The sequence below is a fragment of the Sanguibacter sp. 25GB23B1 genome (assembly GCF_040012415.1).
Lineage (GTDB): Bacteria > Actinomycetota > Actinomycetes > Actinomycetales > Cellulomonadaceae > Sanguibacter.
The window spans coordinates 167,285-221,242 of record NZ_JBDYKL010000001.1; the positions used below are offsets into that span (position 1 = coordinate 167,285).

59 protein-coding genes and 2 riboswitches (2 of these 61 only partly in view) are annotated in these 53,958 nt (G+C 71.7%); of the genes, 33 read left to right on the forward strand and 26 right to left on the reverse strand.

Annotated elements, in window-relative coordinates; translation table 11 throughout:
* On the reverse strand, nucleotides 1-403 hold the start of the coding sequence (locus ABKW26_RS00800) for a glutamyl-tRNA reductase (RefSeq protein ID WP_348590492.1). 1,121 nt of this gene lie to the left of the window's left edge; 403 of the gene's 1,524 nt are visible here — the first part of the coding sequence; it begins with the start codon at nucleotides 401-403; its stop codon lies beyond the left edge, outside the window.
* A gap of 56 nt (nucleotides 404-459) precedes the next feature.
* Between ABKW26_RS00800 and hemE the strand changes: the two genes are divergently transcribed.
* The 3 genes from hemE (at nucleotide 460) to hemC (ending at nucleotide 4,138) form a co-directional block, all read left to right on the forward strand.
* Entirely contained in the window at nucleotides 460-1,524 is a 1,065-nt protein-coding gene (hemE, locus tag ABKW26_RS00805; protein WP_348590493.1) for a uroporphyrinogen decarboxylase, read from the forward strand.
* Nucleotides 1,524-3,059 (forward strand): FAD-dependent oxidoreductase, encoded by a 1,536-nt coding sequence (locus tag ABKW26_RS00810; protein WP_348590494.1) that lies wholly within the window; start codon nucleotides 1,524-1,526, stop codon nucleotides 3,057-3,059. The genes hemE and ABKW26_RS00810 overlap by 1 nt, the downstream gene beginning before the upstream one ends.
* Before the next feature lie 119 nt (nucleotides 3,060-3,178).
* Entirely contained in the window at nucleotides 3,179-4,138 is a 960-nt protein-coding gene (hemC, locus tag ABKW26_RS00815; RefSeq protein ID WP_348590495.1) for a hydroxymethylbilane synthase, read from the forward strand.
* Here the strand turns inward: hemC and ABKW26_RS00820 are convergent.
* Nucleotides 4,135-4,527 (reverse strand): MerR family transcriptional regulator, encoded by a 393-nt coding sequence (locus tag ABKW26_RS00820; protein ID WP_348590497.1) that lies wholly within the window; start codon nucleotides 4,525-4,527, stop codon nucleotides 4,135-4,137. The genes hemC and ABKW26_RS00820 overlap by 4 nt on opposite strands.
* 111 nt (nucleotides 4,528-4,638) lie before the next feature.
* On the opposite strand from ABKW26_RS00820, the gene ABKW26_RS00825 reads away from it, so the two are divergent.
* Complete coding sequence (locus tag ABKW26_RS00825; RefSeq protein ID WP_348590498.1) at nucleotides 4,639-6,159, forward strand: SulP family inorganic anion transporter; 1,521 nt, start codon at nucleotides 4,639-4,641, stop codon at nucleotides 6,157-6,159.
* A gap of 18 nt (nucleotides 6,160-6,177) precedes the next feature.
* Here the strand turns inward: ABKW26_RS00825 and ABKW26_RS00830 are convergent, their stop codons facing one another.
* The 4 genes from ABKW26_RS00830 to ABKW26_RS00845 are packed head-to-tail and all read right to left on the reverse strand — an operon-like array spanning nucleotide 6,178 to nucleotide 8,780.
* The gene (locus tag ABKW26_RS00830) at nucleotides 6,178-7,020 is read right to left on the reverse strand and encodes an SMP-30/gluconolactonase/LRE family protein (RefSeq protein ID WP_348590499.1); all 843 of its coding nucleotides are present in this window, start codon (nucleotides 7,018-7,020) and stop codon (nucleotides 6,178-6,180) included.
* Nucleotides 7,017-7,577 carry a DUF4395 domain-containing protein gene (locus tag ABKW26_RS00835; protein WP_348590500.1) on the reverse strand — a complete coding sequence of 187 codons (561 nt, stop codon included), beginning with the start codon at nucleotides 7,575-7,577 and terminating at the stop codon, nucleotides 7,017-7,019. Before ABKW26_RS00835 ends, ABKW26_RS00830 begins: the two co-directional genes overlap by 4 nt.
* Nucleotides 7,578-7,584: 7 nt before the next feature.
* A complete protein-coding gene (locus ABKW26_RS00840; protein ID WP_348590501.1) occupies nucleotides 7,585-8,157 on the reverse strand; it encodes a nucleotidyltransferase family protein in 573 nt (190 codons plus the stop codon).
* Nucleotides 8,154-8,780 (reverse strand): alpha/beta fold hydrolase, encoded by a 627-nt coding sequence (locus ABKW26_RS00845; protein WP_348590502.1) that lies wholly within the window; start codon nucleotides 8,778-8,780, stop codon nucleotides 8,154-8,156. Before ABKW26_RS00845 ends, ABKW26_RS00840 begins: the two co-directional genes overlap by 4 nt.
* Before the next feature lie 120 nt (nucleotides 8,781-8,900).
* On the opposite strand from ABKW26_RS00845, the gene nhaA reads away from it, so the two are divergent.
* Entirely contained in the window at nucleotides 8,901-10,205 is a 1,305-nt protein-coding gene (gene nhaA, locus ABKW26_RS00850) for a Na+/H+ antiporter NhaA (protein ID WP_348590503.1), read from the forward strand.
* On the opposite strand, the gene ABKW26_RS00855 is transcribed toward nhaA, so the two are convergent.
* Nucleotides 10,187-11,851 (reverse strand): MFS transporter, encoded by a 1,665-nt coding sequence (locus ABKW26_RS00855; RefSeq protein ID WP_348590504.1) that lies wholly within the window; start codon nucleotides 11,849-11,851, stop codon nucleotides 10,187-10,189. The genes nhaA and ABKW26_RS00855 overlap by 19 nt on opposite strands.
* Before the next feature lie 72 nt (nucleotides 11,852-11,923).
* On the opposite strand from ABKW26_RS00855, the gene ABKW26_RS00860 reads away from it, so the two are divergent.
* Nucleotides 11,924-12,475, forward strand: coding sequence for a TetR/AcrR family transcriptional regulator (locus ABKW26_RS00860; RefSeq protein WP_348590505.1), 552 nt, complete (start codon nucleotides 11,924-11,926; stop codon nucleotides 12,473-12,475).
* Nucleotides 12,476-12,632: 157 nt separating this feature from the next.
* Nucleotides 12,633-14,249: a methyl-accepting chemotaxis protein gene (locus ABKW26_RS00865; RefSeq protein WP_348590506.1), complete on the forward strand. Its 1,617-nt coding sequence runs from the start codon at nucleotides 12,633-12,635 to the stop codon at nucleotides 14,247-14,249.
* A gap of 9 nt (nucleotides 14,250-14,258) precedes the next feature.
* On the opposite strand, the gene ABKW26_RS00870 is transcribed toward ABKW26_RS00865, so the two are convergent.
* From ABKW26_RS00870 to ABKW26_RS00880, 3 genes are read right to left on the reverse strand one after another with little or no spacing between them, the layout of a single operon-like run.
* On the reverse strand, nucleotides 14,259-14,789 hold the full coding sequence (locus ABKW26_RS00870) for a nucleoside deaminase (RefSeq protein WP_348590507.1): 531 nt from the start codon (nucleotides 14,787-14,789) through the stop codon (nucleotides 14,259-14,261).
* Nucleotides 14,786-15,691: a factor-independent urate hydroxylase gene (pucL, locus tag ABKW26_RS00875; protein ID WP_348590508.1), complete on the reverse strand. Its 906-nt coding sequence runs from the start codon at nucleotides 15,689-15,691 to the stop codon at nucleotides 14,786-14,788. The genes ABKW26_RS00870 and pucL overlap by 4 nt, the downstream gene beginning before the upstream one ends.
* A gap of 45 nt (nucleotides 15,692-15,736) precedes the next feature.
* Entirely contained in the window at nucleotides 15,737-16,321 is a 585-nt protein-coding gene (locus ABKW26_RS00880; protein WP_348590509.1) for a hypothetical protein, read from the reverse strand.
* A 151-nt stretch (nucleotides 16,322-16,472) separates the two neighbouring features.
* Here ABKW26_RS00880 and ABKW26_RS00885 point away from each other — a divergent pair, with 151 nt between their 5' ends.
* Both ABKW26_RS00885 and ABKW26_RS00890 read left to right on the forward strand, forming a co-directional pair.
* Nucleotides 16,473-17,831 carry a hypothetical protein gene (locus ABKW26_RS00885; RefSeq protein WP_348590510.1) on the forward strand — a complete coding sequence of 453 codons (1,359 nt, stop codon included), beginning with the start codon at nucleotides 16,473-16,475 and terminating at the stop codon, nucleotides 17,829-17,831.
* Between the two features lie 164 nt (nucleotides 17,832-17,995).
* Complete coding sequence (locus ABKW26_RS00890; protein ID WP_348590511.1) at nucleotides 17,996-18,985, forward strand: XdhC/CoxI family protein; 990 nt, start codon at nucleotides 17,996-17,998, stop codon at nucleotides 18,983-18,985.
* A gap of 47 nt (nucleotides 18,986-19,032) precedes the next feature.
* Here ABKW26_RS00890 and ABKW26_RS00895 read toward each other — a convergent pair whose 3' ends face one another.
* Nucleotides 19,033-19,569, reverse strand: coding sequence for an MOSC domain-containing protein (locus ABKW26_RS00895; RefSeq protein ID WP_348590512.1), 537 nt, complete (start codon nucleotides 19,567-19,569; stop codon nucleotides 19,033-19,035).
* Nucleotides 19,570-19,734: 165 nt separating this feature from the next.
* Between ABKW26_RS00895 and ABKW26_RS00900 the strand changes: the two genes are divergently transcribed.
* Both ABKW26_RS00900 and ABKW26_RS00905 read left to right on the forward strand, forming a co-directional pair.
* Nucleotides 19,735-20,490 (forward strand): hypothetical protein, encoded by a 756-nt coding sequence (locus tag ABKW26_RS00900; protein WP_348590513.1) that lies wholly within the window; start codon nucleotides 19,735-19,737, stop codon nucleotides 20,488-20,490.
* 169 nt (nucleotides 20,491-20,659) lie between these two features.
* Nucleotides 20,660-22,030: an MFS transporter gene (locus tag ABKW26_RS00905; protein WP_348590514.1), complete on the forward strand. Its 1,371-nt coding sequence runs from the start codon at nucleotides 20,660-20,662 to the stop codon at nucleotides 22,028-22,030.
* Here ABKW26_RS00905 and ABKW26_RS00910 read toward each other — a convergent pair.
* Entirely contained in the window at nucleotides 21,972-24,638 is a 2,667-nt protein-coding gene (locus ABKW26_RS00910) for a molybdopterin cofactor-binding domain-containing protein (protein ID WP_348590515.1), read from the reverse strand. The genes ABKW26_RS00905 and ABKW26_RS00910 overlap by 59 nt on opposite strands.
* The gene (locus ABKW26_RS00915) at nucleotides 24,635-25,567 is read right to left on the reverse strand and encodes an FAD binding domain-containing protein (protein ID WP_348590516.1); all 933 of its coding nucleotides are present in this window, start codon (nucleotides 25,565-25,567) and stop codon (nucleotides 24,635-24,637) included. Before ABKW26_RS00915 ends, ABKW26_RS00910 begins: the two co-directional genes overlap by 4 nt.
* A 247-nt stretch (nucleotides 25,568-25,814) precedes the next feature.
* On the opposite strand from ABKW26_RS00915, the gene ABKW26_RS00920 reads away from it, so the two are divergent.
* The 3 genes from ABKW26_RS00920 to hemL all read left to right on the forward strand — a co-directional run bounded on the left by ABKW26_RS00920 (nucleotide 25,815) and on the right by hemL (nucleotide 29,260).
* Nucleotides 25,815-26,882 carry a uroporphyrinogen-III synthase gene (locus tag ABKW26_RS00920; protein WP_348590518.1) on the forward strand — a complete coding sequence of 356 codons (1,068 nt, stop codon included), beginning with the start codon at nucleotides 25,815-25,817 and terminating at the stop codon, nucleotides 26,880-26,882.
* Complete coding sequence (gene hemB / locus ABKW26_RS00925) at nucleotides 26,879-27,859, forward strand: porphobilinogen synthase (protein ID WP_348590520.1); 981 nt, start codon at nucleotides 26,879-26,881, stop codon at nucleotides 27,857-27,859. Before ABKW26_RS00920 ends, hemB begins: the two co-directional genes overlap by 4 nt.
* 72 nt (nucleotides 27,860-27,931) lie before the next feature.
* Nucleotides 27,932-29,260, forward strand: coding sequence for a glutamate-1-semialdehyde 2,1-aminomutase (gene hemL / locus ABKW26_RS00930; protein WP_348590521.1), 1,329 nt, complete (start codon nucleotides 27,932-27,934; stop codon nucleotides 29,258-29,260).
* An 81-nt stretch (nucleotides 29,261-29,341) separates the two neighbouring features.
* On the opposite strand, the gene ABKW26_RS00935 is transcribed toward hemL, so the two are convergent.
* Entirely contained in the window at nucleotides 29,342-29,845 is a 504-nt protein-coding gene (locus ABKW26_RS00935) for a septum formation family protein (protein WP_348590522.1), read from the reverse strand.
* A 120-nt stretch (nucleotides 29,846-29,965) separates the two neighbouring features.
* Nucleotides 29,966-30,196: a hypothetical protein gene (locus ABKW26_RS00940; protein WP_348590523.1), complete on the reverse strand. Its 231-nt coding sequence runs from the start codon at nucleotides 30,194-30,196 to the stop codon at nucleotides 29,966-29,968.
* Between the two features lie 114 nt (nucleotides 30,197-30,310).
* On the opposite strand from ABKW26_RS00940, the gene ABKW26_RS00945 reads away from it, so the two are divergent.
* The 3 genes from ABKW26_RS00945 (at nucleotide 30,311) to ABKW26_RS00955 (ending at nucleotide 33,597) form a co-directional block, all read left to right on the forward strand.
* On the forward strand, nucleotides 30,311-30,592 hold the full coding sequence (locus tag ABKW26_RS00945) for a metal-sensitive transcriptional regulator (protein ID WP_348590524.1): 282 nt from the start codon (nucleotides 30,311-30,313) through the stop codon (nucleotides 30,590-30,592).
* A gap of 81 nt (nucleotides 30,593-30,673) precedes the next feature.
* Entirely contained in the window at nucleotides 30,674-30,979 is a 306-nt protein-coding gene (locus ABKW26_RS00950) for a heavy-metal-associated domain-containing protein (protein WP_348590525.1), read from the forward strand.
* Nucleotides 30,980-31,116: 137 nt separating this feature from the next.
* Nucleotides 31,117-33,597, forward strand: a complete 2,481-nt coding sequence (locus ABKW26_RS00955) for a heavy metal translocating P-type ATPase (protein WP_348590526.1) — start codon at nucleotides 31,117-31,119, stop codon at nucleotides 33,595-33,597.
* 22 nt (nucleotides 33,598-33,619) lie between these two features.
* Here the strand turns inward: ABKW26_RS00955 and ABKW26_RS00960 are convergent, their stop codons facing one another.
* The 3 genes from ABKW26_RS00960 to ABKW26_RS00970 form a co-directional block, all read right to left on the reverse strand.
* Nucleotides 33,620-34,270 (reverse strand): GNAT family protein, encoded by a 651-nt coding sequence (locus ABKW26_RS00960; protein ID WP_348590527.1) that lies wholly within the window; start codon nucleotides 34,268-34,270, stop codon nucleotides 33,620-33,622.
* A complete protein-coding gene (locus tag ABKW26_RS00965) occupies nucleotides 34,267-34,761 on the reverse strand; it encodes an FBP domain-containing protein (protein WP_348590528.1) in 495 nt (164 codons plus the stop codon). Before ABKW26_RS00965 ends, ABKW26_RS00960 begins: the two co-directional genes overlap by 4 nt.
* 82 nt (nucleotides 34,762-34,843) lie before the next feature.
* A complete protein-coding gene (locus ABKW26_RS00970) occupies nucleotides 34,844-35,158 on the reverse strand; it encodes an SMR family transporter (protein WP_348590529.1) in 315 nt (104 codons plus the stop codon).
* A gap of 10 nt (nucleotides 35,159-35,168) precedes the next feature.
* Nucleotides 35,169-35,231, reverse strand: a riboswitch (guanidine-III (ykkC-III) riboswitch).
* 56 nt (nucleotides 35,232-35,287) lie between these two features.
* Here ABKW26_RS00970 and ABKW26_RS00975 point away from each other — a divergent pair.
* From ABKW26_RS00975 to ABKW26_RS01040, 14 genes are all read left to right on the forward strand, one after another.
* Complete coding sequence (locus tag ABKW26_RS00975) at nucleotides 35,288-35,833, forward strand: NUDIX hydrolase (protein WP_348590530.1); 546 nt, start codon at nucleotides 35,288-35,290, stop codon at nucleotides 35,831-35,833.
* Nucleotides 35,830-36,423, forward strand: a complete 594-nt coding sequence (locus ABKW26_RS00980; protein ID WP_348590531.1) for a GNAT family N-acetyltransferase — start codon at nucleotides 35,830-35,832, stop codon at nucleotides 36,421-36,423. Before ABKW26_RS00975 ends, ABKW26_RS00980 begins: the two co-directional genes overlap by 4 nt.
* 117 nt (nucleotides 36,424-36,540) lie before the next feature.
* A riboswitch (cyclic di-AMP (ydaO/yuaA leader) is annotated at nucleotides 36,541-36,701 on the forward strand.
* A complete protein-coding gene (locus ABKW26_RS00985; RefSeq protein ID WP_348590532.1) occupies nucleotides 36,699-37,511 on the forward strand; it encodes a C40 family peptidase in 813 nt (270 codons plus the stop codon). (Overlaps the previous riboswitch by 3 nt.)
* 161 nt (nucleotides 37,512-37,672) lie before the next feature.
* On the forward strand, nucleotides 37,673-38,041 hold the full coding sequence (locus ABKW26_RS00990; protein WP_348590533.1) for a YbaB/EbfC family nucleoid-associated protein: 369 nt from the start codon (nucleotides 37,673-37,675) through the stop codon (nucleotides 38,039-38,041).
* Nucleotides 38,038-38,355 carry a hypothetical protein gene (locus ABKW26_RS00995; RefSeq protein WP_348590534.1) on the forward strand — a complete coding sequence of 106 codons (318 nt, stop codon included), beginning with the start codon at nucleotides 38,038-38,040 and terminating at the stop codon, nucleotides 38,353-38,355. Before ABKW26_RS00990 ends, ABKW26_RS00995 begins: the two co-directional genes overlap by 4 nt.
* 2 nt (nucleotides 38,356-38,357) lie before the next feature.
* Nucleotides 38,358-39,611 carry a toxin glutamine deamidase domain-containing protein gene (locus tag ABKW26_RS01000; RefSeq protein ID WP_348590625.1) on the forward strand — a complete coding sequence of 418 codons (1,254 nt, stop codon included), beginning with the start codon at nucleotides 38,358-38,360 and terminating at the stop codon, nucleotides 39,609-39,611.
* Nucleotides 39,608-39,868, forward strand: coding sequence for a hypothetical protein (locus ABKW26_RS01005; RefSeq protein WP_348590535.1), 261 nt, complete (start codon nucleotides 39,608-39,610; stop codon nucleotides 39,866-39,868). Before ABKW26_RS01000 ends, ABKW26_RS01005 begins: the two co-directional genes overlap by 4 nt.
* Nucleotides 39,869-40,512: 644 nt before the next feature.
* Nucleotides 40,513-41,184: a hypothetical protein gene (locus ABKW26_RS01010; protein WP_348590536.1), complete on the forward strand. Its 672-nt coding sequence runs from the start codon at nucleotides 40,513-40,515 to the stop codon at nucleotides 41,182-41,184.
* A 124-nt stretch (nucleotides 41,185-41,308) separates the two neighbouring features.
* Complete coding sequence (locus ABKW26_RS01015; protein WP_348590537.1) at nucleotides 41,309-41,968, forward strand: copper resistance CopC family protein; 660 nt, start codon at nucleotides 41,309-41,311, stop codon at nucleotides 41,966-41,968.
* 80 nt (nucleotides 41,969-42,048) lie between these two features.
* On the forward strand, nucleotides 42,049-42,654 hold the full coding sequence (locus tag ABKW26_RS01020; protein ID WP_348590538.1) for a copper chaperone PCu(A)C: 606 nt from the start codon (nucleotides 42,049-42,051) through the stop codon (nucleotides 42,652-42,654).
* Complete coding sequence (locus ABKW26_RS01025; protein WP_348590539.1) at nucleotides 42,654-43,919, forward strand: Dyp-type peroxidase; 1,266 nt, start codon at nucleotides 42,654-42,656, stop codon at nucleotides 43,917-43,919. The genes ABKW26_RS01020 and ABKW26_RS01025 overlap by 1 nt, the downstream gene beginning before the upstream one ends.
* 88 nt (nucleotides 43,920-44,007) lie before the next feature.
* Nucleotides 44,008-44,634 (forward strand): DUF1349 domain-containing protein, encoded by a 627-nt coding sequence (locus ABKW26_RS01030; protein ID WP_348590541.1) that lies wholly within the window; start codon nucleotides 44,008-44,010, stop codon nucleotides 44,632-44,634.
* Between the two features lie 138 nt (nucleotides 44,635-44,772).
* Nucleotides 44,773-45,231, forward strand: coding sequence for a hypothetical protein (locus ABKW26_RS01035; protein WP_348590542.1), 459 nt, complete (start codon nucleotides 44,773-44,775; stop codon nucleotides 45,229-45,231).
* Between the two features lie 104 nt (nucleotides 45,232-45,335).
* On the forward strand, nucleotides 45,336-45,851 hold the full coding sequence (locus ABKW26_RS01040; RefSeq protein ID WP_348590543.1) for a hypothetical protein: 516 nt from the start codon (nucleotides 45,336-45,338) through the stop codon (nucleotides 45,849-45,851).
* Here the strand turns inward: ABKW26_RS01040 and ABKW26_RS01045 are convergent.
* The 5 genes from ABKW26_RS01045 to ABKW26_RS01065 are packed head-to-tail and all read right to left on the reverse strand — an operon-like array spanning nucleotide 45,835 to nucleotide 49,316.
* Nucleotides 45,835-46,509, reverse strand: coding sequence for a GyrI-like domain-containing protein (locus tag ABKW26_RS01045; protein ID WP_348590544.1), 675 nt, complete (start codon nucleotides 46,507-46,509; stop codon nucleotides 45,835-45,837). The two genes, ABKW26_RS01040 and ABKW26_RS01045, sit on opposite strands and share 17 nt — an antisense overlap.
* A complete protein-coding gene (locus tag ABKW26_RS01050) occupies nucleotides 46,506-47,309 on the reverse strand; it encodes an ABC transporter permease (RefSeq protein ID WP_348590545.1) in 804 nt (267 codons plus the stop codon). The genes ABKW26_RS01045 and ABKW26_RS01050 overlap by 4 nt, the downstream gene beginning before the upstream one ends.
* Nucleotides 47,306-48,280, reverse strand: a complete 975-nt coding sequence (locus ABKW26_RS01055; RefSeq protein ID WP_348590546.1) for an ABC transporter ATP-binding protein — start codon at nucleotides 48,278-48,280, stop codon at nucleotides 47,306-47,308. The genes ABKW26_RS01050 and ABKW26_RS01055 overlap by 4 nt, the downstream gene beginning before the upstream one ends.
* Nucleotides 48,277-48,582, reverse strand: coding sequence for a transcriptional regulator (locus ABKW26_RS01060; RefSeq protein ID WP_348590547.1), 306 nt, complete (start codon nucleotides 48,580-48,582; stop codon nucleotides 48,277-48,279). The genes ABKW26_RS01055 and ABKW26_RS01060 overlap by 4 nt, the downstream gene beginning before the upstream one ends.
* Nucleotides 48,579-49,316, reverse strand: coding sequence for a hypothetical protein (locus ABKW26_RS01065; protein WP_348590548.1), 738 nt, complete (start codon nucleotides 49,314-49,316; stop codon nucleotides 48,579-48,581). Before ABKW26_RS01065 ends, ABKW26_RS01060 begins: the two co-directional genes overlap by 4 nt.
* A 119-nt stretch (nucleotides 49,317-49,435) precedes the next feature.
* On the opposite strand from ABKW26_RS01065, the gene ABKW26_RS01070 reads away from it, so the two are divergent.
* Together ABKW26_RS01070 and ABKW26_RS01075 are read left to right on the forward strand one after the other, a co-directional pair.
* A complete protein-coding gene (locus ABKW26_RS01070; protein WP_348590549.1) occupies nucleotides 49,436-50,077 on the forward strand; it encodes a copper resistance CopC family protein in 642 nt (213 codons plus the stop codon).
* Between the two features lie 209 nt (nucleotides 50,078-50,286).
* Nucleotides 50,287-50,889 (forward strand): hypothetical protein, encoded by a 603-nt coding sequence (locus ABKW26_RS01075; RefSeq protein ID WP_348590550.1) that lies wholly within the window; start codon nucleotides 50,287-50,289, stop codon nucleotides 50,887-50,889.
* A gap of 19 nt (nucleotides 50,890-50,908) precedes the next feature.
* On the opposite strand, the gene ABKW26_RS01080 is transcribed toward ABKW26_RS01075, so the two are convergent.
* The 3 genes from ABKW26_RS01080 to ABKW26_RS01090 form a co-directional block, all read right to left on the reverse strand.
* Nucleotides 50,909-51,928: a CNNM domain-containing protein gene (locus ABKW26_RS01080; protein WP_348590551.1), complete on the reverse strand. Its 1,020-nt coding sequence runs from the start codon at nucleotides 51,926-51,928 to the stop codon at nucleotides 50,909-50,911.
* Nucleotides 51,925-53,316: a hemolysin family protein gene (locus ABKW26_RS01085; RefSeq protein WP_348590553.1), complete on the reverse strand. Its 1,392-nt coding sequence runs from the start codon at nucleotides 53,314-53,316 to the stop codon at nucleotides 51,925-51,927. Before ABKW26_RS01085 ends, ABKW26_RS01080 begins: the two co-directional genes overlap by 4 nt.
* A gap of 248 nt (nucleotides 53,317-53,564) precedes the next feature.
* Nucleotides 53,565-53,958 carry the 3' portion of a DUF305 domain-containing protein gene (locus ABKW26_RS01090; RefSeq protein WP_348590554.1) on the reverse strand. 221 nt of this gene lie beyond the right edge of the window, so the window shows 394 of its 615 coding nt (coding positions 222-615); its start codon lies off the right edge, out of view; it ends in the stop codon at nucleotides 53,565-53,567.

Sequence of the window (53,958 nt, forward strand, 5' to 3'; positions counted from 1 at the left end):
CGGCGTCGAGGGCCCGCCGCACCTGGCCGGCGATCTCGCGCTCTCCGACGACCATCGAGTCGAGGCCGGCGGCGACGGAGAAGAGGTGTGCGGCGACGTCGGGGCCGCTGCGGACGGTGAACGCCGACCGGGCGGCCTCCCGGCTCGCGCCGGACTTCTCGGCGATGAGGTGGGCGATCTCGAGCGCCGCGTGCTGGAGGTCGCGCTCGGTCACCGCCGGGAAGGTGCTGGGCGGGTCGGCGACATCCAGGTACAGCTCGAACCGGTTGCACGTCGCGAGCACGACGGCACCGGTGATCATCTCGCAAGCCTGCACGGCCGACTTACCCATCGAGTGCGCGCCGTTGGACAGCTGCTCGAGCGCCTCGAGGTCAAGCTCGTGGTGGCTGGCGGTCATCGACATGAGAACCACAGCGGTTCGATTTAATCATTTCCGGGTTGGAAAGGCAGAATCGAGGGGTGAATCTCCCCAGCACCCACCCGCTCACCGACGGCCGCACCACAAATGCCCCGCTGGTCCAGGCCTTTAGGGGCGAACGCCCCGGGATCACGCCGATCTGGTTTATGCGACAAGCCGGTCGGTCCCTCCCCGAGTACCGCGACCTGCGCCAGGGCGTGGGCATGCTGGAGTCCTGCCTGAGGCCCGATCTTGCGAGCGAGATCACACTCCAGCCGGTCCGCCGGCACGGGGTGGACGCCGGGATCTTCTTCTCGGACATCGTCGTGCCCCTGCGTCTCGCGGGGGTCGACGTCGACATCGCGCCCGGTGTGGGTCCCGTCCTCGGCGCCGCGGTCCGCACACCGCAGGACGTCGACAGGCTCGTCGAGAAGGAGCTCACGGACGAGGCCATGGCCCCGGTCCGCGAGGCGGTCGCGCTCACCGTCGACCAGCTCGGGGGCACACCGCTCATCGGCTTCGCCGGCGCACCGTTCACGCTCGCCGCCTACATGGTCGAGGGGCGCCCGTCCCGCGACCACCTCGCGGCCCGCACGATGATGCACGCCGACCCCGAGTCGTGGTCCCGTCTGACGACCTGGGCCGCGGACGTCACCGGCCGGTTCCTGCGCGGGCAGGTCCTCGCCGGCGCGAGCGCCACCCAGCTCTTCGACTCGTGGGCCGGGAGCCTGAGCCTCGCGGACTACGAGGCGCACGTCGCCCCGTCGTCCGCGCGCGCCCTGTCCAACGTGCACGACCTGCCGGTCTCGGTGGTCCACTTCGGCACCGGCACCGCCCACCTCCTGCCCGCCATGCGGGCTGTGGGGGCGGACGTCATCGGCGTCGACTACCGCACACCGCTCGACGAGGCGAGCACGCTCCTCGGCGGCACGACGCCGCTCCAGGGGAACATCGACCCCGCCTACCTCGGCGCGCCGTGGCCGGTCCTCGAGGCCCACGTCCGCGACGTCGTCGAGCGCGGACGGTCGGCTCCCGCCCACGTGGTCAACCTCGGTCACGGCGTCCCGCCCGAGACGGACCCGACGGTCCTCACCCGGATCGTCGAGCTCGTCCACTCCCTCGCCTGATGAGCGGGCTGGGGAGCGGCCCGGGATCGACGGACGCGGCGCTCGAGACAGCGCCCGGCACTCCTGACGCGATCGTCGTGGGCGGCGGTGTCGCGGGCCTCACCGCAGCGTTCGCCCTCGTGCAGCAGGGGCTGCGACCGCTCGTGCTCGAGGCGTCGGCCCGGTGCGGCGGCTACCTCGTGCCGGGGGTGCTGGACGCCGGCGGACGGTCGGTGGCGGTCGACGTCGGCGCCGAGTCCTTCGCCGTGCGCAGCCGTCCGGTCGCGGAGCTCGTCGCCGCGCTGGGCCTCGAGACCGTGGAGCCGAGCGGTCTCAGCGCCTGGGCCGGCGGACCGGCGGGTGTCTTCCCGCTGCCCGCCGCGGGAGTCCTCGGGATCCCGGGCCACCCGTGGGCCGCGGACACCCGGCGGGCCGTGGGCGTGCTCGGTGCTCTCCGTGCTGCCGCGGACACCGTGCTGCCCCGCCGGTGGGCCGACACGACGAACCTCGCGACCTTCGTCCGCTCGCGCCTCGGGTCCCGGGTGCTCGACCGGCTCGTCACCCCGGTCGCCGGCGGCGTGCACTCGAGCGACCCCTCGCTGCTCTCCGTCGATGCGGTCGCGCCCGGCCTGCTCGCGGCGTTCGAGCGCACCGGGTCTCTCACCGCGGCAGTCCGGGCGCTGCGGTCGCAGGCTCCCGCCGGTTCCGCGGTGCGCGGGATCGCGGGCGGGATGAACCGGCTCGTCGCCGCCCTCGAGGACGCGGTGCGGGCTCACGGCGACGTGCGGACAGGGGTGGGCGTCGAGTCCGTCGTGCGGGCGGGCGACGGGGCCGCCACGTGGGTGGTCCGCACGACGGCCGGCGAGCTCCTGAGGACGCGACGCGTCGTCGTCGCGACGACCGGGCAGGACGCACTGCGGATCCTCGGTCGCGACGCGGGGACCGGTGGCCCCGAGAGCGGCGCAGGGGCTGGGGCCGAGAGGACCGCCGGCACGACCGTCGTCCTTCCGCGCGGCACCGACATCCGCCTCGTCACGTTGCTCCTGCGCACCCCGGCGCTCGACGGTGCGCCGCGCGGGACGGGGATCCTCGTGGCCCCCGGCTCGACCGCGGTCGCCAAGGCGTCGACCCACGCGACGGCCAAGTGGCCGTGGCTGCGGACAGCGGTGACCGACGCCTTCGGGGCGGGGCACCACGTGGTGCGCCTCAGCTACGGGCGGGGCGGCGACGAGACCGTGCCGACCTCCGACGACGCCCTCGTCGACCAGGCGCTGCGCGACGTCCACGCGCTCTACGGGGTCTCGCTCGATCGCTCGGACGTGGTGTCCTCGCTGGTCACGCGCTGGGACGACGCGCTGCCGCCGCCGACGCCCGAGCACCGCGTACAGGTCGCCGCCCTGCTCGCCGAGGTGGCGCAGCTCGACGGCCTCGCTCTCACGGGGGCGTGGGTCGCGGGCACGGGTCTCGCGGCGGTGGTCCCGCACGCACAAATGAGTGCGACGCAGGTCACTCGAATTCACGAGGAACATGACGAGGAGTCGTCGACATCACATTGATGGGATTTATTTCTCCTGCGTAGATGACCAGTTGTCAGAACGTCGGACAAACGCCCTGATCGGACATCTTTCATTCGTGCTACTTTCGATGAAACAGACCTGAGAGGACACGTGACGTCGTGGCCAGCACACCCGCCCTGCGCATCGGTACCCGAGCCAGCACGCTGGCACTCACCCAGACCGGCATGGTGGCCGACCAGCTGCGGGAGCTCACCGGGCGAGACGTCGAGATCGTCCGCATCAAGACCCACGGCGACGTCCTCACCGGGTCGTTGTCCCAGATGGGCGGCACGGGCGTGTTCGTCACCGCACTGCGTGAGGCACTCCTCGACCGTCGCTGCGACGTCGCCGTCCACTCCCTCAAAGACCTCCCGACGGCGGACGTCGAGGGGCTCACCTACGTGACCCCGGTCCGCGAGGACCCGCGCGACGCCCTGTGCTCCCGCGACGGCCTCCGGCTCGCCGACCTGCCGCACGGAGCGACGGTGGGCACCGGTTCGCCGCGCCGCGCCGCGCAGCTGCGCCTCGTCCGACCCGACCTCGAGATCCTCGACATCCGCGGCAACGTCGACACCCGCCTCGGCCGCGTCGCAGCGGCGACCGGGACGACCGCCGCCGGTGACCTCGACGCCGTCGTGCTCGCCGCCGCGGGGCTCAACCGGATGGGGCGCTCAGGCGCCATCACCGAGCTCATCGACATGGCGGTCATGGCCCCGGCCCCGGGGCAGGGCGCCCTCGCCGTCGAGTGCCGCACCGCCGACCTCGCACCCGACGCCGCCGCGAGCCTCCACACCGCCTTCGCCGAGCTCGACGACGCCGGCACCCACCTCGCCGTCGCGGCCGAGCGCGCGCTCCTCGCCCGGCTCGAGGCCGGCTGCGCCGCACCCGTCGGCACCTACGCACGCGTCGTCGACGACGTCCTCACGCTCCAGGTGATCGTCGCCCGACCCGACGGAAGCGAGCACCTCACCCACCACGCCTCGACCGAGGTGACGCTCAACTCCCTCGACGAGGCCCGCCTGCTCGGCGTCGAGGTCGCCGACCACCTCCTCACCCTCGGCGCAGCAGGCTTCGTCTAGCCGGACAGGTCGGACGGCGACCGCTCGTCGAGGAGACCGATGAACTCGTCGGCCATGTCGAGCGTCCGCGCGAGCTCGCTCCGCCGCTCGTGCGCGGAGGCGACGAACGTCGCGAGGCGAGCGCGCACCTCGACAGACGGCTCCGCGTCCCCGGCCATCTGATCCATGACGTCGAGGAGGTCGGCCATCTCCTCGAGGGCGAAGCCGAGCGGCTTCATGCGGCGCACGAGGAGCAGCCGGGACAGGTCGCTCTCGGAGTAGAGACGGAAGCCGCCCTCGGAGCGCATCGACGGCGACACGAGGCCGATCTCGTCGTAGTGGCGCAAGGTCCGCAGGGAGAGCCCCGTGCGCTCCGCGACCGCGCCGATGTGCATGTGCGTCTCAGACATGCCCACAACTCTACCCTCACGTTAGGGTAGGGTTTGCCGAGGTCGAGCGCGGCGCGTGCACTCGCGGCCCCTCGCCCCTCATCCCTCGCCTCACCCAGAACGGGAGTCCCCATGTCCACTGCTCCGCCCGTGCACGTCTCACCACCCGAGGCCGACGAGGTCCACTCCGTCATGGCTGCGCTCCGCTCCCCCAAGCGTCTCAAGACGGAGGTCCTCGCCGGCCTCGTCGTGGCCCTCGCACTCATCCCCGAGGCCATCTCCTTCTCGATCATCGCGGGCGTCGACCCCCGCCTGGGACTCTTCGCCTCCTTCACGATGGCGGTCTCGATCGCGTTCCTCGGCGGTCGCCCGGCGATGATCTCCGCCGCGACCGGAGCCGTCGCCCTCGTCATCGCGCCGGTCGCTCGCGACCACGGCATCGACTACTTCATCGCCACCGTCATCCTCGCCGGCATCTTCCAGGTCGTGCTCGGCGTCGTCGGCGTGGCGAAGCTCATGCGGTTCATCCCGCGCTCCGTCATGGTCGGGTTCGTCAACGCCCTGGCGATCCTCATCTTCCTCGCCCAGATCCCGCACCTGATCGACGTCCCGATGCTCGTCTACCCGCTCGTCGTCGTGGGCATCGCGATCCTCGTCTATCTCCCGCGCCTGACGACCGTCGTGCCCGCACCGCTCGTCGCGATCGTCCTCCTCACCATCGTCACCGTGACCTTCGCCGTCAACGTGCCGACCGTCGGCGACGAGGGCGAGCTGCCCGAGTCCCTCCCGTCGCTCCTCTTCCCCGACGTGCCGCTCACCCTCGAGACGCTGGAGATCATCGCTCCTTACGCGATCGCGATGGCCCTCGTCGGGCTGCTCGAGTCCCTCATGACCGCCAAGCTCGTCGACGACGTCACCGACACCCACTCGAACAAGGGCCGCGAAGCCTGGGGCCAGGGCGCCGCGAACATCATCACCGGCTTCTTCGGCGGCATGGGCGGTTGCGCGATGATCGGCCAGACGATGATCAACGTCAAGGCCTCCGGCGCGCGCACCCGCATCTCGACGTTCCTCGCCGGGGTCTTCCTGCTGGGTCTCGTGGTGGGCCTCGGCGACGTCGTGGCGATCATGCCGATGGCGGCTCTCGTCGCCGTCATGGTCATGGTGTCCGTCGGCACCTTCGACTGGCACTCGGTCCGCATCGACACCCTGCGCCGCATGCCCAAGAGCGAGACGACCGTCATGGTCACGACCGTCGCCGTCGTCGTGGCCACCCACAACCTCGCGATCGGCGTCATCGTCGGCGTCATCGTCGCCACGCTGCTCTTCGCCCGGCGCGTCGCGCACCTCACCGAGGTCACCCGCCTGGACGCCTCGGACGACGACGACCAGCGCGTCTACGCCGTCACCGGCGCCCTGTTCTTCGCCTCGTCCAACGACCTCGTGTACCAGTTCGACTACGCGGGCGACCCGAAGAACATCGTCATCGACATGTCCGGCGCGCAGATCTGGGACGCCTCCACCGTCGCGACGCTCGACGCCATCACCACGAAGTACGCCCGCAAGGGCAAGACCGTGACGATCGTCGGGCTCGACGAGAAGAGCGCCGAGCGCCACTCCCGCCTCGCGGGGAAGCTCGGCGACGGCCACTGAGGACCGGCCGCGCCTGCCCTAGCCCGCGTACGGCAGGACCGGCTTGCCCGGGACCTCGACCCGTACGCGGAAGAGCGCACCCGCCTCCGGCTCGGGGTCGTCGAGGTTCTCCCTCGACGTCGTGATGTAGAGGTCACGCAGGTCCGGGCCGCCGAGCGTGCAGGCGGTGACGAGCCGCACGGGGAGCTCGATCTCGGCGAGGACCTCGCCGGCAGGCGACCAGCACCGCACCCGCGAGCCGTGGTTGAGCGCGACCCAGACGTTCCCGGCCGAGTCGACCGTCAGTCCGTCGGGGTGCGCGTCGCCGGCCGGCCGGAACGGGCGACGTCCGCTCAGCACACCGTCGACGACGTCGAACACGTCCGTCCGGCCCGTCGGCGTGTCGTTGTAGTAGGCGAGGCGCCCGTCCGGGGAGAAGTCGATGCCGTTGGAGATCGTCACGTCGTCGAGGACCACGCTCACCTCGCCGTCGGGGGCGATCCGGTAGAGCGACGCCGCACCCTCGGTCTTCTCGTAGCCCATGGAACCGCAGTAGAGCGCGCCCGACGGGTCGCACCCGCCCTCGTTCATGCGCACGCCCGGGTCGCTCCACATCTCGGGCGACGGCGTCGGGACGGCGTCCGGCGAGTCCGCCAGGGCGATCCCGCGCTCGACACCGACGACATATCCGCCGCGCGTGCGCGGGCGGACGAACGCGGCGACGTCACCGACGTGGAGCCGGTCGACGGTGCCGTTGTCCCGGAGCGTGAGGATGTCGCCCGCGAGCATGTCGACCCACCGCAAGCCACCCCAGGTCTCCGACCACACCGGGCCCTCGGCGTGATAGGCGAGAGCGTCCGTGACCTGCTCGACGGCACTCATCCCCGGGCCGCCGGGGTCTGCTGAGCCTGCTGAGTCTCCTGGGTCGCACCAACCGGCTTCGCCAGTCGGCGTGAGATGTCCGCACAGTCGAGGCAGACCTCCTCGGGCACGAGCCCGATCCGCATGAGACCGGCGAAGAGCGCACAGCCGACGCAGAAGCCGAGGATCGACTCGAGGGCCGGGAAGACGACCATGACGACGCCGATGACGACGACAGCCGTGATCGCGCCCTCGGACCCGGTGACGAGCGACACGATCCACAGGGCCGTCGCGGCGGCGGTGAGCACCGCACCGATCGTCGCGGCGAAGCGCTTGGGCGCACCGGCGGTGGGCACCGGCAGCGCCCGCACCCGCGGCCGGACCCAGCGCTGGACCAGGCGCGCGACAGGACTCCACCGCGGCCCGACGGCGGCGCGGACCGTGAAGTCGACGGCGAGGACGGCGTAGAGCCACCACTGCTGCGTGAGGAGGGCAACGAGCCCGACGACGAGGACGACGGCAGCGACGAGGCGGACGGTCACGTCGTCGACCGTGGAGGGGAAGCGGGAGGAAGCCATGCGTGGATTATTCACGAGTGTCGACGTCGTCGCCCCCGCCCAGGTCCGTACAGTCGACCGCGAGGGCCGCGTGGGCCCGGAGGTATCCGCGGGCACCGGCGTCGCCGTGGAGCGTGTCCCGCAGCGGAGCCCAGTGCTCGCGGCCGATGAGGACGGGGTGACCGGGGCGGCCGTCGTAGTGCGCCTGCACCAGCGCGGTCCGGCGCGCACCGCGGGCTCCGCCTGCGTCGACGACGCGCGCGACGGCGCCCGCGCGCAGCCGGGGCAGGTCGACGAGCGTCACGACGACCGCGTCGGCGTCCGGCACGAGACGACCGACGGCGTCAAGCCCTTGCCGCAACGACTCCCCCATGCCGCTCTCCCAGGCCGTCACCTCGACGACGGAGGCCGCGGGTGGTACGAGGGGGCGCGCGGCGTCCGCCTCAGCGCCGAGCGTGACGAGGACGGGACCGCAGCCGGCGCTCTCGAGCACCGAGACGGCGAGCTCCAGCCAGCTCTCGCCGTCGGTGTCGAGCAGCGCCTTGGGCCGGCCCATCCGTCGGCCGCCGCCGGCGGCGAGCACGAGACCCGCGACGCTCATGCCACCCGGTGGAGGAGCTCCAGCGAGCGCTGCACCACGAGGGTGGTCGCGTCCGCGTCGAAGGACGGGAGCGAGCTGTCCGTGAACAGGTGCTGGTCACCCGGGTAGACGAACAGCTCCGCCACGTCCGGTCCGACGCTCTCGACGAGCTCCCGCGCTGCGTCGACGTCGCCCTCGAGCCCGAAGAACGGGTCGTCCTGCATCCCGTGCACCTGCACCGGCACGCCGGCCGGCCACGGGCCGATCGCCCACTCCCCCGTCACAGGCAGGCACGCCTCGTACAGCAGAGCGCCGCCGACGCCTGGTCGCGTCTGCGCGAGCTCCTGCGCCACGCTCGCACCCCACGAGATCCCGGCGACCACCAACCGTTCCGGGAGCCCGGCGAGCACCTGGGCGGTGCGCTCACCGAGGACCGCGTCACCGACGTCCCGGACGAGCGCGACGCCCTCCTCGACGGTGGCGGGTCTCGCTCCGTCGAAGAGGTCGGGGGTGTGCACCACGTGCCCGCCGGCACGCAGCCGGTCCGCGAACGCCTGCACCCCGACGGTCAGCCCCTGGACATGATGGAACAGCACGACCTCGGTCATGCGACCCTCCTCCGGTCTCGTCGCCTCGCACGTCACACCACCGTAGGCCGACCTGGGCGGGTCCGCGCGGCCGTCCTCCTCTAAGATGGGGCGCGGTGCGCCGGGAAGTCTGGTCGGCAACAATCTTGCCGACCCCTCATGTCCTAAGGATCCTGAATGCCTCCTGCACAGCGCTCGACCCCCCTCCTCGGCCGAGGATCGTGGCCTGAGTCCGCCCGCATCGCCGAGATCCTCCGCAAGGAGACCGTCGGCGGGATCCTCCTGCTCGTCGCGACCGTGGTCGCGCTCACGTGGGCCAACTCCCCGTGGGCCGACTCCTACGACGCCCTGCGCGAGGTGCGGATCGGGCCGGAGGCCCTCCACCTCGACCTCACTCTCGGTACGTGGGCGGCCGACGGTCTCCTCGCGATCTTCTTCTTCGTCGTCGGGCTCGAGCTCAAGCGCGAGTTCGTCGCCGGCGACCTGCGGGACCCGCGGCGCGCGGCCCTGCCGATCCTCGCCGCCGTGGGCGGGATGATCGTCCCCGCGCTCGTCTACGTCGCGGTGAACTTCAACACCGGCGACGGCGCGCTCGACGGCTGGGCGATCCCCACCGCGACGGACATCGCCTTCGCGCTGGCCGTCCTCGCGGTCGTCTCCACGCACCTGCCGATCGCGCTGCGGACGTTCCTGCTCACGCTCGCGGTCGTCGACGACCTCCTCGCGGTGACGATCATCGCGCTCTTCTACACGGCCGACCTCCAGACCGGCCCGCTGCTGCTCGCCCTCATCCCCTTCGCGCTCTTCACGGTCGCCGTCCAGCGCCGGATCCGGTCCTGGTGGATCCTTCTGCCGCTCGCCGTCGCGACGTGGACCCTCGTGCACGAGTCCGGGATCCACGCGACCGTCGCGGGCGTCCTGCTCGGCTTCGCCGTGCCCGTGCTGCGGAGTGCCGCCGCCGGCGGACCGGATGCCGGCCCGGGACTCGCCGAGCACTTCGAGCACCGCGTCCGACCGATCTCCTCCGGCTTCGCCGTCCCCGTGTTCGCCTTCTTCGCTGCCGGCGTCACCGTCGGGGGCCTGGGCGGCTTCGCCGACGCGCTGCGCGACCCGGTCGCGCTCGGGATCGTCGCCGGTCTCGTCCTCGGAAAGGCTGTCGGGATCTTCGGCTTCACGTGGCTCGTCGCGCGCTTCACCAAGGCGCGGCTGGACGCCGAGCTGCGATGGCTCGACGTCCTCGCCGTCGCGATGCTCGGCGGGATCGGGTTCACCGTCTCGCTCCTCATCGGCGACCTCGCCTTCACCGACGCGCTGCGCGACGAGCATGTCAAGGTCGGTGTGCTCACCGGCTCGGTGATCGCGAGCGTGCTCGCCGCGGGCCTCCTGCGCTCGCGGAACCGCGCCTACAAGCGCATCGAGGAGATCGAGAAGCGGGACGCCGACGGCGACGGCATCCCGGACGTCTACGAGGAGCGCGGCTGACCCTGGTCGGCGACGGCGCGGGCCATCTGGTCCGCGCCGACACCGGCCGACGGGGCCGAGCGTCGGTCCGCCCGCTGGGCCGAGCGCAGCGCCAGCCCCACCCCGACCGCGGTGAGGAACGCGAGCACGGCGCCGATGGTCGACGTCACGTCGACGCCGTCGGCGAACGCGCTGCGAGCGGCCGTGAGCAGCGCGTCGGACTCGGCGGCCGGGAGCGACGCCGCCGCGTCGACGGCGCCGCCGAGCGTCTCGCGCGACTGCTCGGCGAGGGCAGGGTCGAGCCCGTCCGGCAGCTCCAGGCGGGTGCGGTAGACGGCTGCGAGGATGCTGCCGAGCACCGCGACGCCGAGCGACGCGCCGAGCTCGTAGGCGGTCTCGGAGATGCCTGACGCCGCTCCTGCCCGCTCCGGCGGGACCGAGGCGAGGATCGCGTCGTTCGTGAGCGTCTCGGCGAGGCCGGCCCCGCTCCCCACGAGGACGAACACGACGACGATGACGCCGACGGAGGACGTCCCGCTGAGCGTCGTGCCGACCACGTAGCCCATGGTCGCGAGGAGCAGCCCTGCCGGGACGAGCAGCCAGATGGGCGCGACGCGGGCGAGCGCGACGGCGGCGAGCCCCATGACCACGGAGGCCACGGCGCCGGGCAGAAGGTGGACGCCGGCGTCGAGCGGGGAGATCTCGAGGACGAGCTGCAGGTACTGGGAGACGAAGAAGACCAGGCCCGAGATCGCGAACACGGCCATGAAGTTGGCCAGCACGGAGGCCGAGAACGTCCGGTTCCGGAACAGCGCGACGTCGAGCAGAGGGTCCTTGAGGCGCGTCTGGCGGCGCACGAAGACGACCCCGAGGCCGAGCCCGAGCAGGAGGGACGCGACGCCGAGCACGCCGATGCCGTCGCTCGCGAGCTTCTTGATGCCGAGCACGAACGGCAGCATCGCGACGACGGAGAGCACCACGCTCGGGGCGTCGAGCCGTGCGGAGTGCGGGTTCCGCGACTCCGGGAGGAGGAACGGGGCAGCGACGAGGAGGACGAGGAGCACCGGCACGTTGATGAGGAAGATCGATCCCCACCAGTAGTGCTCGAGCAGCCAGCCGCCGACGATCGGGCCGAGCGCCGTCCCTGCGGAGAATCCGGACGCCCAGACCGCGATCGCGAGGCGGCGCTGGTTGTCGTCGAGGAAGAGGTTGCGCAGGAGCGCGAGGGTCGACGGCATGAGCGTCGCGCCGAAGAGGCCGAGGAGAGCCCGGGCGAGGATGAGGTGCGACGCGTCCGTGGCGAAGGCGGCGAGGACGCTGACGACGCCGAAGCCCGCAGCACCGACGAGCAGGAGCCGGCGGCGCCCGACGCGGTCGCCGAGCGTGCCCATCGTGACGAGGAGGCCGGCGAGCACGAGCGGGTAGATGTCGACGATCCACAGCATCTGCGTGGCGGTCGGCGAGAGCGCGACGCTCAGCTGGGGGATCGCGAAGGAGAGCACGGTGTTGTCGATGCTCACGAGGAGGACCGGGAGCATGAGGGCGACGAGCCCGAGCCAGGCGCGTCGGCCGGCTCGTGGCGGGGCGGCGGCGTCGGGTGATCGTGTGGTCGTCGTGGCGGCTCGGTCCGGTCGGTCGGTCGCGTCGCGGTGCAGGTCGTGCGTCATGGTCTCGCTCTCTCGTCAGCAGTCGGCCACTACTGTACCGGCTGGACGGTATAGCGACGGTAGAGTGTGTCCATGCCCACCCGGACCACCCCCGCCAAGCCCACCCGCGAGGTCCTCCTCGACTCCCTCGAGACCCTCCTCCTCGCGGGCGGCTCCTCCGCCGCCACGCTCGAGGCGGTGGCCGCGACCGCCGGCGTCTCCAAGGGCGGGCTGCTCTACCACTTCGCCTCGAAGGAGGCGCTCTACCAGGGCTTCCTCGACCGGATGGTCGTCCAGTCCCGCGCCGAGGCCGAGCAGATCCTCGACGCCCCGCAGGGTGTCGTCGCGGCCTACCTCGACGTCTCCTCGGTCGCCGACGACCCCTCCACCCGGACCGTGCTCGCCGCGCTGCGGCTCGCCGGCGTCCCGGAGGTCGACGTCGAGGCGGCCCTCGCCGAGTCCTTCCGGTTCTGGTACGAGACCATCTCCCGGCAGATCGACGACCCCGTCCTCGCACGGATCGTCCAGCTCGTCGGCGACGGCTTCTACCTCCACGCCCTCATCGGCTCCGGCCACGACGAGGACGCCGCGGTCGTCGAGAGGGTCGTGGCCCTCGTGGCCGAGTGGCAGCGCGCCGCATCCTGAACCGGGCCGCCGCAGCGGCCTGACCTGCAGTTTCACCTACCGTCGTCCAGTGAGATGTCGCCCGGCGACAGGGACGATCGTCCCCTCTGTGGGTGGTGCGACGCGCCGATGGAGTCGGTGCGCACACGCGCACGCACCCCACGGAAGAGGCACCGCCATGACTGCTCGAGCGTCCACCCCAGCCCGCCGCCGAGGGTTCTCCGACACGAGCATCCGCACGCGGATCCTCGCCGCGCTGGCCGTCGCCGCCCTCGTCGCCAGCACGATCGGCGTCGTCGGCCTCGTCGCCCTCGCGAACGCGAGCCGCTCCGCCGAGTACCTCTACACGCAAGGAGTCCTCGGGTTCGAGAACGTCGCCGCCATCCGGCGCGCAAGCATCGAGATGCGCATGAACGTCCTCAGCCAGGCCGTCGCCCAGAGCGACGAGAGCAAGGACCGCTACGAGGCGGTCGTCGCCACCCTCGACACCGAGACCGCCGCCCTCATGGAGGAGTTCCGCGACCGCGCCACCGCGGCAGAGCTCCCGCTCTACGACGAGATGGAGACCGCGCTCGCGGACTACCGCGACATCCGGGACAGGCTGCTCCTCCCCGCTGGACGAGCCAACGACCTCGTCGCCTGGGAGGAGGCCCGCGACGGTGAGGCCGCCGCCCCGATCGACGCGCTCATGAGCACCCTCGCGGACGTCATCACCAGCGAGAAGGCCGCCGCCAAGGCGGCCATGGACTCCGCCGAGGCCGGGTACCGCCAGAGCCGGACGGTCGTCCTCGTCATCCTCGTCGCCGGTCTCGCGCTCGCCGTCACCCTCGGTGTGCGCGTCGCCCGCGGAATCGTCCGCGGGCTCACCGCCGTCATGAAAACCGTCGAGTCGCTCGATGCCGGCGACCTCACCGCGACGACCGGCCTGACGTCCCGTGACGAGGTCGGGCGGATGGGCACGATGCTCGACGACGCCCTCGCCACACTGAGGTCCGTCGTCCAGACCATCGACACGTCCTCGGACTCCGTGGCAGGCGCGTCGACGGAGATGGCGGCCACCGCCGGGCAGATCGCCGCGAGCGCCGAGCAGACCGCCACCCAGGCCGCCATCGTCGCGGGTGCAGCCGAGCAGGTCTCGGGGAACACCCAGGTCGTCGCCGCGGGCACGGAAGAGATGGGGGCGTCGATCCGGGAGATCGCGCACAACGCGAGCGAGGCGGCGCGGATCTCGGCGCGAGCGGTGACGGCGGCCGAGCAGACGAGCGTCACCGTGCACCGGCTCGGTGAGTCGAGCCGGGAGATCGGCGAGGTGGTGCGCGCGATCACGTCCATCGCGGAGCAGACGAACCTGCTGGCGCTCAACGCGACGATCGAGGCTGCCCGAGCGGGCGAGGCCGGCAAGGGCTTCGCCGTCGTGGCAGGCGAGGTGAAGGAGCTCGCGCAGGAGACCGCGCGCGCGACGGAGAACATCGCCCGGCGGGTCCAGACGATCCAGGACGACACGGTGGAGGCGGTCGCGTCGATCACGGAGATCTCGGAGGTCATCGCGTCGATCGACGCGTTCCAGGCGACGATCGCCGCTGCCGTCGAGGAGCAGACGGCCACGACCAACGAGATGAGCCGGACGGTGTCAGAGGTGTCGACCGGCTCCGTCCAGATCGCCGAGAACATCGCCGGTGTCGCCGAGGCGGCCGTCCTCACGACGCAGGGTGCCCACGAGTCCCGGGTGGCCGTCGACGAGCTCGCGCGCATGTCCGCCGACCTCAAGGCGCTCGTCGGTCAGTTCACCTGCTGATCCTCCCGGTCAGTAGTCGGTGCGGGTGGACGACGCGAGCCACGCGTCGAACGGTGCGGACGAGTGCTCCACCCGCATCGCCTGCACCGGCGAGGGCCACGTGCTGCGGTCCCGGGCGAAGAGCTCGTAGAACTCGAGGTCGTCGAAGCCGCCACGCGCCGCGTCGTGGCGGTCGGCGCTGTAGACGATGCGGTCGAGCCGGGCCCACAGTGCGGCGGACAAGCACAGGGGGCACGGCTCGCAGGAGGTGTAGAGGGTCGCGCCCGCGAGCGAGAACGTGCCGAGCTCGCGGCAGGCCGCGCGGATCGCCGTGACCTCGGCGTGCGCGGTCGGGTCGTTGTCCCGCGTCACCCGGTTCTGGCCCGACGCGACGAGCTCGTCGGCGCGCACGATGACCGCGCCGAACGGGCCGCCGCCCTGCGCGACGTTCGCGACGGCGAGCTTGATGGTCCAGGCGAGCCATCGCTCGTCCGCCCGGAGCGGGTCAGGTGCCGGCACCGGGAGCACCGGCACCGCAGCCGAGGGCGCCGCGTCAGTCATGCGAAGCCCCCGGACTCACGCCACGCGGAGCCTGCGTCGGGGGCGTCGTCGCGCGCGATGGTCGCCTCGATGAGGCCGTACGGGCGGTCCGCGGCGACGAAGACCTCGCCCGGGTTCTCGAGACCGAACGGCGCGAGGTCGACGAGGAAGTGGTGCTTGTTCGGTGCCGCGAGACGGATCTCGGCGATGTCCTCGAACGCCTCGAGGACCGCGGTACCCATGTGCCACAGGGTCTGCTGGAGGGCGAGCGAGTGCACGGTCGCGAACTCCCGCAGGAGGATCGCCCTGACCCCCGCGTACGTCGCGTCCCAGTCCACCTCGGTGGAGGACGTGCGCCACCGCGCGACGAGCGACGTCGCCATGACGCGGTCCGTCGTCTCCTGGAGGGTCGTGTACGGGTCGGTGAGGAACCCGTGGAACTCGGAGCCGGTCGACTTGAGCATGACGAGGTCCTTGAGTCCCATCACGACGTGGGCGCGCTGCCCCGTCGGGTGGGACTCGACCGTGACGGCCGCGGTGCGCACCTCCGCGCCGGACCGCACCCACGTGTGGTCGTGCTCCACCCCGTCGATGACGACGCGGTCCCACGCGTACTGCTCGATCTCGATCCGCGCGCCCTGGACCGGCACCACGTCGTCCACGAAGTGACGCGCGAGAGCGAGGCCGTACGCCTCGATGGACGAGATCCCGACCTCCTTCGCATACGCGAAGGCCGTGTTCTTCTGGGTGTCGGTCGGCAGGACGTCGGACTGGTCGCCGACGAGGTACGCCGCCGAGAAGTCACCGCGCAGGGCCGTCGTCACGTTGAGATCCGTGATCTCGTGCCGTGGGGTGTCGCGCGTGATCCGCACGACGCGGCTCTCGGCCTTGCCGTACTGGGAGTCTGTGAGGTGCAGCGTCATCTGCGCATGCTTCCACCGGCGTGTGACCGGGGTGTCAGGCGCATGTCACTGCGGTGTTTCGGACGGCGGCGGCAGCTCGGGCTGCAGCGGCGTCTCGGCGATCGCCACGACCCACGGCTCCGTCGGGCGCCCCAGGCGCTCGTCGGTGACCCGGCGTCCGCGAGCCGCGAGGACCTGGGCGCGGGTGGGTGCCTGCAGCGTCCGCTGGGGTGCGGCGTGCTGCCCGACCTGCGGCGTGGGCCCGTGCCCCGCCCCCGCGTCAGCGTCCCCGGCAGGGGCGCCGCTCGCCCGTCGGGCAGCATCGAGCATCTCTCCCCATGCGGCGTCGACGAGCTCGAGCTCCTCGGCGTGCGCGAGGTCGCTGCGCGCGAGCAGCGTGAGGGTGCGGACCCCGATCTCCTGGCTCTCCGGCCGGGAGTCGAGCACGAGGTCGCTCGCCCACGCGAAGCGCGTCCACCACTCCGTCTTCGCGTCGGCACGGGTGCGCTGACGCAGGCTCGCGACGGCGATGCTCCCCGCGATGAGGGCAGCGAGGAGCGTGAAGAAGGGCGCGAGGGACGAGACCCACTCGACCCAGGCGGGAAGAGACGAGTCCTCGCTCGCTGCGACCGTCCACGAAGCGCCGACCATTCGAGAAGGATGTCACCGATCGCCTGTTCTCGCCCGGGCTGCGAACGCGACGCCCCGACCTGCGGCGACGCCATTTCACCCCGCAGCCCGGGCCCGACGATCTGGTGCAGCGCGGCTCACCGTGCGACCGTCGTCGCGCAGCAGACGCGACATGATCACACCTGCGCGTCCCGAGGACCGGTGCGCAGGTGCCTACGACGCCAAGGACGGCATCATGACCACGACGAGGATCGACGAGACGCTCGCCGGCGAGCGCGGGCCCGTCGCCCGCGGGCTGGACCGGCGCACGATGCTGAGGATGGCGGGGGTCGCGATGGTCGCACCGTGGGTGACGGGCGGCGCTGCAGGTGCGGCGTCCGCGGCTCAAGGCCGCGGCAAGCCCGGTGCAGGGCCTGCGGCGCCGGCCGTCGACCCTGCGCTCTCCCTGGCTCGCGCGTTCGACTTCCTCGACGAGCGCACCTCGCTCGCACCCGGGACGGAGGGCTTCCTCCCCCGCAGCTACACGGGCGGATACCTCGGCTCGATCGGCTACGACGTCGCGTTCGTCTACGACTGCGCCCTCGTGATCCTGGCGCACCTGGCGCGCGGGACGGTCGACGACGTGGCGCGCGCGACGAAGGTCGGCGACGTCCTCGTGACCGCACAGCTGACCGACCCGGCGGGCGACGGGCGGCTGCGGACCTCCTACATGTCGTCCCCCGCCGTCGGGCCGCGCGGTCCGGACGTTGCCGGTGCGGCCACGATGACCGGCAACCAGGCGTGGGCGGGCATGGCGTTCGTGCGCCTGTACGAGCACACCGGTGCGCCCCGCTTCCTCGAGGCGGCGCTCCGCACCGCGACCTTCGTCGCGAGCACCACGTTCGACGAGCGTGGCGTCGGCGGCTTCTCCGGCGGTTCGAACGCCGACGGCGCTCCCCTGACCTGGCGGTCGACGGAGCACAACACGGACTGCGTCGCGTTCTTCGCCCAGCTCGGGCGCGTCACCGGCGACGGGACGTGGACGCAGCACGCCGAGCGGGCCCGGGTGTTCGTCCGCTCGATGTGGCAGGGCACCCACTTCCACATCGGCACCCTGCTCGACGGTGTCACGCCGAACACGTCCCCGATCGTCGAGGACGTCCAGACGTGGACGTACCTCGCGCTGCGCGAGACGGCGTACGCGTCCTCGCTCGACTTCGCCTGGACGAAGCTCGTGACCACCGACGGCCCGGTGACGGGTGCCCGCGTCGTCGTCACCACCCAGAAGAAGGTCTGGCTCGAAGGGACCGCGCACCTCGCGTGCGCGCTCGCGACCCGCGGTGCCACCGGTGACGCGACCCGGGCCGCCACGCTGCGCACCGGCATCTGGACCGCACAGACGACGGTGCCGAACGCTGACGGCCGCGGCATCCCGGCCGCCTCCTCCGACGGTCTCACGACCGGCGAGGGCGACGTCTTCTACACGTCGCTCCACACCGGGGCGACGGCCTGGGCGGTCTTCGCCGCGCTCGGCGTCAACCCGTTCGCCTGACGACCGGGCAGTCCCGGCGAGACCCGGTCCTCGCCGGGACTGCCGCGATCGGGTGAGACGTCGTAACCTTCGGGATACACGCGCGCCCTAGCGTGGGGGCATCGTGCAGGCGCCGCGCCGTGCAACGACGCACGGCACCGTTCCTGTCACGAGAGGCACGCCACATGTTCGACATCGCCGGGGCGCTCCTGGACGTCGTCGAGACCGGACGACGCGCAGCGGTCGCGACGGTCATCCACGTGAGCGGGAGCGCCCCGCGGCCCGCCGGCGCGTCCATGGCGGTCCTCGACGACGGCAGCGTCGTCGGCAGCGTCTCCGGCGGCTGCGTCGAGGGCGCGGTCTACGAGGCGGCGCTCGGCGTCCTCGCGGGCGGACCGCCCGTCCGCGAGCGCTTCGGCATCAGCGACGAGGTCGCGATCGGTGTGGGGCTCACGTGCGGCGGAGAGATCGAGGTGCTCGTCGCGCTCCTGCCGGCTGCAGGTCCGTGGCTCGGGCCGCTGCGCGCGGCGCACGAGGGACTCGCTGCGTCGCTCAGCCTCGTGGTCGGGGGCCCGCCCGGGCTCGTCGGCACGTTCGTCACCGACGACGTGGCCGACGGCACCGGGGCCGAGGTGTTCCGCGAGCTCGCGCAGCCGCCCGCCCGGCTCATCGTGTGCGGCGCCAACGACTTCGCTGTCGCGCTCACCGAGGTGGCCGCGTTCGTCGGGTACAGCGTCACCGTCTGCGACGCCCGCCCGGTCTTCGCGACGCCGGAGCGCTTCCCACGAGCGCGCGAGGTCGTCGTGTCCTGGCCGCACACCTACCTCGCGGGCGAGCTCGCCCGCGAGACGATCGACGCTCGCACGGTCGTGTGCGTCCTCACCCACGACCCGAAGTTCGACGTCCCCCTGCTCGCGGCGGCGCTGCGGATGCCCGTCGGCTTCGTCGGGGCGATGGGCTCGCGGCAGACGCACGAGGACCGGGTCGGGGCGCTCGTCGACGTCGGAGCGACCGAGGACGAGCTCGCCCGGCTGCACTCGCCGATCGGTCTCGACATCGGCGGCAGCACGCCGCAGGAGACGGCCGTCGCGATCCTCGCGGAGATCCTCGCCGTCCGGTCGGGGTCGAGCGGGCTGCCGCTCCGGGCGCTCGACGGCCCGGTCCACCGCGGCTGAGTCCGCGGACCGGCGGCACGGACCGGCTGGTCAGACCCGCTCGAGGCTCAGACGGGCTCGAGCCGGCGGAAGGGGCCGTCGGGCAGCTCGACGCCGATGCCGTCACCGGGGCGCACGTCGCCCCCGCGCTCGACGACGCTCATCACCCCGGCCTTGCGGACCACTCCCCCGGTGGCGTCCCGCCCCAGGGTGACCTTGAGCAGCCCGGACCGGAACGCGTCGATCTGCCGGCACGGGTTGCGCAGCCCGGTCACGCGCACGATCGCGTCGGTACCGAGCCGCAGCCGCGTCCCTGTGGGCAGGTCGAGGAGGTCGACCCCGGACGTGAGGATGTTCTCGCCGAGGTCGCCCTGAACGAGGTCGTAGCCCTGGGGGCGCGCCTCGTCGAAGAGCTCGGCGTGGACGAGGTGGACCTGGCGCAGGTTCGGCGCGGTCGCGTCCCGCGCGACGCGGCTGCGGTGCTGGACCGACGCGCCCGCATGGGCGTCACCGAGGACCCCGTGGTCCTCGACGAGCGTCACGACGTCGCGCGGGACCTTGCTGAAACGGTGCTCGTCGTCCGTGCTCACTCCGAGGACGATCATCGTCACGATGCTATCGACGACGCCCGGACGCGACCACCGGAGGTCGACGGGCGAGGTGTCCCGTTTGCGCGTAGGTTCCCACCAGGGCGGTCCTGCGGGGCCTGGCCGTCGCGCCCGATCGGCACCCGACCGCCACCACAGACCACTTCGACGAGGAGCACCACCGTGACCACGAACGACAGCACCGCCCCCACGCCGCACGACCGCGACGGCGACGGTCGCGACGACCGTCTTCAGCGGGACACGCACCGCGCCGACGCGACGCCGCGCCTCGACAAGGACGGCCGCCCCGTCGAGGGTGACGGGCACGTCCCAGCGCATGCCGACGACTCCGCCGCCGAGGTGCTCGCCACCGACCGCAAGGCCGTCGTCCAGCGCGAGAAGGAGGAGTACGGCGGCGTCAAGGTCGGCTCCGCGTTCTTCGGGTGGCTCACCGCGACCGGCACCGCCGTCCTGCTCACCGCGCTCGTGGCCGCCGGGGGCGCAGTCTTCGGCCTCGCCACGGACACCGACGTCGCGCAGACGGCGCAGGACGCCACGACGTCCGACGCGACGACCGTCGGCATCGTCGGCGGGATCGTCCTGCTCGTCATCATCTTCCTCGCGTACTACTGCGGTGGGTACGTCGCCGGCCGCATGGCACGCTTCAACGGCCTCAAGCAGGGCGTGGCCGTGTGGATCTGGGCCGTGCTCATCGCGGTCGTCGTCGCTGTCGTCGCCGCTGTCGCCGGTGACGAGTACGACGTCCTCGGCGAGCTCAACGCCTTCCCGCGCATCCCGCTCTCCGAGGGCGACCTCACAACAGGCGGGATCATCGTGGCGGTCTCCGTGGCCGTCGCGAGCCTCCTCGGCGCGATGGTCGGTGGCCTCGCCGGCATGCGCTTCCACCGCAAGGTCGACCGCGCCGGTCTCGGGGCCTGACAGCACCGACGCGGGGCCCTGCTGATACGGTTGCTGTCAGCAGGCGCCCCGTCGAGGGTTGCGCCGTAAGACTCGTCAACGTGTATCTACCGGCTGTCGGCCTCCTGCCGACGGGACGACGGCGGCACCCGAGCTATCGCAGCCCCGGCTGCGGTCGTGCGCAGAGGTCATGAAGAACTCCCCCGAATCACCGTCAGAAGCATCACACTCCACAGCTCCCGCATCGACGGAGCCCCGATCCACCGAGGCTGCGGCCTCCCCGCTCGTGCACCACACGGGCCTGCTCTACTTCCCCGTCGCGTTCGTCGCGCGGCTCCCGTTCGCGATGATGGTCGTCGGTGTCCTCACCGTCGTCGTCTCCGCCCGTGGCTCCCTCTCCTTCGGTGGCCTCGCCTCCGCGATGGTGGGCCTCGGTACCGCGTGCGTCGGCCCCCTGCTCGGCGCGGCCGCCGACCGCTTCGGTCAGCGACCGGTCCTCCTCGTGGCCGCGACAGCCAACGGCCTGCTCCTCGCCGGCTTCGCCTGGGCGGTCTACAGCACCGTGCCGAACGGCGTCGTGCTCGTGATCGCCGTCCTCATCGGCACGACCGCACCCCAGGTCGGGCCGATGTCCCGGACACGTCTCGTCCGGATCATCTCCGAGCGGCTCGCCCCCGCGCGGCGCGTCAAGAGCTTCAACTCGACGATGGCCTACGAGTCCGCCGCGGACGAGACGGTCTTCATCGTCGGACCGTTCCTCGTCGGGCTCCTCGCGTCGGTCGTCGCCCCGTGGCTCCCCCTCGTGGCGGCCGGCGCCCTGACGATCGTCTTCGTCACCGCGTTCGCCCTGCACCCCACGAGCACCGTGCAGAGCCGGCACGACGACGACGCGGTCGACGTCGCCCCGCTGCGCGCCCTCCTGCACCCCGGGCTCGTGTCGGTGGTCGTCGGGATCCTCGGTGTCGGCCTCTTCTTCGGCGCGACGCTCACGTCGCTCACCGCGTTCATGAACGAGCAGGGCGAGCCCGAGCGCGCCGGTCTCGTCTACGGCGTCATGGGCGTCGGGTCGGCCGTGCTCGCCCTCGCCGTGGCGCTCTTCCCCGCACGATTCACGCTGCGCGCCCGGTGGCTCGTCTTCGCCGGCCTCGTCCTCGCCGGGACCCTCACCCTGCCCTTCGCCGGGTCGGTCACGCACCTCGTCGTGGCGCTCGCCGTCATCGGCATCGGCGTGGGCCCGACGCTCGTCACGCAGTACAGCATCGGCTCCACGCTCAGCCCGGTGGGTCGCTCGACCACCGTCATGACGATCCTCGGGTCCGCCGTCATCGTCGGGCAGTCGCTCGGCTCCGCCGTGACCGGCGAGGTCGGCGAGACCTTCGGGGCGGCGGCCGCGCTCGCGCTCCCGTCGGTCGCCGCGGCGATCGTCGTGCTCTCCGGGGTGGCGTACTGGTTCGTCGCGCACCGGACCGTCGCCGGTCCGGGCGGTCCCTCCGCGGGGATGCCTACCGTGCCAGCGCCCGCCACACCCGCTCTCGAGACATCGGGAGCTCGGTCAGCCTGACCCCGGTCGCGTCGCGGACCGCGTTCGCGAGCGCCGCGGCGACCGGGTTGAAGGGCGCCTCGCTCATCGACTTCGCGCCGAGCGGACCGATGCTGTCGACCGTGTCCGCGAAGAGCACCTCCGTGCGCGGCAGGTCGGCGATCTGCGGCACGTGATACTCGCGGAACGAGCGTGTGACGACGCGGCCCGCACCGTCGAGCCGCACCTCCTCGTAGAGCGCCGCGCCGATCGCCTGGGCCACGCCGCCCTCGATCTGGCCGCGGAGCTGCTCGGGGTTGATGACCACTCCCGCGTCGGCGGACTGGACGCTCTGGAGGATGCGGACCTCACCGGTGTCGCGGTTCACGGCCACCCGGAAGCCCTGGACGTTGTACGCGACGGAGCGTGGGGTCCCGTCGTGGCTGCCGTGGGCGACGAGCTCGTCGAGAGCATCGAGGGCGCCGGGCTCGGCGCCTCCGGCCGCACCGGGGCGACGCGCGGCCTCCTCGGCGAGCATGAGCTTGAGCCGCTCGGCGGCTAGGACGACGGCCTTGCCGGCGACGACCGAGCCCGTCGACCCGAAGGCTCCCGTGTCGTAGCGGACCACGTCGGTGTCGGACTGGCGGACGCGCACCCGGTCGACCGGGACGCCGAGCACCTGGGCGACGAACTGCTGGTGCACCGTCGTGGTCCCGTTGCCGAACTCTGCAGTGCCGACGCGGACCTCGACGGTCCCGTCGGCGAGCCGTGCAACGCTCGTGTCGGCGAAGTGGCCGCGCGGCGGCATGGTCGCGATCATCGCGAGCGCCGACCCGGAGCCGGTCGACCACTGCGGGCCGTCCGGCGCGGCCGGCCCCTCGGCCGCGCCGCGGGCGAGGGCGGCCTCGGTGAGGTCGAGGCACTGGTCGAGGCCGTAGCTGCCGTGCTGGAGGTCGCTCACCTCGTCCGGGTCGGTGACGACCATCGCTTCCCCGGGCCCGACGACGTTGCGCCGCCGCAGCTCGACCGGTGAGATGCCGAGCTCGCGCGCGAGGTCGTCCATCGCGGACTCGACGGCGAAGACGACCTGGCCCAGCCCGTACCCGCGGAACGCTCCGGAGGGCGGGTTGTTCGTGTAGACGACCTCGGCGTCGACCCGCGTCGCCGGGCAGCGGTAGACGGCGAGCGACTCGTTGAGGCTGTGGAACATGACGCCGCGGCTGTGGTTGCCGTAGGCGCCGGTGTCGCTGAGCATCTCGACGGTCATCGCGGTGAGCGCACCGCCCGAGTCGGCACCGAGCCGCACGGTGACGGCCATCGGGTGGCGCACGGTCGCGACGGTGAAGACGTCCTCACGGGTCATCTCGTACTGCACCGGCTGCCCGGTGCGCAGGACCGCGAGCGCCACGAGGTCCTCGGTGAGGATCTCCTGCTTGCCGCCGAAGCCGCCGCCGACACGGGCGGCGAAGACGCGGACCTGGTCCTGCTCGAGGCCGAGGACGTGGCACAGCTCGTCGCGCACGAGGTAGGGGACCTGCGTGCTCGTCCGGATGACGAGGCGCCCTGCGGCGTCGAGCCAGCCGCGCGCGGCGTGGGTCTCGAGGGCGGCGTGGGAGACGCGCTGCGAGCGCCACGTGCCGCCGGCCGTCGCGTGGGCGGACGCGAGCGCGGCGGCGGTGTCGCCCATCTCGTCGTGGAGGGTGACGATGACGTTGCGGTGCGCCTCGTCGACCCGGTCGGCGGGCGTGCGGTCGGGGTGGATGAGCGGTGCGCCGGGTGCGCGCGCTTCTTCGGGGTCGAAGACTGCGGGGAGCACCTCGTACTCGACGCGCAGGAGATCGCGGGCCCGTTGGGCGGTGGCGAGGTCGTCCGCGACGACGGCGGCGACCCGCTGGCCCCGGAAGCGGACGACCGTGTCGATGATGCGGGTGTCGTCCGGGTCGTCGAGCCGGTTCTCGTGGCGGCCGGTGGAGAAGAGGACGTCCGGGGAGTCGGCTGCCGTGAGGACCGCGCGGACGCCGGGGAACGCCTCGGCCTCGCTCGTGTCCACCGAGAGCACGCGGGCGTGGGCGTGCGGGCTGCCGAGGACGGCGAGGTGGAGCACACCGGTGGTCGTGAGGTCGAGCGTGTACGGCTCGCGGCCGGTGACGACGCGCATCGCCGCGGGTGCGCCGACGGAGGTGCCCATGGGGTTCGTCGTGCCGCTGCAGCGCGGCTCGACGTTGCGGACCCCGTTGATCGCGTCCTCGATCGCCCGGTAGCCGGTGCAACGGCAGAGGTTGCCCTTGAGCGCGTGCGGGAGGTCGGCCTTCTGCTCGTCGGTGAGGACGGACGCGGTGACGACCATCCCGGGGGTGCAGAAGCCGCACTGGAAGCCGCCCGCGGCGGCGAAGGACTCCTGGACGGGGTGCGGGTGGTCCTCGTCTCCGAGTCCCGCGACCGTCGTGACGGCCTTGCCGTCCATGCGGTGCGCCGGGTAGATGCACGAGTGGACGGGTGCGCCGTCGACGAGCACGGTGCACGCCCCGCAGTCGCCGGAGTCGCAGCCCTTCTTCACCTCGACGTGCTCGTGCTCGCGCAGGAGGGTGCGCAGGCACTGGCCGGGGGTGGCCTCAGCGTCGAGGATGACGCCGTTCACCTCGATCTTCATCGCGGGCCTCCGTCGTGTGTCGGCCCGTGCTGCAGCATCGCCGGGGTGCTCTCGAATGCGTTGGCCGAGAGCTCGGCGCGGACCTCCTCGGCGAGGACCGCCGTCACGTGCGCGCGCCAGTCGGGGGCGCCGTGGACGTCGTCGAACCAGGTCTGGACTCCGGCCACCGCCTCGCGGACGGCGCCTGCGGACGGCGGGGCCGCGAAGCGGAGCACGACGGGCGCGGGGGTGCTCGCGGTGACCGCGAGGGTCGTGGTGCCGTCGGCGTCGCGGCGGCCGGTGACGACCGCGCCCGAGCGGCCGAGCGGCGAGAGCGCGATCTGGCGGAAGGCCGTCCGTGACTCGAGCGCACCGCGCGGGAGCTCGATCGAGCGGAGCACCTCGCCGCGGGCGAGCGTGTTGCGGCCCGGGCCGGTAACGAGATCCGCCACGGGGACGCGACGTTCGCCGCCGCCGGGGAGCCAGGTCACGGCGTCGGCGTCGAGCGCCACCGCGAGGGAGATCATCGCGCCCGCGGGCAGCGACAGGCAGACGTTGCCGCCGACGGTCGCGACGTTCCACACCTTCCACGACGCGAGCAGGGCGTTCGCGCACTGCTCGACGAGCCGCAGAGCCGGCCAGCCGGGATGCTCGTCGCCGCCGCGACGGGCGAGGTCGGTGAGGGTCGCGATGGTGCACGTGGCGGCGATGCTCAGGCCATCGCCGGTGACCGTCAGGGGCGCCCAGTCGAGCGCCGTGAGATCGACGAGGCCGCGCACCCGGGTGTCCTCGGTCGGTGCCGCCGACGAGACCTCGGTGTTCTCGGAGGCGAGGTGGTGCTCCGGCTGGGAGTACAGCCACGTGCCGCCGCCGAGGAACGTCTCGCCGTCGGCGAGCGCGAGGTCCGCGCGACCGTGCGCGACGCGCAGCGAGTCGATCACCAGGTCCATGCGAGCACCTCCCGCCCTCGTGACGCTCCCGACGACCTCGTGGCCACCGGCTCACGCCAGAGAACCACCGCAATGTGTCGCCGGTGTAACCAGCCGGAGGCGAGCGCTCGCTCGCACGGCACGACTGTTCGAGACCAGCATCTCCCCCACTCCGCGCGGGGACAATGCCCCGCAGGTCACGACTGCCCCGCCGTGGTCGGCAGGGTCGGCGATGTGACCGTGGGGGCTGTGCGGGGGAGACTGGGGCGTGATCTCTTCGAGCCCGACCTCCCGTCTGGACGGCGTGCGGGTGCTCATCCCCCGGGCGCCAGGGCGCGGTGAGGGCCTGGCCGCCCGGATCGAGGCGGCTGGAGGGACAGCCATCGTCGCACCGCTCATCTCCCGGGCCGACGCGGACGGCCCCGACCTCGCCGCGGTGCACGACGCGGTCGAGGCGCTGAGGGCCGGTGCATACGGATGGGTCGCGATCACGAGCGTCAACGCCGTCTCGGCCCTCGTCGCCGCAGCCTCGCTCGCGCCGTCCCGACCGTCCGGAGCCCCCGCAGGCCCGCCCCCCACCGACGCGCCCGCGGACGCGCCCGCCGGCCTCGGGCTCTCGTCTCGACCTCGGGCGGTTGAAGGCCCGATCTCGGGACAGGTGCCCGAGCTCGACGACGGCAGCGGTAGCAGCAGCACCGGAGACGACAGCGCAGCTCCCGCCCACCGCGCGGGCTCGCTGAGCGGGTGGCCCGTCCGGTGGGCTGCCGTCGGGCCTGCGACCGCTCGCGCGCTCCGGCGCGCCGGGGTCGAGCCCGAGCTCGTCGCCGCCGAGAACTCCGCCGTCGGGATGCTCGCCGAGTGGCCGGTCGCGCAGGTGCCGACACCCAGCACCCGGACCAGCTCCGGCTCCGGCCCGCACGCCTCCACCAGCACCTCCCGTGTCCTCCTCCCCCTCGGCGACCTCGCGGAGCCGACCCTCGAGCACGGCCTCGCCGAGCGCGGCTACACGCCGGTCCGGATCACGGCCTACCGCACGGTCTCGCACCCGGCACCGCCGGGGGTCGTCGCGGACTGGACCGCAGGGCGCATCCACCTCGTCGTCCTCACGTCCGGGAGCGTCGCCCGCGAGGTGGCCCGGCAGCTCGGTCCGCGGCCTGACGTGCTGGCCGTCGCGATCGGCCAGCCGACACGTCGGGCCGCCGAGGGAACAGGGCAGCGGGTCGCCGCTGTTGCCTCGGGTGCGACCGACGACGCGCTCTTCAGCGCGATAATCGATGCAGCCGACCTTCTCCCCACCATGCCGCCCCTGCACACCACCCTCCCGGAGGACCAGTGACCCGCCCCCGCCGCCTGCGCACCACCCCCGCGCTGCGCGCCCTCGTGTCCGAGACCCGCCTGCACGCGCGTGACCTCGTGCTGCCCCTGTTCATCAAGGAGGGCGCGACGCAGCCGGTGGAGATCAGCTCGATGCCGGGCGTCCTCCACCACAGCGAGGAGTCCCTCGCCGCGGCGGTCCGTGAGGCGGCCGAGGCGGGCATCGGTGGTGTCATGCTCTTCGGCGTCCCCACCACGCGTGACGCGACGGGCTCCGGCGCCGACGACCCGGACGGCATCCTCAACGTCGGCATCCGCATCGCCGTCGAGGCAGCGGCAGGGCGGCTCGTCGTCATGGCGGACCTGTGCCTCGACGAGTTCACCGACCACGGCCACTGCGGTGTGCTCGACTCCCGCGGCGGGGTCGACAACGACGCGACCCTGCGCCGCTACGAGGCCATGGCGATCGCCCAGGCACAGGCCGGCGCCGAGGTGCTCGGCCTCTCCGGGATGATGGACGGCCAGGTCTTCGCGGTGCGCAGCGCCCTCGACTCGTCGACCGCGAACGGCGGCGCCGGCTTCCCCGACACCGCGATCCTCGCCTACTCGGCCAAGTACGCCTCGGCGTTCTACGGTCCGTTCCGCGAGGCCGTCGAGTCGACGCTCGAGGGCGACCGCCGCACGTACCAGCTCGACCCCGCCAACCGTCGTGAGGGTTCCCGCGAGTCGGACATCGACCTCCTCGAGGGCGCCGACATCATCATGGTCAAGCCGGCCATGAGCTACCTCGACGTGCTCGCGGACGTCGCCCAGACGTCCAACGTGCCCGTCGCCGCGTACCAGGTGTCTGGCGAGTACGCGATGATCGAGGCCGCCGCCGCGAACGGCTGGATCAACCGTCGCGCCGCGATCGAGGAGTCGATCGTGAGCATCAAGCGCGCCGGCGCCGACCTCGTCCTCACCTACTGGGCGGTCGAGCTCGCCGGCTGGATCAAGTAGCCCCTCCCCTCGGTCCGCGCACCCACCCCGCGCGGCCGCAACCGCTTCCCCGAAACCCACGAACGGACGGCCATGCACGACGACGCAGCGAACCACTCAGCCTTCGAGCGCGCACAGGGCGTGCTGCCCGGCGGGGTGAACTCGCCCGTCCGGGCGTACCGCTCCGTCGGCGGCGACCCCCGCTTCATCGCGTCGGCCTCCGGCCCGTACATCACCGACGTCGCCGGGAACGAGTACGTCGACCTCGTGTGCTCGTGGGGCCCGGCGCTGCTCGGGCACGCGCACCCGGCTGTCGTCGCGGCGGTCCAGGATTCGGCCGCACGCGGCCTGTCCTTCGGAGCCCCGACCGTCGGCGAGGTCGAGCTCGCCGAGGAGATCCGCCGCCGCGTCCCCGCGGCGGAGCGCGTCCGACTCGTCTCCACGGGCACCGAGGCGACGATGACCGCCGTGCGTCTCGCGCGCGGCGCGACGGGCCGACCGCTCATCATCAAGTTCGCCGGCTGCTATCACGGGCACGTCGACTCCCTCCTCGCGGAGGCGGGCTCCGGTGTCGCGACGCAGGCGCTCCCCGGCTCGGCCGGCGTGACCGAGGCGACCGCCGGCGAGACCCTCGTCCTCCCGTACAACGACCTCGACGCGGTCGAGGCTGCGTTCGCCGAGCGCGGCACCGAAATCGCTGCCGTCATCACCGAGGCCGCCCCCGCGAACATGGGGATCGTCCCGCCCGCTCCGGGATTCAACGCCGGGCTGAGACGGATCACGTCGGCGCACGGCGCGCTGCTCGTCCTCGACGAGGTGCTCACCGGGTTCCGCGTCAGCGCGTCGGGGTGGTGGGGCTACGAGAACACGGTCCTCGGCTCGTCCTTCACGCCCGACCTCTTCACGTTCGGCAAGGTCGTCGGCGGCGGCATGCCCGTCGCGGCGATCGGCGGACCCGCCACGCTCATGGACCAGCTCGCGCCGCTCGGGCCCGTCTACCAGGCGGGCACGCTCTCCGGGAACCCCGTCGCCGTCGCCGCAGGTCTCGCCACGCTGCGTGCCGCCGACGCGGCCGTCTACGCGCGGGTCGACGCCGTCGCGACCCAGCTCGGTACCGCCGTCTCCGAGGCGCTCGCCGCCGAGGGCGTGGCCCACCGCGTCCAGTACTCCGGAAACCTCTTCTCCGTGATGTTCGGCGAGGAGGCCGCGGCATCGGGCGTGCACACGTACGCGCAGGTCCAGGCGTCCGACACCTTCCGGTACCCGCCCTTCTTCCACGCGATGCTCGACGCCGGGGTCAACCTCCCGCCGTCCGTGTTCGAGGCGTGGTTCCTCTCCGCAGCGCACGACGACGTCGCCGTCGGGCGGATCCTCGACGCGCTGCCGGGCGCCGCCCGAGCCGCGGCCTCCGCGCGGCGCTGACTACTGGGCTGACGCAGAGGCCCGACCTGCAGCGCTCGTGCACGCAGGTCGGGCCTCGATGATGCTGGGTTCAGTGCTCGATCAGCGTGCAGCGCCCGCGAGCGTCCCGACGACGCCACCCTCAGGGTCGGCGACGAAGCACAGGAGCTGACGGTCGTCGACCGAGTTCCAGCCCTCCTCGGTCGGCGTCAGGGGGAAGTAGTCGAGAGTCGACTCCTCGTAGGACATACCGACGAAGGCGGCGAACTCGGCGTAGCAGAACTCGTCGGCCGCGGTGTCGACGGCGTCCGTGCCGGGGTAGTCACCCTCGGGCATCTCCGTGACGGCGTAGGCCTCGCTGTCGTGCGGCTCGCCGCACGGGATCGTGGGGATCGTCTCGACCATCCCGAAGAGGTCCGCGGAGTTCACGCAGTCGCCGACGAGGACGGAGAAGACGTCGGCCTCGGTCGCCTCGACGATCTCGCCGCTGTCGTCGCGCTCGGGCTCGTCGCTGCCCATGATGTCGTCGACCGCGGAGCAGCCGGAGAGGGCGAGGGCCGCCGCGAGGGCGACGACGACGCCGAGGGAACGGGTGTGAGCACGCATGAGTGTCCTTCTGTTCAAGTTCGAGGGTCGTCGCACGCGCGACGGCCGCTGAACTCTACTGGTCAGAAACGGCGTCCCACCACGGGTTTTCGACACGGTCCGGCAACGATCCCGGGGCGGCTAGCGCGGTCGACGGTCCTGTCGCTGCGCGTTCGCGGCCGCCCACCGGAAGATGACGAACATCGCGATCGCCCACAGGACGAGCCGGACCACGGGGCTGAACCCAGGGAAGAGGACGCGCAGCAGGAGGCTCACGGCGAGGGAGAGGATGAGGGAGATCGCGATCGAGGTCGACGCGCTGACCCGCGTCCCGTCGTTCGAGAGGCCGAAGTATGCGGCGAGCGTCTTCACACCGGTCACGCTACGCCACCCGGCTGCTCCCCACCGCGCGACCCCTGAACCCTGCGCTGGATACCCGGCAGGGGTACCGTAGGCAGAGGAGCACGACGACCAGGAGGAGAGGCGATGGCCGGGTACAGCGGGACGAAGGACGACTATCTCAAACGGCTGCGCCGCGTCGAGGGTCAGGTGCGCGGGATCGCCCGCATGGTCGACGAGGACACCTACTGCATCGACGTCCTCACCCAGATCGCGGCAGTCACCAAGGCGCTCCAGGCGGTGAGCATCGGCCTCGTCGAGGACCACCTCGGCCACTGCGTGGTCGAGGCTGCCCAGTCCTCTGACGAGGAAGGACAGGAGAAGGTCCGCGAGGCGGCAGACGCGATCGCTCGCCTCGTCAGGAGCTGAAACACCTGAGAAGGTAGAAGGATCCGGGACGGCAGCCCGGCGCACGGCACGCACGATCCACGGAACACCCAAGGAGTCATCATGCCTGTCATCACCACCCTCGACGTCAGCGGAATGACGTGCGGCCACTGCGTCTCGGCGGTGACCAACGAGCTCGGCACTGTCGACGGGGTCGAGCGCGTGAGCGTCGAGCTGCACAAGGACGGCATCTCCGAGGTCACGGTCCTCTCCCACGAGACCCTCGACGAGTCCGCGCTGCGGGCAGCGATCATCGAGGCGGGCTACGAGGCGAGCCGCATCGAGGTCGACACCGAAGGACTCGCCACGCAGGCGGCCGAGCAGCACAAGCACCAGGAGGAGTACCGCGCGCAGCACCCGCTCCCCTGAGCGGGCACGACAGATCTGAGCGCGGGCGGCTGCTCGGCCGGCGAGACGGCACCTCCACCTCCTTGACGGAATACCCCATGGGGGTATGGTGTTGAGAGAAGACCACCCACGGTCCGTCGCGCACACCAGGAGCACTCGTGAGCAACCAGGAGACCACCGCCGGCACGCCGCCGGCCCCCACCGAGATCGACCTCGCGATCGAGGGCATGACCTGCGCGTCGTGCGTCGCCCGCGTGGAGAAGAGGCTCAACCAGGTGCCGGGCGTCGAGGCGACGGTCAACCTCCCGCTCGAGTCGGCACACGTCACCGTGCACGGCACGGTCGGCGACCACGACCTCGTCGCCGCTGTCGAGAAGGCCGGGTACGGGGCGCGCGTCACCGGCCGACGCGAACCACGCGCGACCGGACCGGACCGCCCCGAGCACGCTGACCCCGACCACACCGGATCCCGCCACGACGACCACTCGCTCACCGAGATGGCGCTCTCCGGTCACTCGATGGCCGAGGGACACGTCATGGTCGAGGACGAGGACACGTCCGCCCCCACCCCCGACCGGGGCACCTACCTGCGACGCCGGCTCGTCGTCGCCGGCACGCTCGCCGTCCCCGTCGTCGCAGTGTCGATGATCTCCGCACTGCACTTCCCCGGGTGGCAGTGGGTCGTCGCAGCCCTCACCCTGCCCGTCGTCACCTGGGCGGCGTTCCCGTTCCACCGGGCAGCGTTCCGCGCTGCCCGCCACGGCGCCTCGACGATGGACACGCTCGTGTCCGTCGGGGTCGTCGCCGCCACGACGTGGTCCCTGTGGGCACTGCTCTTCGGGGGCGCCGGTGCGATCGAGGAACCGGGCATGTCCGGGATGGGGATGGGCGACGCACCCGAGCTCTACTTCGAGGTCGCCGCCGTCGTCACCGCCTTCCTCCTCGCCGGCCGGTACGCCGAGCACCGCTCCCGGCGTCGCGCCGGTGACGCGCTCCGCTCGCTGCTCGACCTCGGCGCCAAGGACGCCACCCTCGTGGCCGACGAGGGCGGCCGACGCGTCGAGCGCACCGTCCCCATCGCGTCCCTGCTGGTGGACGACCTCTTCACCGTCAAGCCCGGCGAGAAGCTCGCCACGGACGGCGTCGTCGTCGAGGGAACGAGCGCCATCGACGCCTCGCTCCTCACCGGCGAGCCGGTCCCCGTCGAGGTCGGTCCCGGCGACCCCGTCACCGGCGCGACCGTCAACACCTCGGGCCACCTCGTCGTCCGCGCGACGCGCGTCGGCGAAGAGACCACCCTCGCGCAGATCGGCCGGCTCGTCGCGCGCGCCCAGACCGGCAAGGCGCCCGTCCAGCGGCTCGCCGACCGCATCTCCGCGGTGTTCGTGCCCATCGTCTTCGTCATCGCCCTCGGCACCTTCGCCGGCTGGATGGTGTGGGGCCCCTCGGCCGAGGCCGCGTTCACCGCGGCCGTCGCCGTCCTCATCATCGCGTGCCCCTGCGCCCTCGGCCTCGCCACACCCACCGCGCTGCTCGTCGGCACCGGCCGCGGCGCACAGCTCGGCGTCCTCATCAAGGGCCCGGAGATCCTCGAGTCGACCCGGCGCGTCGACACCATCGTGCTCGACAAGACCGGGACGGTCACGCAGGGCCGGATGGCCGTCGAGGCCGTCGTCGGAGACCCGCAGACGCTCCGGCTCGCCGGAGCGCTCGAGACGCTGAGCGAGCACCCGATCGCGCAGGCGATCGCCGCGGCAGCTGCCGACGCGGCGGCGGCGGACGACGTCGCTGCGCCAGACGACACCGTCGAGACCGGTGACGACGGCATCGTCATCGGCTCCGACCAGGTCCTCGACTTCCGCAGCGCGCCCGGCGGCGGCGTCTCCGGCGTCGTGCGGGTGGCGCACTCCGGGCTCGGGATGTCCTCCCGCGTCCTCGTCGGTCGACCCACCTGGCTCGCCGAGGAAGGCGTCGCGTTCGACGCCACCGACCCGTCGACCACGCACCTCGTCGACGCGTTCGCGCAGGCGGAGGACTCCGGTGCGACGGCCGTCGTCGTCGCGTGGAACGGCGCGGCGCGCGGGGTCGTGGTGCTGCGGGACCCGGTCAAGGACACGTCGGCCGAGGCCGTCGCGCAGCTCACCGCGCTGGGTCTGCGGCCCGTGCTGCTCACGGGCGACAACGCCGGTGCGGCCCGCGTGGCCGCCGCAGCCGTCGGCATCGACCCGGCCGACGTCATCGCCCACGTGCTGCCGCACGAGAAGGTCGAGGTCGTCGACCGGTTGCGCGCCGAGGGCGCCACGGTCGCGATGGTGGGTGACGGCGTCAACGACGCCGCAGCGCTCGCCGCCGCCGACCTCGGGCTCGCGATGGGTACCGGGACGGACGTCGCGATCGAGGCGAGCGACATCACGCTCGTCCGCGGCGACCTCCGCAGCGCCGCCACCGCGATCCGGCTGTCCCGCCAGACGCTGCGCGTCATCAAGCAGAACCTCTTCTGGGCCTTCGCCTACAACGTCGCCGCCATCCCGCTCGCTGCAGCCGGGCTGCTCAACCCGATGATCGCGGGCGCCGCGATGGCCGCCAGCTCGGTGCTCGTCGTCGGGAACTCGCTCCGGCTGCGCACGGCGGGGCGGTAGCCGCGCCGCGCGCCTCGAGCTGCTACCCGAGCGGCGCGCGTCGGGCCAACCGGTGCTCCAGGCCCTGGCGCACCATCGGCCACTCGTGCTCGAGGATCGAGAACACGACCGTGTCCCGGAGCAGGCCGTCCCGGCTGCGGGTGTGGCTGCGCAGCACGCCGTCCTGCTTCGCGCCGAGGCGCGCGATCGCCTCGCGGGACTGGTGGTTGAGCCAGTGCGTGCGGAACTCGACCGCCGGGCAGCCGAGGGTCTCGAACGCGTGCGCGAGCAGGAGGAGCTTGGACTCGACGTTGGTCCCGGTGCCGTGGACGGAGGCGGCGTTCCACGTCGAGCCGATCTCGACGCGCGGGGTGGCGGCGTCGATGTTCATGTAGGTGGTCATGCCGATGACGCGGCCGGGCTCGCCCGTCCCAGGGTCGATCAGGCGCGTCGTGAACGGCAGCATCGAGCCCGACTCCTGGAGCGCGAGGCGGCGGTCGATCTCCCCCGCCATCTCCTCCGGAGTCGGGACCGAGGTGTACCAGAGGCGCCACAGCTCGCCGTCACGTGCGGCCGCGACGAGACCGTCGTGGTGCTCGTGGCGCAAGGGCTCGAGCACGACGCGTCGGCCCGTCAACGTCACCGGCGTGATGCCGGCCGGGGCGCTCGCGCCCGCCCGTGTCTCGGGGCTCATCCGCGGAGCACCGAGTCGAAGAACGCGTCGGTGCGCAGGACGAGCCCGGCGATGCGGTCGGCGACGACAGCCTGCGGGTCGGGGCGCAGCGGTTCCGGCGGGGGCAGGACCCGGACGTTCGTGGAGCACACGAGGTCGCTGCAGATCAGCGTGCCGACCGTGTTGAAGTCCCGGCCGGCCTGGCCCGCGCGCCGCGCAGAGAACAGCGACACGTCGTCCGTGCTGTGCAACGACTGGCACAGCTGGCACAACGACGACCGCGGACGGACCCCGGAGGAGTCCGCCTTGCGCAGGATCACCCCGACGGGTCGGTCGTCGCGCCACCCGACGATGTATCCCCGCTGCGGGGCTCTCGGGTCGCGCCACGAGAGGTAGTCGAGGGTGTCCCAGTCGAGGTCGGGGAGGCTCGCAGGGAGGACGATGCTCGCGGCGTCCTTGCGGGAGCCGTTGACGACGGACCGGCGGATCTCAGCTTCGGTCAGGGGCTTCACGTCGTCCACCCTAGGCCGAGGGTGCAACTCAATTTCTGACCCCCCACCTGCGGGGCCGGGGTCCGGAGGGGCCGACAGCCCGTCAGTGGAGGAGCTTCAGGCCGATGACGCAGCCGACGATGCCGAGCACGAGGAGGATCTTCACGAGGGACACGGTCTCGGTGCCCGTGGCCATGGCGTAGGAGACGGTGAGGACGGCGCCGATCCCGACCCACACGGCGTACGACGTACCGACGGGCAGCTCGCGCATCGCGTAGGCGAGGCCACCCATGCTCAGGACGAGGGCGATGGCGAAGACGATCGACGGGCCCAGGCGACTGAACCCCTCGGACTTCCCGAGAGCGGTGGCCCACACGGCTTCGAGGACTCCGGACACGACAAGGATGAACCAGGACATCACTGCCTCCAAGGCGCCGTCTTGTCGCACACCGGGTACGGCACCGCTCGTCCGGGAGCCCTCAGGGCTCTGGTCCCAGCGTCTCACACGGGCGTCCTCGGTGCCGAGGCCCTCTGCGAGACTGGCGTGATGAATCCTTGGACCACCCGCGAGTCGACCGTCGTCTACGAGAACCCCTGGATCCGGGTTCGTGAGGACGCCGTCGACGGTCCGGACGGCACCCCGGGCATCTACGGCGTGGTCGAGGTCCGCCACCCCGCCGTGTTCGTCGTCCCGCTGACGGACGACGACGAGGTGGTCCTCGTCGAGGTCGCGCGCTACGCGACGGGAACGCTCTCGCTCGAGGTGCCTGCCGGTGGGTCCGACGGCGAGGACCTCGTGCTCGCCGCGCAGCGCGAGCTCCGCGAGGAGACGGGCCTGGCTGCGACGTCCTGGCAGCGCGTCGGCACGATGTTCGCTCTCAACGGCGTGTGCGACGCGATCGAGCACGTCTTCCTCGCGCGCGGTCTGCGCACGGCGGACGAGGCGGCCGAGCAGGCGGCCGAAGGCATCACGGGCACACGGACGGTGCCCTGGTCCGAGGTCATGGGACTCGTCCAGGACGGGACCATCACGGACGGCGAGACGGTGGCCGCACTCATGTACGCGGCGATCGCCCTGGGCCGCGTCTCATGACGCGCGCACGCGTCAGCGCTCCCCCTACTCGTCTGGTCACGCTCGCCGACGCCGCCCCGCTCGCGGCCCTGCTCACCCGGAACCGGGAGTTCCTCGCGCCGTGGGAGCCGGTGCGGCCGGACGCGTACTTCACGGAGCGCGGGCAGGCCCTCGTCCTCGGTGCAGTGCTCGAGCAGCACGCGAACGGGACGTGCATGCCGCGCGTCGTCCTCGACGAGGCGGGTGAGGTCGTCGGGCGGATCACGCTCGACGGGATCGTCCACGGTGCCTTCCAGTCGTGCAACGTCGGCTACTGGGTGAGCGAGCACGCGAACGGGCGCGGTCTGGCGACCGCAGCCGTCGGCGACGCGGTGCGGGTCGCGTTCGACGAGCTGGGGCTGCACCGCGTGCAGGGCGTGACGCTCCTCCACAACGGCGCGTCGCAGCGAGTCCTCCAGCGCAACGGGTTCGTCCGCATCGGCACGGCACCCGAGTACATCGAGATCGCGGGTCGCTGGCAGGACCACGCGATGTACCAGGTCATCCGGTCGTCCGTCGGCGCGACGCACGGGCTCGCGGACCGTTTCCACCCGGACTTCACCCGCTCCTGAGCGACTTCACCCGTGACCTCCCCGTGACATACCCGCGGTAGGCGACATATGTTCGGAGTGCTTCACACGGCGACCGCCACGTGAGGTGCTCGAGCGGACGTCTAGTCCTGCCACCGCCCCGAGCCATCGACGACACCCTGGCAGGGATGGGGGACCCAGAACTGGGCACTGCTCGCAGTGCTCTCGGGGTGAAGCCGCGCGGACTCGATCCGGCGGCCGGGCGCTGTTCTCCAGCCCGAACCCGACAGCTAACCTCGTAGGCGTCATGGAGAGACATGTCTGTACGACCGCGCCCTGCCCAGCACCGCTCTGACCAGCGGGCACGCACCCCTCTGACCGACCTCGCAGCGAGCGCGAGCACCAACGCGAGCGTCATCGGCCGACGCACCGCCCTCGCCGCCGCGTCCTCGGGTCTCCTCGTCTCCCTCATGGGCGCCGCCCCCGCGAGCGCCGCACCCGTGTCGACCGCGACGAGCACCGTCGACCTCGACGCGCTCACCACGCAGGCACGCGCCGCCCTCGAGACCGCGCCGGCCGTGACGACCGCAGTCGACGCCTCCTGGTCCGTCGAGCTGACGAGCATCACCGTCACACCCGCCCCGGAGCCTGAGCCCGTCGTCGAGCCCGAGCCGGAGCCCGCTCCCGCCCGCGCGACCACGTCGCGCTCCGCCGAGCGCGTCGCAGTCGGCGCGACGACCGTCGAGGAAGCCGCACCCGTCGTCGAGGCGACGCCCGCCGCGGCGCCCGCGTCGGCGAACGGCAGCTCGATCATCGACGCGGCCAGCAAGCTCGTCGGCATCCCGTACGCCTCCGGTGGCACGACGACCTCGGGCTTCGACTGCTCCGGCTTCACGTCGTATGTGTTCGCCCAGGTCGGCATCTCCCTCCCGCGCACGTCCAGCGCGCAGGCCGGAGTCGGCACGGTCGTCTCCCGCGCCGACGCCCAGCCCGGCGACCTCATCTACTCCCCCGGCCACATCGCCATCTACGCGGGCGGCAACACCCAGATCGACTCGCCGCGTCCAGGGAAGACCATCCAGTTCCGCGAGATCTGGCAGTCGAACCCCACGTTCATCCGCGTCGGCTGATCGCGGCAGACGACGCGCACAGGCCGTGCGCGCTGGGCCCGGACCGTGCACACGGTCCGGGCCCTTCGTCGTCATCAACCGGACGAAGCCCCTTCAGCAAGCCCGTGACCGGGGACTTCTCCCCGTAGACCGGCCGGATCGATCGCCCTAAGGTCATCGCTGTGACTGCCTTCCACGACCCAGACGCGGCGCTGGCCAAGATCGAACGTGACATCGAGATGGCGCAGGAGCGAGCCGCGAGGGCTGTGCGTGCACGGCAGGAGATCGACCAGGTCCGCGGGACCGCGAGCAGTCGCCGGGGCGAGGTGACCGTCCAGGTGGACGCGACCGGAGTCCTCGCGTCGCTCCGGCTGACCGACGACGCCCTCGACCTGGGTCCTGACCGGTTGGCCGAGCTTATCCAGGACACCGTCCGGGCGGCATCCCGTGACGCCGCACAGCAGGCGCTGCGGGTGGCGGATGCCGAGTTCGGCGAGGGCTCGCAGTACACCGCGCACCTGCGCACCGAGCTCGACGCCCGCACGCGGTGAGCGCCGGCGCAGAGTACGAGGTCTCTCTCGACACGCTGTTCAACCACGCGGCGCACGTCCAGTCGGTCGCCGACGATGTCGCGCTGGCCGCCGACGCCGCGAGTCACGTCGATCTCGACGGTGGGGCGTTCGGGGTCCTGTGCTCGTTCCTGCCCGTGTTCGTCAACGACGCGGAGACAGCCACCGCGGGCGCCGTCCTCGCGGCAGCGCAGACGCTCGACGCGATGGCCGAGGGCGTGCGGGGCATGGCCCGCGACTTCGGAGCAGCCGACGACGCTGTCTCGCTCAGGTTGTCCGGGATGGTCACCCCGTGACGATGAATGCGCTGGTGGCACCGCCCACCGAGTCGTCGGCCCTCGCCGGGACGTTGCTCATCGAGTCGGTGAACGATCTCGCGACCGCCCTGGACAACGAGGACTGGCTTGCCGCTGGCCTGGCCGGCGTCGGGACGGCGCTGGACACCCTGGCGGCGGTCTCCGACCCGCTCGGCACGCTGATCGGCGCGGGCCTGGGCTGGGTGATGGAGCACCTGGAACCGCTCAAGGGGTGGCTGAACGACCTCACCGGGGATGCGAACGCGGTGGCCGGCTTCGCGGCGACGTGGGACAACATCGCCGCCCAGCTGGACACCTCGGCCTCGGACCTCGAGCACGTCACCCAGACCGACCTCGAGCTCATGAGCGGTGCGAGTCTCGCGGCCTACACGCTCTATGCCCGAGACATGACGATGCACCTGCGTGCCGTCTCCGGGTCGTCGGCGTCGGTCGCATCGAGCCTGCGCACGTGCGGCATGGTCGTGCAGATCGTCCACGACCTCGTCCGCGACACCCTCGCCGAGCTCGCGGGCGCGATCATCTCCTGGGCTGCAGAGATTGCCCTGACCGTCGGCCTGGCCACCCCGTGGGTCATCGAGCAGATCACCACCCGGGTGGCGTCGCTGACGACACGCGTGGGCCGGTCCGTCTTCGACGTCACGTCCTCGGCGAAGGCGCTCAAAGAGCTCGTCCTTGCCCTGAAGAAAGCCATCGACGACCTCGCCGAGAACCTGCGTATCGGCAAGCCGAAGACTCAGGTGGCGGACTCCCCGAAGGCAGCCGCACCCGCAGACTCCACCATCGGCCCGGCCGCTCGGCCGCAGTCGCTCGATGAGATCCAGGCATGGCTGGGGGATGTCAACCCTGGCTACATCAAGGATCCCGACGGCCCCCACTCGATCAACTGCGGGAACTGCACCCTCGCGGTCCGCAGCCGCCTCGGCGGCGGTCCGGTGGGCGAGGCAGACCTTGGAACCCTGCGGGTCTCCGAGATGGAAGCGTTCACAGGTGTACCCCAGGTGAAGATGTCGCCGGACGAGATCGCCGATGCTCTCAGGGCCGGAGGCGCGGGATCGCACGCTGTCATCGGGATCGACCGCGCGCCCGGCATACCCGGGCACTGGTTCAACGCGTACTTCGACGGTAGCAGAGTCGTTGCAGTCGACGGCCAGACGGGAACGATCTCAGGCTGGCCGCCTAACATGGGCGCTCTGCACTGGGATGCTGCAATCTGGACACGGAAGGACACCGCATGACGATCGACGGTCGGGAGGGTGCCAGGCGTGCGAGCGCATATCTGCGGTATCCCTACGAGGAAGCCCTGGAGAGCCTTCGCGAGGTACCCGAGATCGACGGGTTCTATTTCGGACAGTCTGGACGAGGTGGCGGGCAGGTCCTCATCGGCCGCGACGGCACGGTGCTGTTCGGCGTCTCGGCACTGACCATCCAGGACATGATCGCGCGCTGGAACGACGGTCGCCGGACTGACCCCGCGGCATTCGCGATCGAGTGACACGGGGGCGCAGTCCGAGACCCAGAGACATCGGTTCGCCCAAGCTCGTTCACTCACGCCCTCCTGTGTCGCCCTGACCCGCTGCCGCAGGCTCGTCTTGAGCTTCGCCGGCTCAGTACCCGCATGGGTCCTGGTCGAAACTCTGATCTAGTGCAGAGAGGCACGTCGTGGTTGACGATTCTATTACCGCTTCTTCACAGCTGCAGGCCCTCAACCAAGAGACGATCCAGCTTGGCTACCAACCGGGCATGGACTTCGCCATCTGAGGGATACGGCAAGGACTCAGCAGCGAGATCCTCATCCTCACCGAAGAAGACGATTCGTACGTCGTCTACTACCAGGACATGGGTCGATCACGCGAGGTGGCGCGTTCCTCAGACCTGGATGTCATCAGGACGCAGTTCTTCGATCACCTCGCCGACCTGGCAGGCCCTCGCGGCCGTGGACCCTGGGCCGGCCGCAAGCGCCCGTCGCCGTACGAGGGCATGTCTGTGGACGAACGCGTGGCAGCGCTCCGCAAGCTCGGGTGGTTCCCCACCCTCGAAGAAGTCCGCGCACGAGAGCAGGCGCGCCACCTCCCCCCGGCAGATCTCGATAGCCCGTCAGGCCCAGCAGACCCAGCACCGTCGCCTAGGATCTAGGTCATGATCAGTCCGGGTCGCAGCGTGGTAGCACCGCGCTCCCCGGCGTCTCGATCGGCCCGTGCGACGCGCGGTGTCAGCGCCGCTGTCTTCTCGACGTTCGTCGCGCTCCTCTCGCACGTCCTTGCCGGCGGCCAGGTGCCGGGCGTCCTCGGCATCGTCGTGCCCCTCGTCCTCGCGACGTCGGCGAGCGTAGCCCTCGCGGGACTGCGCCGGTCGTGGCTGCGGCTCTCCGGCTCGGTCGCACTGAGCCAGCTCCTCTTCCACACCCTCTTCGTCCTCGGGACATCGGGCTCAGCATCGGTGCACGCTGTCGGGGACGCCGGCTTGCACGCGGCCCACGGCGCGCAGCCGGCGCTCATGGTCATGTCCGCGGGCGGGTCCACCGCCGCGCACACCGGACACAGCGACGGATGGATGTGGCTCGCGCACGCCCTCGCGGGGCTCGTGACGGTCGTCGTGCTGCACCGCGGCGAGGCCGTCCTCGCCCGCCTCACGCACCTCTCCAGCCGGGTCATCGCCTTCCTCCTCCCGCCGGTCGTCCACGTCGTCACGCTGCCCACGCACCCGCGCACCGCACTGACGAGCACCTCAGGGGTCTGGATCCCGGTCCTCCGGTCGGTCGTCTCCTCAGGCGTGGTCCGTCGAGGTCCGCCAGCACTGTCGCTGGTCTGAGTCCTCACAGCACACGCCCCCGGGCCTCGATCGTCGCGCCCGGCCCCGGCGGTGCTGCCTGACGCGTCTGCGCACCCGGCCTGATCGCGCCCTGCGCAGACCTTCCCTCGAAGGTCGTACCTGCATGACTGCTCTGTCTCTTCGTGCTGCCCTGCGCACGGCCGGGACGGGGGCGCTCCTCGCGCTCCTCGTCACCGCCGGCGCCACGGCAGCCGCCGCGCACGACGAGCTCCTCGACTCCTCCCCCGGAACCGACGAGCACCTCGACGTCGCACCCACGCACGTGACCCTGAGCTTCTCCGACGAGATCCTCACCATCGGCCCCGCCGTCATCGTCGCCGACACCGACGGCACCACCTGGACAGCCGGTGACCCGACGCTCGAGGGCTCAGCCGTCGTCGTCCCTCTGGCCGACGACGTCCCCGACGGGTCGTACGAGATCCGCTGGCGGGTCGTCTCCTCCGACGGGCACCCGATCTCCGGGCTGGTCCCCTTCACCATCGGGGACGCCACGGAAGTCGAGCCATCAGCACCCTCCGAACCCACCGCGGCACCCGAACCAGCGCCGTCGGCACCGCCTGCAGCCGAGGCACCGGACCAGGACGCCGCCGGCACTCCAGCCGACTCGTCGACGTCACCGTCGTGGCTGCGTCCTGTCCTCGTCGGTGCAACAGGTGCGCTCGTCGCGACGAGCCTCTTCTGGGTGTCGTCACGCCTCACGCGGCGTCGCACGGCCGCTTCCAGCACCGCCACCAGCATCACGCCGAGCGACGGTCCCGCGTGATCCGCCGCCCGACCGTGCTCAGCGCCGTCGCGTCCCCGACGCCTGCACGCCCACTCTCCGCTCTCCCGAAGGAATCCCTCATGACTGCACGACTGGCCACGCCCTCCGTCGCTCTCGCCGCCGCCGTCCTCCTCGCCCTGACCGGGTGCGCCGGCTCCGACACGGCCTCCGACCAGCCCACCACGTCGCCCACGACCGCCTCGTCCGCCGACTCGTCGAGCACCGCGGCCGAGTCCGTGACGATCGAGGACGCCTGGGTCAAGGCGGCCGAGAGCGGCATGTCCGCCGCCTTCGGTGACCTGACGAACTCCGGCACGCAGGACGTCACCGTCACCTCGGTGACGACGTCCGCCTCGACGATGGTCGAGCTCCACGAGACGGTGGAGGACGAGAGCGGCGAGATGGTCATGCGCGAGAAGGACGGCGGGTTCACCATCCCCGCCGGTGGCGAGATGCTCCTCGAGCCGGGCGGGAACCACATCATGCTCATGGACCTCGTCGAGCCGCTCGTGCCGGGCGCTGAGGTCACGCTCACGCTGACGTTCTCCGACGAGTCGACCGTCGAGCTCACCGCGCCCGTCAAGGACTACTCGGGAGCGAACGAGAGCTACGAGGAGGGCGAGACGGACATCGGTGAGACAGACATGGACGACATGGACGACACCGAGATGGACATGGGCGAGTGATGTCGAGCGACCAGCCCACCCCGGAGGTCGGCCCTGGTCGCGGCGGCCCGTCCCGGCGACAGCTCCTCTTCGGAGGGGCAGTCGCCGGTATCGGTGCGGTCGCCGCGATCGGTGCGGACGCGCTCGCCCAGTCGGCCGACACCGACACCGGCACGCGCCCGAGCGACGCCGAGGAGGCTCTGCACGGGGCGAGCACGATCCCGTTCTACGGCACCCACCAGGCCGGGGTCGAGACCTCTCCGCAGGCGCACGCGACCCTCGTCGCCCTCGATCTGCGCCCCGACGTCGACCGGGAGGCGCTCCGCCGACTGATGACGGTCCTCTCCGACGACGCGGCGCGCCTCACCCAGGGTGTCGAGGCGCTCGCCGACTCGGAGCCCGAGCTCGCCCACGTCCCGGCCCGCCTCACTGTGACGTTCGGTTTCGGGCCCGAGCTCGTCCGGCGCGGCTCCACAGGGGCCGCGGACGGCGCGGCGCTGCCCGAGTGGTTGCAGCCTCTGCCACCGTTCACCGTGGACCGTCTCGAGGAGGCGTGGTGCGGCGGCGACCTGCTGGTCCAGATCTGCGCGGACGACTCGTTCACGGTCGCGCACGCCCAGCGGATGCTCCTCAAGGACGCACGGAGCTTCACGACGGTCCGCTGGGTGCAGACCGGGTTCCGGCGGGCCCACGGGTCGGAGACGTCGGGCACGACGATGCGCAACCTCTTCGGCCAGGTGGACGGCACGGTCAATCCCGCGCCGACCACCCCGGACTTCGCGGACCTCGTGTGGATCACGGACGGGTGGCTGGCCGGCGGGACGAGCATGGTCGTCCGGCGGATCCGCATGGACCTCGACCGGTGGGACCGCCTCGACCGGGGCGGGCGCGAGCAGTCCACCGGTCGCTTCCTCGCCACCGGTGCTCCGCTCACCGGCACGGCCGAGCACGACGAGCCCGACTTCGCGGCGACCACCGCGATCGGCTTCCCCGTCATCCCGGAGTTCTCGCACATGCGTCGCGCTCGCTCCGAGGACACCTCCCAGCGGATCTTCCGGCGCGGCTACAACTACGACGGCGTGCCCACGGGAGACGAGGTGTCGAGCTCCGGACTGCTGTTCGTCGCGTTCCAGGCCGACGTCGACGCCCAGTTCGTCCCGCTCCAGCGTCGACTCGACGAGCTCGACCTCCTCAACGAGTGGACCACGCCGATCGGGTCGGCCGTCTTCGCGATACCGCCAGGCTGCGCCGAGGGCGGGTTTGTCGGCGACACCCTCCTCGCGTGAGAGGGGCACACCGACCTCGCTCCTGGATGCCGGACCCGCGTCTCGATAGCGTGGTCCCGGCCGCTCTGCCACCACGGAAGGACACACCATGACCGACACCGTCCAGGTGCCCGGGATCCCGTTCGCGCTCACCCCGTCGGAGGGTTCCTCCTGGCAGGTCGCGCCCGGCGTCACCTCGCTCTCGGTGACCGCCGACCCGCACAGCGACATCTTCGTCGACCCGGGCGGGGAGAACGCGGTGAGCTCCCACACGCTGCTCAACGCGGTCACGCTGCTGGGCGAGCCTCCGGTGGGTGACTTTCGGCTGAGCGCTCGCGTCACCGTGGGCTTCGAGGCGACCTTCGACGCCGGCGTGCTGCTCCTGTGGTTCGACGAGAAGCACTGGGCCAAGCTCTGCTTCGAGTACTCGCCGGACCGCGAGCCGATGATCGTCTCTGTGGTCAACCGCGTGGTGGCCGACGACGCCAACGCGTTCGTCGTCGACGGCCGCACCGTGCACCTGCGGGTCTCCCGCGTCGACGACGTCTACGCCTACCATGCGTCCACCGACGGGGTCGCGTGGCGCCTCGTGCGGGCCTTCGCCCTCGACGCCGGTGGCCGGACGCCGACGATCGGCTTCGAGGCGCAGTCCCCCATGGGCGACGGCTGCCCGGTCACCTTCGAGGAGATCTCGTTCGTGAGCGCGCGTCTCGAGGATCTCCGCGACGGGTCCTGATCACGCGTCGCCTGCGGAGTCGGGAGAGAAGTCCCCATCGGCGGAGCAGGCCGCGAGCCCTCCCCGCGGGTACGTTCGAGTCGCCCGTCAGGATCGGCCGGCCATCCTCGGATGGCCGGCTCCATCGCAAGGAGACCCATGAAGATCGCTCGCACCGCCGCCACCGTCACGCTGACTGCAGGACTCATGCTGGCGCTGGGTGCGTGCTCGTCCGACGACTCGGACGACACCACGTCCTCCTCGGAGGATACGTCGACGACCCAGACGGACGACGACGCGAACGACGACGACGCCGGCTCGGACGACCCCGCATCGACGGACATCGCCTCGTCCTGTGAGGAGTTCAACACCCTCATGGACGACATCCGCGCGACGGACGCCGGTGACAGCGACGCCTTCGACGCCATCTACCTCCGCTCCGAGGACGCCGAGGAGGTGGCCCCGGCCGAGACCGAGGACCTCTTCGACGCCGTGTCGTTGCTCGCGCTCGACAAGTCGCTCGGCGACGAGTCGCAGGAGACCGCCGATGCGCTGCGGGACGCGACCTTCGCGGCGTCCGGTGCCTGCACGGCCGAGGGCGTGACGTTGACCCTCTGACGCGTCGGACGATCTCCGTGCGGTGGCACGAACGGTACATTGCCTACAGCGCAGCCTGAGACGGGTGCGGCTCCCGCGAGACCGGCCCCACCGCACGGAGACCCATGAACCGCGCCCGCACCGCACCAGCCATCGTGGCGACGTGCCTCGCCCTGTCCCTCGGGGCGTGCTCGTCCGACGACACCGGCAGCGCTCTCACGCAGCCGGTGCGGGACGTGACCGCAGCGCCGGCCGACACGTCGTTCGTCTCTGGCGGCGACCTCGCGGACGCTCGTGCCCGCGAGCTGCAGGAGCTCGCCGACGCGCGCGACCGCATGCTCGCCACCCCGCAGACCGTCGAGGTCGCCCCGTCGTGCGAGGAGTTCAACGCGGTCATGGCCGAGGCTCGAGGTGCCACGAGCGACGACTACGACGGCGCCGTCTACTCCGCCTACCTGCGCGCCATGGACGCGAAGCAGGTCGCCCCGGACGAGACCTTCCGGCTCTTCGACACGGCCTCCCGCCTCATGACCGAGCGGATGCTGGGCGACGCGTCCCAGGAGACGATCGAGGCCGTCGGCGACGCGGTGTCCGACGCGGACGCCGCGTGCGCGGCCGCGGGTGTCACGCTCGTGCCGTGACCGTCTCTGCCGTCGCGACCGGCTGCCGGAGGATCGTCTTGAGCCTCGCCGGGTCGGTGCGGCGCGCGTCGCTGAGGTAGACCTCGTGGTGGTCGCCCGCGAACGTCAGCCCGTGGGCGGGCATGTACTCCTCGTGCAGGCGGTGCAGCGTCGGCGCCTCGTCGTCGTAGGAGCCGACATGGAGGATCTGGATCGACTCGCCCTCGTCGAGGGTCATGAGGCGGACCCGACCCAGGGCCGGCAGGTCCTTGGTCGCCGCGACCCGCTCACGGACGGTGTCGACGAGCTCGGCCGTGATCCACGCAGGCTGCGCGATCATCGCCGTCCACTCCCACGCGCTCTTGTCACGCGTGACGAACGTGCTCATGTCCCCGGCCCGCCACAGCGCCTCGAGCGGGCCCACCACGTAGTCGCGGCCGAGCGTCTTCTTGCTCTCGAACTTCACCGCATAGGACAGGCCGAAGAGGCTCTCGATCGCCTCGGCGTAGGCGGGTGCCGTGTTCGGGTCACCGGCACCGTCGACCGCGAGGTACGCGATGGGCGGCACCTGGACGAGCCCGAAGTCCTTCGCCGAAGCCGAGTACACGGCCTTGAGGTCGCGCTTGATGTCGTACTTCGCCGTCGCGCCCGGCGCGCCCGCCTGGTCCTTCGTCGTCACCGGAATCGTCGCCCCTCGTCACGCCGGTACGCCCACACGGCGAGCGCCGCGAAGGCCGCGGTCCACGCCAGCAGCACGGGCCACGCAGCAGCGTAGACCTCCTCGCCGGTGAGCGCCCCGACGAGGAGGTCGCGGCCGGCGCGCGTCGGTGTCGCCTGCGAGATGGTCTGGAGCCAGTCCGGGAAGAGGAACGGTGGCATGAACAGCCCACCGGCGAACGCCAGCGGGAAGAGGATGACCTGGACCACCGGGAGCGCGGCCTTGGCGGTGAGCGAGTAGCCGATCCCCATCCCGAGGCACACGAAGGGGACGGACACGACGAGGGCGATGACGACACCGCTCACGAGCTGCCCGGTCGTGACCGCGGCCTCGGTGAAGAGCCAGCCGATGAGGATGAGCGGGACGACCCCGAAGAGCGAGAAGATCCCGCCGTTGAGGACGCGCGCGATCATCCGCGGCACCGGCCCGGCCGGTAGCGCGCGGAGGAACGGGTCGAACGGCAGGGCGCGGTCCTCGGCCACGCCGAGCCCGTAGGTGAAGAGGCTCGCGGAGCAGATGGCGAAGAGGCCGAGCGACGCGACCGACATCGTCGCGAAGACGGGGTCACCGGCGACCTCGCTCTGCGGGACGACGAAGAAGAACATCGCCAGCGCCGGGAACAGGAGGTTCCCGAGGACCGCGATCGGCACGCGGACCGTCTCGAGGAACTGGTACTTGAGGTGCAACCAGGTGAGCCGGGCGGCGCTCGGCGTGGTGCCGCGTCCTGACGGACGGGCGGGGCTGCTCAGTGTCGTGGTCATCGGAGTGCTCCCTTCGTGACGGGTGAGGTCGCGGTGGCAGGACCGGCTGCCGGACCTGCGGCCGGACCGGCTGTGCTCACGAGGCCCTCGGCGTCGACCATCTGCTCGAACGCCTCTTCCAACGTGGCGCCGCGCACCTCGAGGCCGCGGAACGCGAGGCCGGACGTGACGAGCTCGCGGACGAGCGCGTCGGCGTCGGCGGTGTAGAGCTCGTACCTGTCTCCCTCGACGGTGGAGCGGACCACACCGGGGAGCTCGTCGACTCCCCCGCGACCCACGGGCGGCGCAGGCGCGTGCAGCACGACGCGCCGCAGCCCCACCTGCTCGAGGATGTGCTCCATGGAGTCGTCGGCCTTGACGACACCGCGGTCGATGACGACGACTCGCTGCGCGAGGGCCTGGACCTCCTCGAGGTAGTGGCTCGTGAGGAGGACCGTGCCGCCCTCGGCGTGGTACTCCCGGATCGCGTTCCACAGGATCTGCCGGGCGGAGACGTCGAGACCGGTCGTGGGCTCGTCGAGCAGGATGATGCTCGGTCGTCCGACGAGCGCGAGGGCGACGGCGAGCCGGCGCTTCTGACCGCCGGACATGCCGCCCGTCTGGCGGCCCGCGAGGTCGGTGAGACCGAAGCGCGCGAGCAGGTCCGCTGTCGGGACCGGGTCCGGGTAGTGACCGCCGACGAAGTCGACGACCTCGCGCACCTTGAGGGTCGCGGGGAGCCCGGTCTCCTGCGGCGTGAGGCCGAGGGTCGCGCGGGCAGGCGCCTCGCGCGGGTCGAGACCGCACAGCCGGACCACACCCGAGTCGGGCTTGCGCTGCCCCGAGACGAGGGACAGCAGGGTGGACTTGCCGGCCCCGTTGGGACCGAGGAGGCCGACGAGCTCGCCGGCCCCGACCTCGAGCGAGACGTCGTCGAGCGCGACGACGTCGGAGAACCGGCGGGTCGCGCCGACGACGGAGACGATGCTCATGAGGATGCTCCTCTCAGGAGTGCTGCCAGGGACTCGGTGTACACCTCGAACGCTCGCCGTCCCTGCCGGGTGAGCTCGATGTAGGTGGCCGGCTTGCGGCCTTCGTGCGTCTTGGACTGGCTGACGTAGCCCGCGTCCTCGAGCTTGCGCAGGTGCGTGGACAGGTTGCCTGCCGTCATGTCGAGCAGCTGCTGGAGCCGGGGAAAGGCCATGCGGTCCCCCATCCCGAGCGCGGCCAGGGTGGCCACGACACGCAGACGGGCCTGGGCGTGGATGACGGGGTCGAGGTCGATCTCGCTCACGCGGCGCTCCGCCTCCGGTGCGCGGTGATGCGCAGGTGCTCGAGGAAGGCACCGGCGAAGAGCCCTCCGCCGCCGAGCACCGCCATGACGAGGTAGGTCCCGGGCAGGCCCGCGTAGAGCGAGATCGCGGCGACGAGGATGATCCACACCCCGAGCGCGTACTGCCTGATGTCCTGCCAGAACGCTCCGCTGGCCATGTAGAGCACGCCCACGATGAGGCAGGAGAGAGCGTTCGCGGCGAGGTAGACCACCTGGTGGCTCGCGCCGGCCTCGACGAACCCGCCCAGGACGATGCTCATCGCGACGAAGGCGATGCACCAGGTCCAGCCGTACATGACGCCGAAGCGTTTGGACGGACCCTGGACCCCGGTGGTGCACCGGAGCGTGTACACGATCGTCGTCGCCATGGCTCCGGCGATGCAGACGGAGAAGAGGATGAAGGACCAGGTGGCGGGGACGACGATGTCCTCGACCGCCCGGCCCCCGGGCAGCGCACCGTTCGACGTGAGGTAGAGGGCGAGGTAGCCCACGAGCCAGGCGGCGCCCCAGATGCCGAACATCAGTCGGGCGTCGGGGTCCGCGCTGTGGACCTTCGCCTGCTGGTCGGCGATGATCCGCAGGCTCTCGGCCGGGTCGAGGAGGGCGTCGCCGTCGAGGGTGTCGTCGTCGAGCGGTCCGCCGCTGTCGGGATCTGCGCGCCCGTCCCGCGGTCCGGGAGTCTCGTGCGTGCTCATGGTGGCCTCTCGTGCCGTGACGGTTTGCGGTGCAAAGTACTTTGCGAGTATTGCACGGGGGGCGACGTCACACAACCCTCCCCGGGGGACGCCCAGGGAGCGCGGCTAGGGTGGACGCCGTGAGAAACCACGTCGCGCGACTCCTTGCCCTGCTCCTCGCCATTTGCGGGATGGCCGTGATCACCACCGCCCCCGCGAGCGCGCACGACAGCATCATCAGCTCGGACCCGGCCGACGGCGCCGAGCTCGCCACGAGCCCCGCGCAGATCACCCTGACGTTCACCGACGAGATCCAGCCGGTCGGCGGGCAGGTGCTCCTCGTCGACTCCGCCGGCACGCAGGTGGCGGCCGGCGTCCCGACGGTCGACGGCGTCACGGCCGCCTTCGTGGTCCCCACGCTCGCCAACGGCCCCTATTCCGTGACGTGGCGGGTCGTGTCGTCCGACGGTCACCCGATCGACGGCACGTTCGGGTTCTCCGTCGCGGACCCGGGCGCCGTCGGTGTCGAGCCCGCCCCCGAGGTCACCGCGCTCGACGTGCCGGCCGAGCCGCCGACGGACGCCACCCCGCAGGCCACTGCGACGGACGAGCCGTCCCCCAGCAGCGACCCGACCGTGACCGCGGAGGACGGCGCTGCGGACGACGACGCCGCACCCCCCTGGCCCGGCATCATCATCGGCGGGCTCCTCGGGCTCGCCGCGGGGATCGGACTGCTGCAGTGGTCGAAGCGTCGCAAGAACACGGACCGAGACGACCGATAATCTCGCTGACCGGTGGTCGAATGAATTATCGGACGGAGATAATCAATTCACCGACCGACGGTCGGTGAATTCACTCCACCGATAATCTCCAATGATCCAGCCGCGCGAAATTCATCACCCTCCACAATTGCCTCTCCGGCGAAATTCCGGTGCTAGCCTGACGGACATTCTTCAGGGCGGAGAAGCAACGAGGCGCAGGGGGACGACGCATGCACGGCGTGCACACGCTGCTCCTCCTCGCGCTGTCGGCCCTGCTCACCCTGACGTCCGCAGGCTGCGCGCCACCGGAGCAGGGCGAGGAGCAGCCGCACCGACCACGCAGCTCCGTGCCGGTGAGCCGACCACACGTCACCGACGCGTTCCCCGAGGGCAGGGCGCAGAGCGCCGTGGAGTTCTGGCACCACAACCCCGACCTCGTGCCGCAGGTGCTCGACGCCTCGACGTTGCTGCTCGACGCCGCAGGCACCGGTGCGTCGTCGATCACCGTCCCTGAGGGACAGGCTCAGGGGTCGCTCGTCCTCGTGCTCACCTGCGAGCGGCCTGTCGCCTACAGCATCTCCCTCGTCGCCGAGGAGACGGCCGAGGCGCTGACGTCGACGGGCGGCGACTCGTGCGGGGGACCGGCGATCACCCTGTTCACGACTCCACCGCTCAATCTCGCGACCACCACCGCAGAGATCGAGGTCGAGGTACCGGACGACACCGCCTATTATCTGGCCGTGTACCGGACGGCGCGCGGCACCATTCCTCCGACGGACGACCCGCGACTTGCTCGGTCTCCCCACGACTCGGTCGGCACAGCTCCCCGATAACGCCCGGACAGGCCCTTCTCTATTCCTGCGCCTCGCCCGAGTCGGGAAGCACCCGACGCACCACGTCGGTGAGCGTCACGACGCCCTTGTACCGGCCGGCCTCCTCCACGACGGCCAGCTGGACGCTCTTCTCCCGCATCTGCCGCAAGAGCTCGTAGGCGGGGGTCGCCGCGTCCACGGCGAAGGTCGCCCGCCCGTAGGGAGCCGCCGGGGCGGCGCGGTCCGCGAGCAGGGTGTCCCGCACGTGCACCACCTCGGACATACGACCGGCGGCATCGGCTACGAGGATGCGCAGGCGCCCGGTCCGGAGCGCCGCCGCCTGCACGTCCCCGACGGTGGCGTCGGGCGTGACGGCGGTGGGGTCGAGGTCGGGGACCGTGACCTCGCCGACGGTGAGGGTCTGCAGCCCGATCACCTCGGTGATCTGGGTCCGCAGCCCGGGCTCGAGGACCCCCACCTGCGTGGAGTACTCGACGAGGTGCCGGATGGTGTCGGCATCCCGACCGCCGACGGCCGCGCTCTCGACCGGCTCGACTCCCACGCGGGTGACGAGCACGTTCGCGATGCGGTTGACCCAGGACAAGAAGGGCCGGAAGGGCCAGACGAACACGCGCGACGGGATGCCGATGATCGTCGCCGCACGCTCAGGGTGCGCGATCGCCCAGGACTTGGGTGCCATCTCGCCGATCACCAGGTGGAGGAAGGTGACGAACAGCAACGACAGCGCGAACGCCGAGCTCCCGGCGAGCCAGACGGGCACGCCCCACGACTCGAGCAGGGGGCCGAGCCACGCGTCCACCGCCGGCTTGGTGATGGCACCGAGCGCGAACGTGCAGACCGTGATGCCGAGCTGCGCCCCGGCGAGCATGACCGTCAGCTCGTTCATCCCCCGCAGCGCCGCCCGTGCGGACCGGCTCTGGGCGGCCTGCGTCTCCAGGCGGTGTCGTCGTGCCCCGAGCAGGGCGAACTCGATGACGACGAAGAACGCGCTCAGGACGATGAGGGCTGTGGTGACGAGGGTGACGGTCCAGGCGCTCATCGGTCGGCCTCCGTGTCAGCGGCGGTCGCGCGGTCCGGCGCCTCCTCGTGGAGGCGGACCCGGAGCTCGCTGGGCACGTGGCGCTCGAGCCGGGTCACCTCGACCTCGAGCGACCTGCGGGGGAGCACGTCCTCGACGAGGTCCGACCCGTCGACGAGCAGCTCGATCCACAGGGTGTCACCCACCTCGGGGAGCTGGCCGCTCTGGGCGATGAGGAGGCCGGCGAGCGTCTCGTAGTCACCGCGAGGCAGGTCGCGACCGATGGTCCGCTCCACCTCGTCGACATGCATGTCGCCGTCCATGACCCACACCCCGGCGGCGTCACGCTCGGCGCCCGCGAGCGCGCCCGGGTCGTGCTCGTCGGTGATCTCGCCGACGAGCTCCTCGGCCAGGTCCTCGATGGTCAGCACCCCGGTGAAGCCTCCGTACTCGTCGATCACGCACGCGAGCTCGTTGCGCGTCCGCGTGAGGTGACGGAGCGCGTCGGGCAGCGGCATGAGCGTGGGCACGACGAGGGGATGCCGCATGATCGCGGTCACGGGCCGCTGGTCGTCGGGCTCGGTGCCGAGGATCTCGGCGAGGTGGACGACGCCGACGGGTTCTTCGCGCTCACCGAGGACGGGGTACCGCGTGTGGGCGTGGGCCATGCGCACGCGCACCTCGGCGACCGTCGTGGTGGCTGACACGACGTCGACCTGGATGCGGGGGATCATCGCGTGCTCGACGTCCCGGTCCGGGAAGTCGAGGACGCGGTCCAGCAGGAGGGACAGGTCCTCGGGGAGGTCTCCGCTCGCCCGCGAGTCCTCGATGATGCTCTCGAGGTCCTTGGCCGTGGCGCTGCTGTCGACGTCGTGGACGGGCTCGACGCGGATCACGCGGAGCACGGCGTTCGACGACTTGTCGAACAGCGCGATGAGCCACCCGAAGACTGCGAGGTAGACGAGCGTCGAGCGTGCGAGCCCGCGCGCCAGGGGGTCGGGGTTGGCGATCGCGAGGTTCTTGGGAAAGAGCTCGCCGAAGATCATCTGCACGACCGTCGCGAGGACCAGCGCGGAGAGCGTGCCGATCGTGATGCCCACCGCGACCGAGACGCCTGCGGCGCCCAGCAGCTCGCCGAGCGCCTCGCCGACGAAGGGCTCGGCGACGAACCCGACCATGAGGCCGGTCACCGTGATGCCGAGCTGTGCACCGGACAGCATGAACGACGTCCGGCGCGTGACCTTGAGCGCGCGCTGGGCAGACACGTCGCCCTTCTCGGCCTGTGACCGGAGCGAGGCCCGGTCCACGGACATGTACGCGAACTCCTGGGCGACGAAGTACCCGTTCGCCGCGATGATGAGTGCGGTGAGGACGAGACCCGCCAGCAACAAGAGCAGTGCGGCGATCATCGGGTGATCACCGCACTGGGGTGCGCACCGGGGTGCGCAGCTGGGACAGACGACTCGTCCGGACGGCGGGTCCGGTTCGGGCTCGGATGATGACCAGGGTCGTCGGTTCGCGACCCCACGGTCTGGGTGGTGTGCACTGGGTGCTCAACGCCTCCGGGATAGGGAACGTCCCCAGCGTATCCGTCGGATGTCCATCCGGCAGGAGGAACGTCGGTCAGCTCTCGGCCTGCACCGACGCCGGCCTGCTCTCAGGCGGGCGGGAGCATGCCCTGCATGAGGGCGATCTCGGCCGTCTGGTCGGCGATGATCGACTCGGCGAGCGCAACCGCCTCCTCGTTGACGCCGCCGTCGATCTCCTCCTGGGCCATGACGATCGCGCCCTCGTGGTGGGCGACCATGAGCTCGAGGAACCGCTTGTCGAACTCCGGTCCGGTGAGGCCACCGAGCTCGAACATGGCTTCCTCGTGCGCGAGGCCGTCCATCTGCATGCCGGTGTGGTCCATACCGTTCTGCGACGCGCGCGTGGCGCTGTCCTCGCCCCAGGAGTCGAGCCACCAGGTCATCGTCTCGATCTCCGGGGTCTGCGCGTCGGCGATGGTCGTCGCGACGTCTCTGACCTCCTGGGACCCGGCGTTGGTCTCC

What these genes read in the sequence shown, in the direction of transcription:
- ABKW26_RS00810 (WP_348590494.1), top strand. Translation starts at nt 1,524, where the DNA reads ATGAGCGGGCTGGGGAGCGGCCCGGGATCGACGGACGCGGCGCTCGAG.
- ABKW26_RS00820 (WP_348590497.1), bottom strand. Translation starts at nt 4,527, where the DNA reads ATGTCTGAGACGCACATGCACATCGGCGCGGTCGCGGAGCGCACGGGG.
- ABKW26_RS00825 (WP_348590498.1), top strand. Translation starts at nt 4,639, where the DNA reads ATGTCCACTGCTCCGCCCGTGCACGTCTCACCACCCGAGGCCGACGAG.
- ABKW26_RS00830 (WP_348590499.1), bottom strand. Translation starts at nt 7,020, where the DNA reads ATGAGTGCCGTCGAGCAGGTCACGGACGCTCTCGCCTATCACGCCGAG.
- ABKW26_RS00835 (WP_348590500.1), bottom strand. Translation starts at nt 7,577, where the DNA reads ATGGCTTCCTCCCGCTTCCCCTCCACGGTCGACGACGTGACCGTCCGC.
- ABKW26_RS00840 (WP_348590501.1), bottom strand. Translation starts at nt 8,157, where the DNA reads ATGAGCGTCGCGGGTCTCGTGCTCGCCGCCGGCGGCGGCCGACGGATG.
- nhaA (WP_348590503.1), top strand. Translation starts at nt 8,901, where the DNA reads ATGCCTCCTGCACAGCGCTCGACCCCCCTCCTCGGCCGAGGATCGTGG.
- ABKW26_RS00855 (WP_348590504.1), bottom strand. Translation starts at nt 11,851, where the DNA reads ATGACGCACGACCTGCACCGCGACGCGACCGACCGACCGGACCGAGCC.
- ABKW26_RS00860 (WP_348590505.1), top strand. Translation starts at nt 11,924, where the DNA reads ATGCCCACCCGGACCACCCCCGCCAAGCCCACCCGCGAGGTCCTCCTC.
- ABKW26_RS00865 (WP_348590506.1), top strand. Translation starts at nt 12,633, where the DNA reads ATGACTGCTCGAGCGTCCACCCCAGCCCGCCGCCGAGGGTTCTCCGAC.
- ABKW26_RS00870 (WP_348590507.1), bottom strand. Translation starts at nt 14,789, where the DNA reads ATGACTGACGCGGCGCCCTCGGCTGCGGTGCCGGTGCTCCCGGTGCCG.
- pucL (WP_348590508.1), bottom strand. Translation starts at nt 15,691, where the DNA reads ATGACGCTGCACCTCACAGACTCCCAGTACGGCAAGGCCGAGAGCCGC.
- ABKW26_RS00880 (WP_348590509.1), bottom strand. Translation starts at nt 16,321, where the DNA reads ATGGTCGGCGCTTCGTGGACGGTCGCAGCGAGCGAGGACTCGTCTCTT.
- ABKW26_RS00885 (WP_348590510.1), top strand. Translation starts at nt 16,473, where the DNA reads ATGATCACACCTGCGCGTCCCGAGGACCGGTGCGCAGGTGCCTACGAC.
- ABKW26_RS00890 (WP_348590511.1), top strand. Translation starts at nt 17,996, where the DNA reads ATGTTCGACATCGCCGGGGCGCTCCTGGACGTCGTCGAGACCGGACGA.
- ABKW26_RS00895 (WP_348590512.1), bottom strand. Translation starts at nt 19,569, where the DNA reads ATGATCGTCCTCGGAGTGAGCACGGACGACGAGCACCGTTTCAGCAAG.
- ABKW26_RS00905 (WP_348590514.1), top strand. Translation starts at nt 20,660, where the DNA reads ATGAAGAACTCCCCCGAATCACCGTCAGAAGCATCACACTCCACAGCT.
- ABKW26_RS00910 (WP_348590515.1), bottom strand. Translation starts at nt 24,638, where the DNA reads ATGAAGATCGAGGTGAACGGCGTCATCCTCGACGCTGAGGCCACCCCC.
- ABKW26_RS00915 (WP_348590516.1), bottom strand. Translation starts at nt 25,567, where the DNA reads ATGGACCTGGTGATCGACTCGCTGCGCGTCGCGCACGGTCGCGCGGAC.
- hemL (WP_348590521.1), top strand. Translation starts at nt 27,932, where the DNA reads ATGCACGACGACGCAGCGAACCACTCAGCCTTCGAGCGCGCACAGGGC.
- ABKW26_RS00935 (WP_348590522.1), bottom strand. Translation starts at nt 29,845, where the DNA reads ATGCGTGCTCACACCCGTTCCCTCGGCGTCGTCGTCGCCCTCGCGGCG.
- ABKW26_RS00945 (WP_348590524.1), top strand. Translation starts at nt 30,311, where the DNA reads ATGGCCGGGTACAGCGGGACGAAGGACGACTATCTCAAACGGCTGCGC.
- ABKW26_RS00950 (WP_348590525.1), top strand. Translation starts at nt 30,674, where the DNA reads ATGCCTGTCATCACCACCCTCGACGTCAGCGGAATGACGTGCGGCCAC.
- ABKW26_RS00960 (WP_348590527.1), bottom strand. Translation starts at nt 34,270, where the DNA reads ATGAGCCCCGAGACACGGGCGGGCGCGAGCGCCCCGGCCGGCATCACG.
- ABKW26_RS00970 (WP_348590529.1), bottom strand. Translation starts at nt 35,158, where the DNA reads ATGTCCTGGTTCATCCTTGTCGTGTCCGGAGTCCTCGAAGCCGTGTGG.
- ABKW26_RS00975 (WP_348590530.1), top strand. Translation starts at nt 35,288, where the DNA reads ATGAATCCTTGGACCACCCGCGAGTCGACCGTCGTCTACGAGAACCCC.
- ABKW26_RS00980 (WP_348590531.1), top strand. Translation starts at nt 35,830, where the DNA reads ATGACGCGCGCACGCGTCAGCGCTCCCCCTACTCGTCTGGTCACGCTC.
- ABKW26_RS00985 (WP_348590532.1), top strand. Translation starts at nt 36,699, where the DNA reads ATGTCTGTACGACCGCGCCCTGCCCAGCACCGCTCTGACCAGCGGGCA.
- ABKW26_RS01000 (WP_348590625.1), top strand. Translation starts at nt 38,358, where the DNA reads ATGAATGCGCTGGTGGCACCGCCCACCGAGTCGTCGGCCCTCGCCGGG.
- ABKW26_RS01005 (WP_348590535.1), top strand. Translation starts at nt 39,608, where the DNA reads ATGACGATCGACGGTCGGGAGGGTGCCAGGCGTGCGAGCGCATATCTG.
- ABKW26_RS01010 (WP_348590536.1), top strand. Translation starts at nt 40,513, where the DNA reads ATGATCAGTCCGGGTCGCAGCGTGGTAGCACCGCGCTCCCCGGCGTCT.
- ABKW26_RS01015 (WP_348590537.1), top strand. Translation starts at nt 41,309, where the DNA reads ATGACTGCTCTGTCTCTTCGTGCTGCCCTGCGCACGGCCGGGACGGGG.
- ABKW26_RS01020 (WP_348590538.1), top strand. Translation starts at nt 42,049, where the DNA reads ATGACTGCACGACTGGCCACGCCCTCCGTCGCTCTCGCCGCCGCCGTC.
- ABKW26_RS01025 (WP_348590539.1), top strand. Translation starts at nt 42,654, where the DNA reads ATGTCGAGCGACCAGCCCACCCCGGAGGTCGGCCCTGGTCGCGGCGGC.
- ABKW26_RS01030 (WP_348590541.1), top strand. Translation starts at nt 44,008, where the DNA reads ATGACCGACACCGTCCAGGTGCCCGGGATCCCGTTCGCGCTCACCCCG.
- ABKW26_RS01035 (WP_348590542.1), top strand. Translation starts at nt 44,773, where the DNA reads ATGAAGATCGCTCGCACCGCCGCCACCGTCACGCTGACTGCAGGACTC.
- ABKW26_RS01040 (WP_348590543.1), top strand. Translation starts at nt 45,336, where the DNA reads ATGAACCGCGCCCGCACCGCACCAGCCATCGTGGCGACGTGCCTCGCC.
- ABKW26_RS01050 (WP_348590545.1), bottom strand. Translation starts at nt 47,309, where the DNA reads ATGACCACGACACTGAGCAGCCCCGCCCGTCCGTCAGGACGCGGCACC.
- ABKW26_RS01055 (WP_348590546.1), bottom strand. Translation starts at nt 48,280, where the DNA reads ATGAGCATCGTCTCCGTCGTCGGCGCGACCCGCCGGTTCTCCGACGTC.
- ABKW26_RS01065 (WP_348590548.1), bottom strand. Translation starts at nt 49,316, where the DNA reads ATGAGCACGCACGAGACTCCCGGACCGCGGGACGGGCGCGCAGATCCC.
- ABKW26_RS01075 (WP_348590550.1), top strand. Translation starts at nt 50,287, where the DNA reads ATGCACGGCGTGCACACGCTGCTCCTCCTCGCGCTGTCGGCCCTGCTC.
- ABKW26_RS01080 (WP_348590551.1), bottom strand. Translation starts at nt 51,928, where the DNA reads ATGAGCGCCTGGACCGTCACCCTCGTCACCACAGCCCTCATCGTCCTG.
- ABKW26_RS01085 (WP_348590553.1), bottom strand. Translation starts at nt 53,316, where the DNA reads ATGATCGCCGCACTGCTCTTGTTGCTGGCGGGTCTCGTCCTCACCGCA.